This is a genomic window from Flavobacterium sp. PL11 (assembly GCF_035985025.1).
GTDB lineage: Bacteria > Bacteroidota > Bacteroidia > Flavobacteriales > Flavobacteriaceae > Flavobacterium.
The window spans coordinates 115343-162675 of record NZ_JAXCIA010000004.1; the positions used below are offsets into that span (position 1 = coordinate 115343).

37 protein-coding genes and 2 riboswitches (1 of these 39 cut by a window edge) are annotated in these 47333 nt (G+C 33.6%); of the genes, 27 read left to right on the forward strand and 10 right to left on the reverse strand.

The features are described from left to right. From RCH18_RS03625 to RCH18_RS03645, 5 genes are all read right to left on the reverse strand, one after another. Nucleotides 1–34 carry the 5' portion of a thymidylate synthase gene (locus RCH18_RS03625; protein WP_326935406.1) on the reverse strand. Its footprint begins 791 nt before the window's first position, so the window shows 34 of its 825 coding nt (coding positions 1–34); the start codon lies at nt 32–34; the stop codon falls past the left edge of the window. A 24-nt stretch (nt 35–58) separates the two neighbouring features. Then, nucleotides 59–1342: a metal-dependent hydrolase family protein gene (locus RCH18_RS03630; protein ID WP_326935407.1), complete on the reverse strand. Its 1284-nt coding sequence runs from the start codon at nt 1340–1342 to the stop codon at nt 59–61. A 105-nt stretch (nt 1343–1447) separates the two neighbouring features. Continuing rightward, nucleotides 1448–2071 carry a bifunctional nuclease family protein gene (locus tag RCH18_RS03635; RefSeq protein WP_326935408.1) on the reverse strand — a complete coding sequence of 208 codons (624 nt, stop codon included), beginning with the start codon at nt 2069–2071 and terminating at the stop codon, nt 1448–1450. A 130-nt stretch (nt 2072–2201) separates the two neighbouring features. Continuing rightward, the gene (locus RCH18_RS03640; protein WP_326935409.1) at nt 2202–3179 is read right to left on the reverse strand and encodes an electron transfer flavoprotein subunit alpha/FixB family protein; all 978 of its coding nucleotides are present in this window, start codon (nt 3177–3179) and stop codon (nt 2202–2204) included. Nucleotides 3180–3369: 190 nt separating this feature from the next. After that, nucleotides 3370–4116: an electron transfer flavoprotein subunit beta/FixA family protein gene (locus RCH18_RS03645; RefSeq protein WP_326935410.1), complete on the reverse strand. Its 747-nt coding sequence runs from the start codon at nt 4114–4116 to the stop codon at nt 3370–3372. A gap of 302 nt (nt 4117–4418) precedes the next feature. On the opposite strand from RCH18_RS03645, the gene RCH18_RS03650 reads away from it, so the two are divergent. The 5 genes from RCH18_RS03650 (at nt 4419) to RCH18_RS03670 (ending at nt 11779) form a co-directional block, all read left to right on the forward strand. Beyond that, a complete protein-coding gene (locus RCH18_RS03650; RefSeq protein WP_326935411.1) occupies nt 4419–5399 on the forward strand; it encodes a pyruvate dehydrogenase complex E1 component subunit beta in 981 nt (326 codons plus the stop codon). 130 nt (nt 5400–5529) lie between these two features. Beyond that, nucleotides 5530–8016, forward strand: a complete 2487-nt coding sequence (locus RCH18_RS03655) for a DUF5686 family protein (protein WP_326935412.1) — start codon at nt 5530–5532, stop codon at nt 8014–8016. A gap of 47 nt (nt 8017–8063) precedes the next feature. Beyond that, a complete protein-coding gene (locus RCH18_RS03660) occupies nt 8064–8666 on the forward strand; it encodes a DNA-3-methyladenine glycosylase family protein (protein ID WP_326935413.1) in 603 nt (200 codons plus the stop codon). A 108-nt stretch (nt 8667–8774) separates the two neighbouring features. Continuing rightward, nucleotides 8775–9305 (forward strand): inorganic diphosphatase, encoded by a 531-nt coding sequence (locus tag RCH18_RS03665; protein WP_326935414.1) that lies wholly within the window; start codon nt 8775–8777, stop codon nt 9303–9305. Nucleotides 9306–9415: 110 nt separating this feature from the next. Further along, on the forward strand, nt 9416–11779 hold the full coding sequence (locus RCH18_RS03670; protein ID WP_326935415.1) for a sodium-translocating pyrophosphatase: 2364 nt from the start codon (nt 9416–9418) through the stop codon (nt 11777–11779). Nucleotides 11780–11895: 116 nt separating this feature from the next. Here the strand turns inward: RCH18_RS03670 and RCH18_RS03675 are convergent, their stop codons facing one another. Together RCH18_RS03675 and RCH18_RS03680 are read right to left on the reverse strand one after the other, a co-directional pair. Next, nucleotides 11896–12510: a deoxynucleoside kinase gene (locus RCH18_RS03675; RefSeq protein WP_326935416.1), complete on the reverse strand. Its 615-nt coding sequence runs from the start codon at nt 12508–12510 to the stop codon at nt 11896–11898. Beyond that, nucleotides 12510–13301 carry a hypothetical protein gene (locus RCH18_RS03680; RefSeq protein ID WP_326935417.1) on the reverse strand — a complete coding sequence of 264 codons (792 nt, stop codon included), beginning with the start codon at nt 13299–13301 and terminating at the stop codon, nt 12510–12512. The genes RCH18_RS03675 and RCH18_RS03680 overlap by 1 nt, the downstream gene beginning before the upstream one ends. Nucleotides 13302–13414: 113 nt before the next feature. On the opposite strand from RCH18_RS03680, the gene RCH18_RS03685 reads away from it, so the two are divergent. The 3 genes from RCH18_RS03685 (at nt 13415) to RCH18_RS03695 (ending at nt 17641) form a co-directional block, all read left to right on the forward strand. Continuing rightward, complete coding sequence (locus RCH18_RS03685; RefSeq protein ID WP_326935418.1) at nt 13415–14302, forward strand: GLPGLI family protein; 888 nt, start codon at nt 13415–13417, stop codon at nt 14300–14302. A gap of 54 nt (nt 14303–14356) precedes the next feature. Further along, the gene (locus RCH18_RS03690; RefSeq protein WP_326935419.1) at nt 14357–17059 is read left to right on the forward strand and encodes a carboxypeptidase-like regulatory domain-containing protein; all 2703 of its coding nucleotides are present in this window, start codon (nt 14357–14359) and stop codon (nt 17057–17059) included. Between the two features lie 111 nt (nt 17060–17170). Further along, entirely contained in the window at nt 17171–17641 is a 471-nt protein-coding gene (locus RCH18_RS03695; protein ID WP_326935420.1) for an outer membrane beta-barrel protein, read from the forward strand. A 168-nt stretch (nt 17642–17809) separates the two neighbouring features. Here the strand turns inward: RCH18_RS03695 and metK are convergent, their stop codons facing one another. Next, nucleotides 17810–19060, reverse strand: coding sequence for a methionine adenosyltransferase (metK, locus tag RCH18_RS03700; RefSeq protein WP_326935421.1), 1251 nt, complete (start codon nt 19058–19060; stop codon nt 17810–17812). 563 nt (nt 19061–19623) lie between these two features. Between metK and RCH18_RS03705 the strand changes: the two genes are divergently transcribed. From RCH18_RS03705 to RCH18_RS03740, 8 genes are all read left to right on the forward strand, one after another. Continuing rightward, on the forward strand, nt 19624–20916 hold the full coding sequence (locus RCH18_RS03705) for an O-acetylhomoserine aminocarboxypropyltransferase/cysteine synthase family protein (RefSeq protein WP_326935422.1): 1293 nt from the start codon (nt 19624–19626) through the stop codon (nt 20914–20916). Nucleotides 20917–21411: 495 nt separating this feature from the next. After that, the gene (locus tag RCH18_RS03710) at nt 21412–21618 is read left to right on the forward strand and encodes a hypothetical protein (RefSeq protein ID WP_326935423.1); all 207 of its coding nucleotides are present in this window, start codon (nt 21412–21414) and stop codon (nt 21616–21618) included. Between the two features lie 230 nt (nt 21619–21848). Next, a riboswitch (SAM riboswitch) is annotated at nt 21849–21956 on the forward strand. A gap of 78 nt (nt 21957–22034) precedes the next feature. Continuing rightward, nucleotides 22035–25421 (forward strand): bifunctional aspartate kinase/homoserine dehydrogenase I, encoded by a 3387-nt coding sequence (gene thrA / locus RCH18_RS03715; protein ID WP_326935424.1) that lies wholly within the window; start codon nt 22035–22037, stop codon nt 25419–25421. 98 nt (nt 25422–25519) lie between these two features. Continuing rightward, on the forward strand, nt 25520–25951 hold the full coding sequence (locus RCH18_RS03720) for an OsmC family protein (RefSeq protein WP_326935425.1): 432 nt from the start codon (nt 25520–25522) through the stop codon (nt 25949–25951). A 102-nt stretch (nt 25952–26053) separates the two neighbouring features. After that, nucleotides 26054–27226, forward strand: coding sequence for a trans-sulfuration enzyme family protein (locus tag RCH18_RS03725; RefSeq protein WP_326935426.1), 1173 nt, complete (start codon nt 26054–26056; stop codon nt 27224–27226). A gap of 120 nt (nt 27227–27346) precedes the next feature. Then, entirely contained in the window at nt 27347–27946 is a 600-nt protein-coding gene (locus RCH18_RS03730) for a Uma2 family endonuclease (RefSeq protein ID WP_326935427.1), read from the forward strand. A 177-nt stretch (nt 27947–28123) separates the two neighbouring features. Then, entirely contained in the window at nt 28124–28723 is a 600-nt protein-coding gene (locus RCH18_RS03735) for a Uma2 family endonuclease (protein WP_326935428.1), read from the forward strand. 170 nt (nt 28724–28893) lie between these two features. Next, nucleotides 28894–29304: an RrF2 family transcriptional regulator gene (locus RCH18_RS03740; protein WP_326935429.1), complete on the forward strand. Its 411-nt coding sequence runs from the start codon at nt 28894–28896 to the stop codon at nt 29302–29304. 522 nt (nt 29305–29826) lie between these two features. Here the strand turns inward: RCH18_RS03740 and RCH18_RS03745 are convergent. After that, nucleotides 29827–30609 (reverse strand): sulfite exporter TauE/SafE family protein, encoded by a 783-nt coding sequence (locus RCH18_RS03745; RefSeq protein WP_326935430.1) that lies wholly within the window; start codon nt 30607–30609, stop codon nt 29827–29829. A gap of 320 nt (nt 30610–30929) precedes the next feature. On the opposite strand from RCH18_RS03745, the gene RCH18_RS03750 reads away from it, so the two are divergent. From RCH18_RS03750 to RCH18_RS03800, 11 genes are all read left to right on the forward strand, one after another. Further along, nucleotides 30930–31628, forward strand: a complete 699-nt coding sequence (locus RCH18_RS03750; protein WP_326935431.1) for a phosphoadenylyl-sulfate reductase — start codon at nt 30930–30932, stop codon at nt 31626–31628. A 77-nt stretch (nt 31629–31705) separates the two neighbouring features. Then, nucleotides 31706–32605, forward strand: a complete 900-nt coding sequence (gene cysD, locus RCH18_RS03755) for a sulfate adenylyltransferase subunit CysD (RefSeq protein WP_326935432.1) — start codon at nt 31706–31708, stop codon at nt 32603–32605. Between the two features lie 75 nt (nt 32606–32680). After that, the gene (locus RCH18_RS03760) at nt 32681–33925 is read left to right on the forward strand and encodes a sulfate adenylyltransferase subunit 1 (RefSeq protein WP_326935433.1); all 1245 of its coding nucleotides are present in this window, start codon (nt 32681–32683) and stop codon (nt 33923–33925) included. Nucleotides 33926–34022: 97 nt separating this feature from the next. Then, a complete protein-coding gene (locus RCH18_RS03765; protein ID WP_326935434.1) occupies nt 34023–36116 on the forward strand; it encodes a HEPN domain-containing protein in 2094 nt (697 codons plus the stop codon). Further along, a complete protein-coding gene (gene cobA / locus RCH18_RS03770; protein ID WP_326935435.1) occupies nt 36106–36900 on the forward strand; it encodes a uroporphyrinogen-III C-methyltransferase in 795 nt (264 codons plus the stop codon). Before RCH18_RS03765 ends, cobA begins: the two co-directional genes overlap by 11 nt. Beyond that, nucleotides 36887–37465, forward strand: coding sequence for a precorrin-2 dehydrogenase/sirohydrochlorin ferrochelatase family protein (locus tag RCH18_RS03775; RefSeq protein ID WP_326935436.1), 579 nt, complete (start codon nt 36887–36889; stop codon nt 37463–37465). The genes cobA and RCH18_RS03775 overlap by 14 nt, the downstream gene beginning before the upstream one ends. Before the next feature lie 203 nt (nt 37466–37668). After that, a complete protein-coding gene (locus RCH18_RS03780; RefSeq protein WP_326935437.1) occupies nt 37669–38721 on the forward strand; it encodes an NAD(P)/FAD-dependent oxidoreductase in 1053 nt (350 codons plus the stop codon). Nucleotides 38722–38813: 92 nt separating this feature from the next. Then, nucleotides 38814–38919, forward strand: a riboswitch (SAM riboswitch). Between the two features lie 273 nt (nt 38920–39192). Next, complete coding sequence (locus RCH18_RS03785; RefSeq protein ID WP_326935438.1) at nt 39193–40194, forward strand: homocysteine S-methyltransferase family protein; 1002 nt, start codon at nt 39193–39195, stop codon at nt 40192–40194. Nucleotides 40195–40688: 494 nt separating this feature from the next. Then, on the forward strand, nt 40689–43403 hold the full coding sequence (metH, locus tag RCH18_RS03790; RefSeq protein ID WP_442788140.1) for a methionine synthase: 2715 nt from the start codon (nt 40689–40691) through the stop codon (nt 43401–43403). Between the two features lie 80 nt (nt 43404–43483). Next, entirely contained in the window at nt 43484–44440 is a 957-nt protein-coding gene (gene metF / locus RCH18_RS03795) for a methylenetetrahydrofolate reductase [NAD(P)H] (RefSeq protein WP_326935444.1), read from the forward strand. A 336-nt stretch (nt 44441–44776) separates the two neighbouring features. Continuing rightward, nucleotides 44777–46084, forward strand: coding sequence for a TIGR00341 family protein (locus RCH18_RS03800; RefSeq protein WP_326935439.1), 1308 nt, complete (start codon nt 44777–44779; stop codon nt 46082–46084). 173 nt (nt 46085–46257) lie between these two features. Here the strand turns inward: RCH18_RS03800 and gldA are convergent, their stop codons facing one another. Beyond that, nucleotides 46258–47157 (reverse strand): gliding motility-associated ABC transporter ATP-binding subunit GldA, encoded by a 900-nt coding sequence (gldA, locus tag RCH18_RS03805; RefSeq protein WP_326935440.1) that lies wholly within the window; start codon nt 47155–47157, stop codon nt 46258–46260. Nucleotides 47158–47333: the final 176 nt, after the last annotated feature.

Consider the following 47333-nt stretch of genomic DNA (forward strand, 5'->3'; position numbering starts at 1 on the left):
AGACGTGTTGCACTAAATCTATATATTGTTTCATTGTATCAATCTAACCTTTCAAATACTAGTTTTTATAAATTGTTCCATTTTTCATTACAAATACTACCTTTTCTAACGTTTTTATATTTGTTAAAGGACTTTCATTAACGGCTATAATATCTGCAAGAAAACCTTCTTTAAGCTGACCTACATCATTTCCAAGTCCTAATAACATAGCATTTGTAGTAGTAGCGGATTGTATCGCTGCTAATGCAGGCATTCCGGCTTCAACCATATAGCCAAATTCCTTTGCATTACTTCCGTGAGCAAAAACACCAGCATCAGTTCCGAAGGCGATTTTGACACCTTTTTTATAAGCTTTTGCAAAAGTTGCTTTAATTTGTGGACCTACTTCTTTTGCTTTTGGAACCACAATATCAGGATAATAACCTTGAATTTCGGCTTTTATTTCTACTTCCTTTCCAGCGGTAAGTGTGGGAACAAGATAAGAATCATATTTTTTCATAAGTTCCATTGTCTCTTCGCTCATAAAAGTACCATGCTCAATGGTTTTTATTCCGCCAAGAATTGCCCGCTGCATTCCCTCATCTCCGTGAGCATGCGCGGCAGTTAGCATGTTGTAATCCTTAGCTGTAGTGGTAATTGCCTTAATCTCTTCCAATGAAAATTGTGGGTTTTTACCGCTTTTAGCAACGCTTAAAACACCACCTGTTGCTGTGATTTTTATCACATCAGCTCCTTCTTTATAACGTTCTCTTACTGCTTTTACGGCTTCCTCCGGGGAATTGATTACACCTTCATGAGGACCAGGATCGCCTACTAGTTTTCGGTTACTTCCATTAGTAGGATCAGCGTGTCCGCCTGTTGTAGCGATCGCTTTTCCAGCGGTGTAAATTCTAGGGCCTTTTACAATTCCTTTGTTAATAGCATTTCTAATAGAAATATTAACACCCGTTCCGCCTAAATCACGCACTGTTGTAAATCCGGCTAACAGCGTAATTTCTGCACAGCGAACTGCTTGAAAGGCAATATCAGCTTCATTGTCTAAATATTTAGACATATAGCTTTTTGCATCGTTTTCTCCTTCAATATGCACATGAAGATCAATAAGACCAGGTAAAACATACTTGCTTTTTAAGTCTATTTCAATATCGGCTGCTTTAGATTTAGGCACAAATCCTTCGGCAATTTTCACAATCTTATTGTTAGAAATTACAATTGTTTGATTGGATAATTCTTTTCCAGTAATGGTATTAAGCATTTTTCCGCAATACAAATAATAATCTTGAGAAAATGCTGCTGTTGAAAAAAACAGACTTACTAAAACACACGTAATTGTTGGTTTCATAAAATACTTTTAGTGTCAATAGCTGTAAAAATAAGCAACTTTTTTAATAAAAGTTTTTATTGCAAATATTTATTTTACTAAAAAGAAAGATATAAATAAGTATAGTTATCTTTTTGAAATTTCATCTCTTATTTTTGCGGCCTTTTCATAATCTTCATTAGAAACAGCTTGATCTAAAAGTTCATTTAATTCCGTCAAACTATGCTTTGAATAAGTAGATCCTGATTGATTGCTTTCCTCAGTGCGACCAAAAGTGTCAGGATTAGAAAGTACATCATCAAGTTCTTGAGAATCTTGCTTGCTGTCAGAAGGGTTTGTTTTTAGATAAATTCCCGCTTTGTCTAATATGTTTTTATAAGTAAATATAGGAGCGTTAAAACGCAGCGCTAAAGCAATCGCATCAGAGGTTCTAGCATCAATAATTTCTTCTATTTTGTCTCGTTCGCAAATAATACTTGAGTAAAAAACACCATCAACTAATTTATGAATAATGACCTGCTTTACAACAATATCAAAGCGTTCAGCAAAGTTCTTAAATAAATCATGAGTTAAGGGGCGAGGTGGTTTTATTTCTTTTTCTAAAGCAATAGCAATAGATTGAGCTTCAAAAGCGCCAATAACAATAGGTAATTTGCGCTCGCCATCAACCTCATTTAATATTAAAGCGTATGCTCCATTTTGAGTTTGACTATATGAAATTCCTTTTATGGATAATTTAACTAAGCTCATAATTAGTATAATGAATAGGTCTAAAAACTTTAATCAGTAAAATAGAAAGCATAAAAAAATGCTATCTAAATGCAAAGATACAAATATCTTATTTTTAGATAGCATTAATATAGAGTTTAATATAAACCGACTAGCTCTGTGCGTTAAAAGCTTTAAATTTCTCGATTAATTGAGGTACAATTTCAAATGCATCTCCCACAATTCCATAATCCGCTACTTTAAAAAATGGTGCTTCGGGATCGCTATTGATCACTACTTTTACTTTTGAGGAATTAACTCCAGCAATGTGCTGAATAGCTCCTGAAATTCCTATTGCAATATATAAGTTTGTTGCAACTGGTTTTCCAGTTTGACCTACATGCTCTCCGTGGGGTCTCCATCCCAAATCAGAAACTGGTTTTGAACAAGCAGTAGCCGCTCCAAGAACTGATGCTAATTCTTCTACCATTCCCCAGTTTTCTGGACCTTTAAGTCCGCGACCTGCCGATACTACAATATCAGCGTCAGCAATAGAAACTTTTCCTGATATTTTTTCTACTGATTCCACTTTTACTCCAAAATCATTTTCTTCCATAGTTGGATTAAAATCTTCTTCGGTTAATGTACTTGGAGTTTCAAAAATGCCGTATGAATTTTTGGCTAAGCCCAAAACTTTTATTTCTGTTTCAATTTCCGTTGTATTAAATGCCTTGTTTGAAAAAGCAGTTCTTTTTACGAGAAATGGTGATGTAGAAATAGGTAATCCAACAACATTAGATGCATATCCTGCTTCTAAAGCTACAGCAACAAATGACGCTAAATATACGCTATCAGTTGTTGATGATAATAATACTAATTTTACGCTTTCCTTGATAGCCGCTTGTTTGATAACATCAGCATAAGCTTTAGCAGTGAATCCAGATAGTTGATCATTATTTACTTTTAAAACTTTATCTACGCCGTATTTTGCTAGTTCTGAAACATCTCCTGCATTTACAGTCACAGCTGTTACAGTTGTTCCAAGAGTTACAGCTACCTTTTTTGCATAAGAAGCTAGTTCGAAAGCTACTTTCTTAAATTTTCCTCCCGAGGCCTCGGGAGCGTATTCCGCATATATTAATATTGACATAATAATTTTAGATTTTAAATTAACGATTTTAGATTTCAGATTTTAATCTGTTCACTACGAACTAAATTAGAATTTTAGATTTTAGATTTTTGAATTGTGATTTTTAGATTTCAGAAGTTCGAATAGAGAGTTTAGATTTTATGGACATCTGAAATCAAAAATCATTGATCCTCATTCTGCAATCAAATTTCTAAATCACTTTTGCCTCGTTGTGTAATAAATTAATTAATTCGTCTAAGTTGTCAGCAGCAATCATCTTTACTGCAGTTCGAGGTGCTGGTTTTTCAAATTTCATTGCCTTTGTATTAATAGAAGCATCAATTGGCTCAAGAACGGTTAGCGTTTTTGAACGTGCAGTCATAATTCCTCTCATATTAGGAATACGCAAATCTTTTTCTTCTACTAATCCTTTTTGTCCTCCAATGATTAAAGGTAAAGTTGTACTTACAGTTTCTTTTCCACCATCTATTTCACGAACTGCTTTTGCCGAATTTCCTTCAACTGTAAGTTCAGTACAAGAGTTGATAAAATTATATCCTAAAATTCCAGCAATCATTCCTGGAACCATTCCTCCATTGTAATCTAAAGATTCTTTTCCAGCAATAATAACGTCGTAAGAGCCATTTTTAATTACTTCTGCAAGTTGCTTTGCCACATAAAATCCATCAGCAGGATGTGCGTTTACACGAATTGCTTCATTGGCGCCTATTGCTAATGCTTTTCTCAAAGTTGGCTCTGTTTCTGGTCCGCCTACATTTACAACAGTGACCGTAGCAGCTTGTTTTTCTTGAAACCAAATTGCACGTGTAAGACCAAATTCGTCATTTGGATTAATTACATACTGAACACCATTTGTATCAAATTCAGAATCGTCGTTAATAAAATTAATTTTTGAAGTAGTATCAGGAACGTGACTGATGCAAACTAATATTTTCATAGTTATATTTTTATATTTCTTAATTTCTTTTACAAATTTAAAATATTAAATTGAATAATATACTATGCGTGCATAATATTTTTTTGTTAAACTATTACGTTTTCGTAGCTGTATAAAAATTATATTTTGCAATAGATCATTAATTGGCATATGATGCTAATTTTACTCCCTTTAATAGGTAATAAAAGTCACCAAAATCAACATCTAAATGAGTACAATTAATTTAGAGTATTTATGCTTTAAAGTAATTTAAAATAATTAATTTTGCTGTTCGAAAAATTAGACACTTACAACATATTAATATGAGAACGATACAATTTAGAGAAGCCATTTGCGAAGCGATGAGTGAAGAAATGCGTCACGACGAATCTATATATTTGATGGGCGAGGAGGTTGCAGAATATAATGGTGCTTACAAAGCGTCTAAAGGTATGCTTGCTGAATTTGGTGAGAAGAGAGTAATAGATACTCCTATTGCTGAACTTGGTTTTACTGGTATTGCAGTAGGATCAGCAATGAATGGTTGTCGTCCTATTGTAGAATATATGACATTCAATTTTTGTTTAGTAGGTATTGACCAAATTATCAATAATGCCGCTAAAATGCGTCAAATGACTGGTGGACAATTTAATGTTCCAATCGTTTTTCGTGGTCCAACAGCATCAGCAGGACAATTAGGAGCGACACATTCACAAGCTCTTGAAAACTGGTTTGCTAATACTCCAGGTCTTAAAGTAGTTGTTCCATCTACAGTTTATGATGCTAAAGGATTGTTAAAAGCGGCAATTCGTGATAATGATCCAGTAATCTTTATGGAATCAGAACAAATGTATGGCGACAAAGGCGAAGTTCCTGACGGTGAATATATAATCCCAATAGGAGTTGCCGATATTAAACGCGAAGGTACTGATGTCACAATTGTATCTTTTGGAAAAATTATTAAGGAAGCTCATATTGCTGCAGAGGAATTAGCTAAAGAAGGAATTTCTTGTGAAATTATCGACTTAAGAACAGTTCGTCCTATGGATTATGAAGCGATTTTAACTTCTGTTAGAAAAACAAATCGTTTAGTGGTTCTGGAAGAAGCTTGGCCTTTTGCAAGTGTAGCTTCAGAGATAACGTATATTGTTCAAGAGCGTGCTTTTGATTTCCTTGATGCGCCTATACAACGTATTACAACAGCGGATACTCCAGCGCCTTACTCTCCAGTATTACTAAAAGAGTGGTTGCCAAATTCAGCTGATGTAATAAAAGCGGTTAAAAAAGTAATGTATAAAAAGTAACAGTATTTGATAATTGACTGAAGTGAAATTTAACAATTTCATCTCTCACGATTGATTAATCAAAAGCGTTTATTAACTATCTTTGAAACTTCATCAATTAGTATTTGATGAAGTTTTTTTTTGAATAATTATGAAAAAGAATTTCTCGTTTTTTATGTTTATTGCTTTGCTTATTACCACTTCAATTTTTGCGCAAACAAAAGTGAGTGGCGTTGTTCTAGATAAGCAAAACCAACCTATTCCGTTTGCAAATATAGTTTTTAAAAATTCGAGCGAAGGAATTGTTGCTAATGAAGATGGCTTGTTTTATCTTGAATCTGCTAAAACATATTCATTGCTATTAATTTCTTCAGTGGGTTATTCTGATAGAGAAATAATATTAGAGAAATCAGTTGTTTATAATATGAAGATTCAGTTAAGCGGAGCTGAAAGTTTAAATGAAGTTGTTATTTACGCGGGCAAAACTTCTAAGAAAAATAATCCAGCATTGGATATATTGAGAAAAATATGGGAAAAAAAACGTAAAAACGGACTCTATTTATTCAATCAGTATCAGTTAGAAAAATATGAAAAAATAGAATTTGATTTGAATTCTATTGATAGTGCTTTTATGAAAAGCAAGCTGTTTAACGGGATGGAATTTATTTTCAACCAAATGGATACGTCGAAAATTACTGGGAAAACGTATTTACCCATTTTTGTGAATGAGACTTTAGCAGATGTTTATGGAGATATGAATTTGAAAAAGGTAAAAGAAAAACTAAAAGCTAGTAAGACATCAGGTTTTAATGGAAATCAGCAAATTTTAACCTTTGTAAAAGACTTATATTCTAATTACGACATCTATAATAATTATCTAACTTTCTTCGACAAAAGCTTCACAAGTCCACTTTCTAAAACAGGGATTGATGTTTATAATTATGTGTTGAGAGACAGCGCTTATATTGATAATAAATGGTGTTATAATATTGTTTTCTATCCAAGACGTAAAAACGAACTTACTTTTAAAGGTGATTTTTGGGTAAACGACTCCACATTTGCCATTAAGAAAATTAATATGGGCGTGACTAAAAGTGCTAATATTAACTGGGTCAAGGATATTTATTTAGAGCAGGAATTTGACGTGGTTAGCGATTCTGTATTTCTATTAACTAAGGATTATTTAATGTCTGATTTTGCTTTAAACAAAAAAGAAAAGTCAAAAGGAATTTATGGTAAACGAACTTCCTATTTTAGAGATCATAAATTTGATATAGAAAAACCAGTTGCTTTTTATAAAGAGGAAGTCAATTATATGGATCCAGAAGTTTATAATAAATCAGAGGAATACTGGAATGATAATCGTTTCGAAAATTTATCAAAGGATGAATTAGGTGTTTACAAAATGCTCGACACGTTGCAAACAGTTAAGCGATTTAAACAAATATACAGTACGGTTCAAGTATTAGCAAGTGGTTTTATACCCTACGGCAATTTTGATTATGGACCTATATTTTCAACCTTTGGGTATAATGTTGTTGAAGGTGCTCGCTTACGTGTAGGTGGTCGAACCTATTTTGGAACAACTGACACTTGGAGATTACAAGGTTATACGGCGTATGGTTTTAAAGATGATAAATTCAAATACGGATTCTCTGGAAAATGGATGGTTGATAAAAAAAACAGAGTTATTTTATCTGGTGGAAATAGGCGCGATATTGAGCAAATAGGCGCAAGTCTGACCACAACGTATGATATTTTAGGCAGAAGTTTTGCTTCTTCATCGGTGTTTTCATCAGGAAGTAATGGGAAATTAACGAATATTAATTTAAGCAACGTGGCTGTCGAAATAGAACCCGTTAAAAACTTGACTTTTCAAACTGGTTTTTCTTATCGCACACTAGAGTCGGCTTCGCCAACATTTAGCCTCGATTACTTTACCGATATTGCTAATAATATAACTAAAAGCGATGTTAAGCAGTCAGAAATTAGCTTTCAAGTAGAATATACCCCTAAAAGAAAAACAATTGGGTTTGCCGTCGAAAGAGAGAATGTAGACAGTCCATACAGTCGATTTTTTATAAATTATAGTCATGGTTTTAAAGGTTTATTAGATAGTGATTTTCAGTATGATAAATTACAGTTGTATTATAAACAGCCCATAATTATTGGCCCTTTAGGTCGCACTAACGTTATTGTTGAGGTGGGAAAAACATTTGGTACCGTTCCTCTAGGACTTATGAGTGTTATTCCAGGGAATCAAACTTTTTTCACATTGGAGAATACCTTTAGTAATTTAAATTTTTACGAATTTGTATCTGATCAGTATGCAACGTTGCAGTGGAATCATAATTTTAACGGTCGTCTTTTCTCAAGAATTCCATTTATGCGTAAACTTAATTGGAGGGAAATAGTTTCAGTAAAAGGGGTTTATGGTAGTATTTCTGATGCGAATCGCGCTATAAATGCTTCTGGTTTAGTTTATAATGCGCCTGAAAAAGGATATTGGGAATACAGCGCGGGTGTTGGTAACATTTTTAAATTATTTCGCGTTGATTTTGCATGGCGAGGCAATTATTTAAATGTTCCTGATACAAATCGATTTTCTGTAAAAGGATCATTTGGTTTTAATTTCTAGGAGCTATTCTTCCCGACACTTTGAGACGGGTTAAAAAACAGTAGAGTATGCAACACGCTTTCGATTATTTAGTAGAAAAGGACAGTATATTCAAAACTATTGTGGCACAATATGGATTACCCGTTATTCCCATAAGACCGCAAGGATTTGAAACATTGGTGCTACTTATCTTAGAGCAACAAGTTTCTATTGACTCTGCTAAAGCCACATTTAATAAAATTAAAGCTACTGTCAAATCCATTCAGCCAGAGGTTTTAATTGCTATATCAGTTGAAGAATTTAGAAATTTTGGCGTAAGCAGACAAAAAGCGACTTATATAAAAGCATTAGCAACAGCCGTATTAAGTGAGGAAATTGATTTACAAAACTTAGCATCGCAAACGGCTTTACAAGTTCGAGAACAGCTTATTAAAATAAAAGGAATAGGAAACTGGACTATTGATGTTTACTTAATGTTTTGCTTACAAGAACCTGATTTACTGCCATTAGGTGATATTGCTGTAGTTAATACCATAAAAGAATTACTTGATATTCATGGGAAGAAAGCAATGGAAGTTTATACAGAAAAATGGAGTCCGTATCGCTCATTTGCAACTTTCTTATTATGGCATTATTACCTAAAAAAACGCAATAGAAGGGTAGAATATTAGCAATTATATACTTGATTTTTAGATTATTATTGCCTTCAAATTTTTTATTGTAAAAAAGAGATAGATTACTTACTTTTGCACCCTGAATTATAGATAATATAAAAGAAAATGACGGCAGACAAATTAATAACTTTCGATGTTTTAATCGAAATACCAAGAGGAAGTAGAAATAAATACGAATATGATTTCGAAATAAAAAGAATGCGTTTTGATAGAATGTTGTTTTCTTCAATGATGTATCCTGCTGATTATGGATTTATCCCTGAAACATTAGCTTTAGACGGAGATCCATTAGATGTTTTAGTTTTAGTGAATGAGCCTACTTTTCCAGGTTGCGTGATGGAAGTAAAACCTATAGGTGTTTTCCACATGGCTGATGACAAAGGACCAGATGAAAAAGTGATATGTGTTCCCGTTTCCGATCCAATTTGGAATTCATTAAATGATTTATCTGACATGAATCCGCATTTGTTGAAAGAAATTGAACATTTTTTCCAAGTTTATAAAGATTTAGAGAATAAAAGTGTAGATGTTGGCGGTTGGGGAGATGTCAATGAAGCATATGCAATTATTAAAGAATGCACAAAGCGTTTTGACGAAATTGAGAACAAACCAGAAGGATTGTTTAGTATTAGATAAGTAATCTTCAAAATTTATATAAAAAAAGCAATACTCCGTCCAGAGTATTGCTTTTTTGTTTATTTTCGTTTTCTAGCTTATTAATTATAACTAAAAACGAAACTAGAATTATGGATGCAATAATGATTTATGTGCCAATACTTATGGCAATAATTGGACTTCTTTTTATGATGTATAAAAGGTCATGGGTGTTACAACAAGACTCTGGCGACGGTAAAATGAAAGAGATTTCAGATTACATTTATGAAGGTGCCTTAGCATTCTTAAAAGCAGAATATAGATTGTTGACTTTCTTTGTAATTGGTGCAAGTTTTGTTTTAGCAGGGATTACATTTATTCCAGGTGTACAAACACATTTATTAATAGTGGTTGCCTTTATTTTTGGTGCTATATTTTCAGCATGGGCGGGAAACATGGGGATGAAAATTGCAACAAAAACAAATGTGCGAACTACTCAAGCTGCCCGTACTAGTTTACCACAAGCTTTAAAAGTTTCATTTGGTGGTGGAACAGTTATGGGCCTGGGAGTTGCAGGGTTAGCAGTTCTTGGTTTAACAGCTTTTTTTATAATATTATTTCAAATACTTTCTGGAGGCGTATGGAAAGATACAGAAACTATGACCATTGTTTTAGAAACATTAGCTGGATTTTCATTAGGCGCTGAATCTATTGCATTGTTTGCTAGAGTTGGTGGTGGCATTTATACTAAAGCTGCTGATGTAGGTGCCGATTTAGTGGGTAAAGTAGAAGCTGGAATCCCTGAAGATGACCCTAGAAACCCAGCTACAATTGCAGACAACGTAGGAGATAATGTGGGGGACGTTGCAGGAATGGGTGCTGATTTATTTGGCTCTTATGTGGCAACTGTATTAGCTGCAATGGTATTAGGTAATTATGTTATCAAAGATATGGGTGGAAACATTGTTGCTAATGGTTTTGGCGGTATAGGACCAATACTATTACCTATGGCAATAGCCGGTTTTGGTATCTTGTTTTCTATTATTGGAACCATGTTAGTCAAAATTACAGATGAAAACGCTAAAGAACCTCAAGTTCAAAAAGCATTAAACATAGGTAACTGGGCTTCAATAGTATTAACTGCAATAGCTTGTTATTTTCTGATTGATTGGATGCTACCAGAAACGATGCAAATGTCATTTTTTGGTGAAGGTTTACAAGATATTTCCTCAATGAGAGTTTTTTATGCCTCATTGATTGGACTCTTTGTAGGAGGAGCTATTTCTTCTGTGACTGAATATTATACAGGATTAGGAACTAAGCCAGTCATGGCTATTGTTCAAAAATCATCAACCGGAGCTGGAACTAATGTAATTGCTGGATTAGCAACAGGAATGATTTCTACTTTCCCTACTGTTTTACTATTTGCAGCAGCAATATGGTCCACTTATGCATTAGCTGGGTTTTATGGAGTAGCTTTAGCAGCTTCAGCAATGATGGCAACAACGGCTATGCAATTAGCTATCGATGCTTTTGGACCTATATCAGATAACGCAGGCGGAATTGCTGAAATGAGCGAACTGCCAAAAGAGGTGCGTATGAGAACTGATATTTTAGATTCAGTAGGGAATACAACAGCAGCAACTGGAAAAGGATTTGCGATTGCTTCTGCAGCATTGACTTCACTGGCATTATTTGCAGCTTATGTTACTTTTACTGGAATTGACGGAATCAATATCTTTAAAGCACCAGTTCTAGCCATGTTATTTGTAGGTGGAATGATACCAGTGGTGTTCTCAGCTCTTGCTATGAATTCAGTGGGTAAAGCGGCTATGGATATGGTTTATGAAGTGCGCCGTCAGTTTAGAGAAATTCCTGGAATTATGGAGGGAACTGGAAAACCAGAGTACGCAAAGTGCGTCGATATTTCTACTAAAGCTGCTTTGCGCGAAATGATGTTACCTGGTATTTTAACTATTGGGTTTCCTATTGCCATTGTATTACTGGGTAAATTAGTGTACGCGGATAATAACCAATTAATAGCAGAAATGTTAGGTGGTTATATGGCAGGAGTAACAGTATCTGGTGTGCTTTGGGCTGTTTTCCAAAACAATGCTGGTGGAGCCTGGGACAATGCTAAAAAATCTTTTGAAGCAGGAGTGATGATTAATGGTGAAATGACCTATAAAGGTTCTGATGCTCATAAAGCGGCGGTAACTGGTGATACTGTTGGTGATCCATTCAAAGACACTTCTGGACCATCTATGAATATTTTAATTAAATTAACTTGTTTAATAGGTTTAGTGATTGCTCCAATTTTAGGGGAAGGAAGTCATACTATTTCTGAAAACCCAGTAGCAAAAGAAATGAGCTCTAAAGAAGTTACTATAGAAAAATCAAACATTGATGGAAAAGTAACTGCAACTGTTACGACTATAATCAACGGTCAACAGGAAGTTCGAAATTTTGAAGGAACTGATGCTGAAGTTCAAGCAATAATTGATACTTTGAAATAATTTATTATGTCTTGTAAGTGATAAATGCCTCGCAATTGCGAGGCATTTGTGTTTATATATGTTTTATCTCCAAAACATTATTCATTCACCGATGGAAAGTGGCCAGGCACGGGATCCTAAAACAACCCATTTAACTCTGCATCAATTCTATTAAAAATAGTTCCTAAATCCTCAGGATTATCTACAAAATTGATGTTATCTACATCAATGATCATCAATTTTCCTTTATCATAGGTTTCAATCCAGCCTTCATAACGTTCGTTCAATCGGCTCAAGTATTCAATTGAAATAGAGTTTTCATACTCACGTCCTCTTTTATGAATTTGTCCAACAAGATTTGGAATCGAACTTCTTAAATAAATCAATAAATCTGGTGGTTTAACTGTCGATTCCATTAACTCAAATAAAGAGGAGTAATTCTGAAAATCTCGATTGGTCATTAAACCCATGGCATAAAGATTTGGCGCAAATATATGAGCATCTTCATAAATGGTTCTATCTTGTATAATTTTTTTTCCGCTTTCGCGAATTTGCATTACTTGACGAAAACGGCTGTTCAAGAAATAAATTTGAAGATTAAAAGACCAACGTTCCATTTGATGATAAAAATCATCTAAATATGGATTGTCAACTACATCCTCATAATGAGGTTCCCATTTAAATTGTTTCGCCAATAATTGTGTTAAAGTGGTTTTTCCAGAACCTATATTTCCTGCTATTGCTATGTGCATTACGGTATTGTGATTTTATAATTTGTAATTCCTTTGTTGGTAAAAATAGATAAAATTTGGTCTTTGTAATAGAATTTATTAAATGATTTTTCTGGAATATCTATTGTGTATTTTATATCTTTTTGAATGTTGTGAACTACTAAAATAGAGTTTTTTAAATACATGTAGCTACTTTCATTAATAACTGTAACTGCATCGTAATCAGCAATCACTCCTCTTGATGTGATTTTTCCAAAAATATCGCTCATATAAAAGTTGTTATTAGCATCGATCCAGTAAAAGTAATTAAAATCTGAAGTGTAGTATTTTATCGCAACAGTAAAAGGAACAGTTATCGTCTTATAATCATTTTTTAAATAGTCATAAAGTCCTAATTGTTGATTCATACTATTAAAAATCCAAAACTGATTTTGTGCTGATAATCCAATAGCTGTAGCGACAATTGGAACACTGTTCTCTGAAAAGTTAATTTTTTGGATTTCGTTCAACTGATTGTCTAAGGCAATGACTGTATTAAAATTTTCGTAAAATAATATAATCTTTAGAGGATTTTGAATATCAACTTTAGTTATTCTTCCAAGGGAAACATTTTTATAATCTAAAGTTTCATACTGATTCATTTTCGAAAAGACATTGTTATTAATTGTATAGTAAAATCTAAATTGATCATATCCTAAAAATTCATCTCCATATAAAGGTAGATTGGTAGTTGCGGTTGCTGTCAGTTTTATATTTTGACTTGATACAATTGAATAAAAGATAGTAAAAAAGAAACAGATTATTATTTTCATAAAAGCTAGATTACAATTAAACTAATTACAACTCTGATAGTCTTATTAATTTTTAACAGTATAGTTGTAACAAAAATAGTATTTTTAATACCAATTTATAAAAATCTAATAATATGTATAAGATAATTTTCACATTAGCATTAGCACTCACTTCTTTTATGGGACTTCGCGCTCAAGAATTTCAAGGTATGGCTGTATATGAAGCAAAAACCAGCACCTCTGACTTTAAAGCACGCATGGAAGGTAACAAAAATATGACTCCCGACATGCAGAAAATGATTGAGGAAAGAATGAAATCAATGTTTGAAAAGACATTTACTTTAAATTTTGATAAATCAGCTTCGATATATAAAGAGGAGGAAAAACTAGATGCTCCAGGACAAAACGCTGTAGGAGCGAGAATGATGATGTCTATGACTGGCGGCGGTGGTACATTTTATAAAAACGTAAAAGAAAAGACTTATACTGTTGATAAAGAATTTATGGGCAAAGAATTTCTTGTTAAAGATTCTTTGCCTAATCTAAAATGGAAGATGGAGGGTGAAACTAGAATAATAGGTGGTTATAATTGTTTTAAAGCAACTGCTATTCGCGCTGCCAGTAAAACTGATTTTAGAAATTTTACCCCAAAAAAAGAGGAAACGACAACAACTGCTAAGCCAAAAGAGGATGTTAAAAAAACAAACTTGTTTGAAGAACTCGATATGCCAAAAGAAACGCTTATCACTGCATGGTACACACCGGAGATTCCAGTGAATCAAGGTCCAGAAAACTACTGGGGACTTCCTGGACTTATCTTAGAAGTAAACGATGGAAAAACAGTTATTTTATGTTCGAAGGTGGTTCTTAATCCAAAAGTAAAAATGGAGATAAAAGCATCTAACAAAGGCAAGATAATTTCTCAAAAAGATTTTGACGAAACGGTATTGAAAAAAATGGAAGAGTTTAGAGAAATGGGTCGAGGAAGAAACGGCGGCGCTGGTTTTAGAATAGGAGGATAATTGAGCTACTTTTAAATTTTTAAACTATACTAGATCCCATTCACAATTATCAATATGAAATATTTAATAGCATTTCTTTTTATTTTTAGTAGTACAATAGCATTATCACAAACAGTCAAACTAGAAGGCTTGATTACAGATACTAAAGCAACAGGTCTTGAAATGGCCAATGTTATGGCAGTGAATAAAATAACAAAAGCAATGGATTCCTATGCTATAACTAATGATAAAGGAAGATTCCTTTTAAACTTAAAGCCCAATACTGCTTATAGTTTAAAAATTAGCTATCTAGGAATGCAGAATAAAGAGTTAGATTTTACTACTTCAGCAGAAAACATAACAAAAAATATTACACTTGAAGAAGGTGGAATTGAACTTGATGGTTTGGAAATTGTTCGTGAGATGCCTGTCTCCATTAAGGGCGATACTATTGTATATAACGCAGATTCGTTTAAATCTGGCACTGAAAGAAAACTAGAGGACATATTAAAAAAACTACCTGGTGTTGAGGTAAATGCTGATGGCGAAATTGAGGTGGAAGGAAAAAGAGTCTCGAAATTAATGGTCGAAGGCAAGGATTTTTTTGATGGAGATACTAAACTTGGAGTAAAAAATATCCCAGCAGATGCTATTGATAAAATTCAAGTTTTAAGAAACTATAGTGAGATAGGCGCCTTGAAAGGAGTGGAGAACAATCAGGATAATTTGGCTATGAATATAAAACTTAAATCGGGAAAGAAAAATTTTTGGTTTGGAGATATGACAGCGGGAGTAGGAGTTGCAAATAAAGAAACGAGGTATATAATCAATCCAAAATTGTTTTATTACAATCCTAAATACAGTTTAAACATTATCACTAATTTTAATAATATTGGTGAGTTACCGCTGACAGTACAAGATTATTTCAAATTTACGGGAGGTTTTAGAGGTGTAGCTCAAAAAGGAGGATCTAGTTTTAATGTTTCTTCAAATGATTTAGGGATTTCACTTTTAAGAAATAATCGCGCAAAAGAAATTGAAACTAAGTTTGGAGCAACAAATTTTTCTTACAATGTGAATAAAGCCTGGTCACTAAGTGGTTTTGCAATTCTTTCTTCTTCGGTAACAGATTTAGAAACAAAATCACAGACAAATATTTTACAAGCTAATTCGTCTCAAATATTATCTACTGAAAATCGTCAGGAAGTATCAAACCAAAAAAGTAATTTAGGATTGTTTAAGTTAAGTTCATCATATAAACCTAACACACGCTTGCAATTTGATTATGATGTTTTAACTAAAATATCTAAACAAGATGAAAACAATGCCTTACTTCGAGAATCAGTTGTAAGCGGCACATCTGCTACCGAAAATATAAATACTTTAAAAAATCAAGATCCTATTTCGGTAAATCAAAATTTGAGTTTGTATTATACGCAAAGCGACAAGAATATTTTTGCTTTCGAAATGCAGCATCTCTATCAAGAGGAAGATCCTTTTTATAACGCTAATCTAAAATCACAACCTTTTAATCTAACCGATTATATTGTGGGACAGAATAGGAACAATATTAATCAAAATCGTTTTGTACGAACAAATAAGGTAGATGCTAAGTTAGATTACTATTATATGCTTACAAATAAAAGTAATATAAACATAACGTTGGGGAACACTTATTCAAAACAAAATTTCAATTCTAGGATTTTTCAAATTTTAGACAATCAAGCCATCAATAATTTGAATAATAATGCTAATAAAAATGATGTCAGTTATAATTTCAATGATGTGTTTTTGGGATTCCATTATAAAATTTTAACGGGGAAATTTACTTTCACACCAGGCGTTAGTTTGCATAGCTATAACATGACAAATGAACAATTAGGAACTAGTAGCGATCAAAACTTTTTTAAAGCGCTCCCTGATTTTGTAGCTATTTATCAAATAAAAAAAGCAGAGACATTAACTTATAATTTCGCTTACACTAATTCTTTTACAGATATAAATCAACTTGCTGAGGGATTTATTTTTTCTAATTATAACAGTTTAACGAAAGGAAATCGGTTTTTAGAAAACGCAACTTCGCAAATTCATTCCTTAAGATATTTTAAGTACAATATGTTTAACTTTGAGAATATAACTGCCTTTGCCACCTATTCTAAAAGGGCAGATGCTATAAAAACGAGAGCATTATTTAATGGCGTAAATCAGACTTCATCACCTTTTAATTCTGATTTTGCTGACGAAACCTTATCGGGAAATGGTAATTATGGACGCTCTTTTTTAAAAAACTATAAAGCGTCTTTAGGAGCTAACTTAAACTGGTCAAAATTCAATAACATTCAGAATAATGTCCTGTCAACTAAGGAAAGTTTTACTCAAAGCTACACTTTGAAAGCATCTACTAATTATAAAAACATACCAAATCTCGAATTAGGTTACAATATCGTTAAAAACGACTATAATAATACCAGTTTTTATACAGAAAGGCCTTTTGCTAAATTGGATTATTTCTTTTTAAAGAGTTTTTCATTTGTTACTGAATATGAGTTTTATCATTATTACAACAATACGAAGACCGTTGATAACGAATATGATTTCCTTACGGCCAGTTTAATTTATCAAAAGAAAGGTGGCAAAATGGAGTATAAAATTAGTGGGACAAATTTGCTAAATACCATCTCATTAAATGATGATAGTTTCACGCAGTTTGCTACTAGAACATCACAGTATATGGTACAACCTAGATATGTGCTATTTTCTTTAAAGTACAATTTGTAAAATTCAAAAACTACTTTTTTGTTAAAAAAATTTGTATTGCGTATAAAAGGACTATTTTTGCCAACTTAATTTCTATAAACAAGAGATTGATTAAATTTAAAATTTTCAATTATGAAAAAAATAGCTCTTTTAATAACGATGTTAGTTTTTGGTTTTACTAATGCACAAGCCCCTTTAGAAGAAGGAGGTTTACAAGTTAATGCTGGGTTTGGATCTTCAAGTTGGGGAACTCCTGTATATGCTGGATTAGATTATGGAGTAGCACCAAATTTCACTGTTGGAGGTGAATTATCTTATCAATCCTTTAAATCAGCTAATATTTTAGGACTTCAAGCAAACGGTAATTATCATTTTAATGAAGCATTTGAAATACCAAGTGAATGGGATTTTTATGCTGGAGCAAATCTAAATTTTTACAATTGGTCAAAAGATGTTAGTGATGCAGATGATGCTGATTCTTTTGGTCTAGGACTTCAAGTAGGAGGCCGTTATTTCTTTACGGATCAATTTGCTGTCAATTTACAAATAGGTGGAGGAAATGTAAATAGTGGCGGTAAAATAGGAATTACTTATAAGCTTTAAGATATTTTTTTTATATTTTAAAAAAAAAACCGCCATTTCTACTGAAATGGCGGTTTTTTTAATTCGTAACCACTTTATAAAAATTAAAAAGCCACAGTTCATTTGAATTGCGGCTTATAAAATATTTTGTTTTATTTTATAAAAAATAAGAATACTATTTTTTATAAATTATAAACCAAAAGCAGTTTTTACCTGATCTACAAAATCTAGTTTCTCCCATGTAAATAAATCTACTGTGACTGTTTTTGTCAATCCACCTGGAGCAGTAAATGTTTTTGTAACTGTTTCTGGAGTTCGACCCATGTGTCCGTAAGCTGCAGTTTCACTATAAATTGGATTTCTTAATTTTAAGCGTTGCTCAATAAAGTAAGGACGCATATCAAAGATAGCTTCTACTTTCTTAGCAATTTCTCCATTAGTCAAATTTACTTTTGATGTTCCATACGTATCTATAAAAATTCCCATTGGTTGTGCTACGCCAATTGCATACGAAACTTGAACTAAAATCTCATCAGCAACACCCGCTGCAACTAAATTTTTAGCAATATGACGTGTCGCATACGCCGCACTTCTATCTACTTTGCTAGGATCTTTTCCAGAGAAAGCACCACCACCATGAGCGCCTTTTCCACCATACGTATCTACAATTATTTTTCTTCCAGTCAATCCAGTATCTCCGTGTGGTCCTCCAATAACGAATTTTCCAGTTGGATTTATATGATATTGAATAGCATCATTAAATAAATGAGCATGAGCAGGATTTTTTGCAATGATCCTTGGAATCAAAATTTCAACCAGGTCCTTTTTAATTATGGCAAGCATAGTAGCTTCCTCATCAAAATCATCATGTTGCGTTGAGATTACAATTGCGTCAATGCGTGTTGGTTTATTATCATCGCTATATTCTAAAGTCACTTGAGATTTAGCATCGGGACGCAAATAGGTGATTTCACTGTTTTCGCGACGCAAAATTGCTAATTCTTGTAATAATTTATGCGATAAATCAAGCGCAAGTGGCATAAAATTCTCCGTTTCATTGGTTGCGTAACCAAACATCATTCCTTGGTCACCGGCGCCTTGCTCTTCAGGATTTGCTCTGTCAACTCCTTGATTGATGTCAGCTGATTGCTCGTGAATTGCCGAAAGAATGCCGCAAGAATTTGCTTCAAACATATATTCACTCTTCGTGTAACCAATTTTACGGATAACTTCACGAGCGATGTGTTGGACATCTAAGTATGTATTTGATTTTACTTCACCAGCTAATATTACTTGACCAGTTGTAACTAAAGTTTCACAAGCTACTTTTGAATCAGCATCAAATGCTAAAAAATTATCAATTAGTGCGTCTGAAATTTGATCTGCAATTTTGTCTGGATGTCCCTCACTTACAGATTCTGACGTAAATAAATAAGCCATAATAAATATTATTTTTTAAATTAAACGAGAAAAAAAATTGCTGAAAAGGGCTAAAGAAGAATTTCTGCTTTAGCATTTTTTCTACTGAAAAATATTCAGCATCCATAACGAATAGTTTTCATTATGAAGAGGTTGCAATCAGTTCAAATTTTTCCTCTTGTATTTGGATGCAAATGTATGAAACCATTTTGAATTGTAAATTAATCTTTTGCCTTTTTACGATAATTTAAGATTTTTTAACATAGCCTACTAAATCCATAGGATTTATAAATTAATTTAAAATTTATTTGGTTTACTCAAAAATAGTTTGCAAATTTGCTTCATCAAAAAAGAAACAATGAATTTAATTACAATGAATATGTGGATAATGATGCTGGAATCTTCCGCAGAGTTCGCTGTAATATAGTTTTAAGTTTTAAAACATATCATAAAGACCTCTGCTAATCGTAGAGGTTTTTTTATGAGCTTAATTTAAAATGTTATCATTCTTATCAACATATTAAATACATAAATTAAAAATCAACTATTAATATTTAAACTAACTACCATTAAATCTAAAAATTATGAGCACACAAAAATTTGAAACAAACGTTTTACACGCTGGACACGACGTAACTAAAAATGCTGGAACCAGAGCCGTTCCCATTTACCAAACGAGTTCGTATGTATTCAACAATTCTGATCATGCTGCAAATGTATTTGCACTTTCTGAGCCTGGTTTTATATATACGCGATTAAATAATCCTACTAACGATATTTTAGAACAACGTTTAGCAACGCTTGAAGGAGGAATAGGAGCTGTGGTAACTGCATCTGGAACAGCCGCAATTTCAACAGCATTATTAGTTCTACTGAAAGCTGGAGATCATATTGTGGCGTCTAACAGTTTGTATGGTGGCACATACAATCTACTAAAAGTTACTTTGCCTAGACTTGGCATTACAACCACATTTGTTGATCCTTCTGATGCTAGCAATTTTAAGAATGCGGTTCAGGAAAACACAAGAGCATTTTTTGTCGAGTCACTTGGAAATCCAAAATTAGATGTTCTGGATCTAAAAAGTATTTCGGCTGAGGCCAAAGCCGCTAAAGTCCCTTTTATGGTTGATAACACAGTTGCATCACCGTACTTATTAAACCCAATTCAATATGGAGCTGACATTGTTATTCACTCCTTGACAAAGTACATAACTGGAAATGGAACCTCGCTTGGAGGTGTAGTGATCGATGCTGGAAATTTTGACTGGTCTAATGGAAAATTCCCAGAATTTACCGAGCCTTCCGCTGGTTATCATGGATTAGTGTATCATGAAGTTATAGGTCGTGCTGCATTTATCGCTAAAGTAAGAATTGAAGGTTTGCGCGATTTTGGTGCTGCTTTAAGTCCGTTTAATGCGTTCCAAATTATTCAAGGTTTAGAAACACTACCAATAAGAATTCAACGTCATAGTGAAAATGCTTTAAAACTGGCGCAATGGTTAGAAAATCATGATGAGGTAGCGTGGGTAAATTATCCTGGATTAAAAGCAAATAGATACTATGAATTAGCGCAAGAATATTTGCCAAAAGGTCAAAGTGGTATTGTCACTTTTGGACTTAAAGGAGGATTTGAAGCTGCTAAAAAAGTAGCAGATGAAACTAAATTATTTTCACTATTGGCAAATATTGGCGATACTAAGTCATTGATAATTCATCCCGCAAGTACCACGCACCAACAGTTATCAGCAGCAGAGCAAATAGCCGCTGGCGTGTCTCAGGATTTAATTAGATTATCAGTTGGTTTAGAAGACATTCAAGATTTAATTCAAGATTTAGAAACTGTTTTTGAAAATATAAGTAAGTCTCAATTAGTATAAGTTAGTACAATCTAAAAAGTCAATATTAATAAGAAATATTCCTGAATTTATTTGGTTTATTGAAATATATTTTGCACTTTTGAGAAAATATCAAAGGAAAATGATTTCAACATTTTACAGTATGATTATAGTCGCTCAGGAAACTTCCTAAGGGTTGCTTTATACATAATTTAAAATCGAATTATAAGATTAAAGCTTCCTTAGATTAAAGGAAGCTTTTTTTTAAATATTAAATGGCTGAGATGCGTTTTAAACGAAACGGTAAGCATAAATATTAAAATTATGGTACAAAAAACATGTTACACCTCAGTCGCAACAAGGACGCTCTTAAATACTACATTGTATATTTATGACCGTTGATTTCCAAAAGTGTAAGTTTATAATATAACTTAAAACCCTTTTGGATATAAATCTAAAAGGGTTTTTGCTTTTAAAAATTATGTTATTAAAAAATAAGACAATAGAAAATAAATAATTAATCTAAATTCAAATGTTATGAGTGTTACTAATTTTTTCTTAAGGCCGTTTGGGCTTTTAAAGACTTTTGCTGCTAAAAGTAGAACAGTAGGAATCCGTGCTGAGTCCAATAAATTGATTCATCCAAGATTCGAAATTTCAAAAAATGCGTTAGCACAAAAAACAGTGCCTAGCTCATTACTTTTTCTAATGTATTCTGAAGAAAATGACGCGTTATTTATTTAAACGGTCACGATTTATTTTCGTGGATGAAATTTCTAAAAGAAGTTTTAAAATTGTTATTTTAATGAATTGACGGAGAAAATTTTCTTCAGATTTCTCGTTAAAATAACAATTTTTCATTTTTATTCCATTCTGATTAAAAGCTGGAACAACTATTTCGATTGCGCATAAAAATTTGGTTGTTAAAAAAAATAGTGCTTAATTTGCATCAATAAGTTCGTAAACGTATTGAAATGTTATAAAGAAAGGCAGAGGGATTAGACCCGATGAAGCCTTAGCAACCCTTCGATTTATCGAAGAAGGTGCTGCATTCTACCACGCTTCCCGTGGAAAGATAACACTAAGAACTAGTCTAGTAACTCCTAGCTTTCTTTCTAATATTTCCACACACAAATCAAAAATTATAAAAGATTTGCAAATTGGAAAATAAACCAACACACATTACCCTTGAAAATTTCACCACCCATAATGGTGCTTTTTATGCTACGCTAAACTTAAGTTATCAGGTTTTTGGTGCACCATTACACACGGCTCCTATAATTTTAATCAATCATGCATTAACTGGAAACTCACAAGTAATTGGCGAGTCTGGATGGTGGAATGATATTGTAGGAATCGATAAAACCATTGATACTCGGAAATATACGATTGTCGCTTTTGATGTGCCAGGAAATGGTTTCAATTCACCTACTATCGAGAATTATAGAGATTTTATAGCTAGAGATATCGCTAGAATTTTTCTCGAAGGACTCAGCGTATTAAAGATTGATAATTTATTTGCACTTATAGGCGGATCTGTAGGTGGGGGAATAGGTTGGGAAATTTTGGCTTTAGATCCTAAGTTAGCTCAAAATTTTATCCCTATAGCAACCGATTGGAAAGCGACAGATTGGTTAATTGCCAACTGTTATTTGCAGGAGAAAATTTTGAACAATTCTAAAAAACCTATCGAAGATGCGCGCATTCACGCCATGATGTGCTACCGAACTCCAGAATCTTTTAAAGAAAAGTTTAACAGAGATATTAATAGACAACTAGAAACTTTTCAAGTAGAAAGTTGGTTGAATTATCACGGTGAAAAATTAGAAAAAAGGTTTCAGCTCTCCGCGTATAAAATGATGAACCAACTTTTGAAAACGATTGATATTACTCGGAATCAAGAGTCTTTCGAGTCACTTATTGCTAAAGTAGCAGCAAATATTTATATAGTAGGAATCAACTCTGATTTATTTTTCACAGCAAAGGAGAATAAGGAAACGTACAACGAGATAAAAAAATTCAAAAATAATGTATTCTATAGTGAGATTGACTCGCAACATGGGCACGATGCCTTTTTGATGGAATACGAACAATTAGACAATTTATTAGAGGTCGTCTTCAAAAATAAAAAACAAATGAAAATACTGAAATTTGGTGGTAAATCTTTAGCAAATGGCGAAGGGATCAATACAGTTTTAAATATTATTGAAAGTAAAATAAAACAAGAAGAAAAAGTGGCAATAGTGGTATCAGCCCGAGGAAAAGCAACGGACGAGTTGGATGATATTCTTACCATTGCGGTTAGGAACGGAAATTATAAACCACTTTTAGAGAGCTTCAAAAACTATCAAAAAGACGGTTTTGAAACTATTGATTTTTCGACAGAATTTGATAAATTAGATAAGCTTTTTGAAGGGGTAAGCTTGATAGGCGATTATAGTCCTAAAATTCAAGATCAAATATTAGCACAAGGTGAGGTGCTCGCGGCTAAGTTATTAGTATCGTTGTTAAATAATCGAGGTATTCCTGCAAAGTTAGCTGATACCCGAGAGTTAATTGTAACAGACTCTAATTTTGGCGATGCGCAACCTTTAGAAACACTTTCTAAAAAGAATATTATCCAGATATTTAAAGAAAATCAAAATACTGTTCTAGTAATTACAGGTTTTATTGGTGCCAATGCAAAACACGAAACGACAACTTTGGGCAGAAACGGAAGTAACTACACGGCGTCTTTGATAGCGAATTTTATAAATGCAGAAGAATTACAAAATTTCACGCACGTAGACGGAATTTACACCGCTAATCCTGATTTAGTTCTTGATGCTAAAAAGATTGACCATTTGACTTTTAATGAAGCAAATGAATTGGCTAATTTTGGAGCTACAATTCTACATGCAAAAACCATAATTCCTTTATTGGAAAAAAACATTCCGCTTCGTATTTTGAACACTTTCAATCACGAGAATAAAGGAACTCTTATCACATCTAATGCTAATGGAGCGGGAATAAAAACGCTTTCAGTTTTAGAAAACGTAGCTTTAGTGAATCTTGAAGGAAGGGGATTGCTGGGAAAAACAGGAGTTGATGCCCGAATTTTTAGAGTGATGGGCGATAATGATATTAGTGTAAGTATCATTTCTCAAGGATCATCAGAAAGAGGAATTGGTTTAGTAGTTGCCGCTGATAAAGCGACAAAAGCAATGATTGAATTAGAAAAGGAATTTGAAAACGATTTCTATTCGAAAGATGTTAATAAAATTACGGTAACTGATAATGTTTCAGTAATTTCAATCATAGGTCAGGATTTAAGTACTTTTCATAAACCATATACAGCCTTAATTAAAAATAAAATAATCCCAATCCTTTTTAATAATACAGTAACGGGCAAGAATGTGAGTTTAGTTGTTAAGAAAACGGAACTTTACAAGGCATTAAATGTTATTCACGGTGAGATTTTTGGAGTTTCAAAGAAAATCAACATTGCTATTTTTGGTCATGGGTTAGTAGGTGGAACTTTGATTAATCAAATTTTAGAATCAGCACAAGCAATTGAAGAAAGAAAGCATATCAAATTGAATGTTTTTGCAATTGCTAATTCTAGAAATATTCTATTGAATAAAAACGGAGTGACAACAAACTGGAGAAATGAAATCGAGAGCAGTGGTATTTCTTATACAATCGAGGATGTAATTGCTTACGCTAATGAGCATCATTTAGAAAATTTAATTGCAATAGACAATACCGCTAGCGCCACATTTGTGGAGAATTATATTCCATTAGTAGAAAGTAGCTTTGATTTAATTTCGTCAAATAAAGTAGCCAATACTTTAAGTTACGGATTTTACAAAGATTTAAGAAAATCACTAGCTGACAACCAGAAAAATTATTTGTACGAAACCAATGTTGGAGCTGGACTGCCATTGATTGATACTATAAAATTATTGCATCTTTCAGGTGAGAATATTACTAAAATCAAAGGTGTTTTCTCCGGGACTTTGAGTTATTTATTTAATAATTTCTCTGCAAAGGATGCTCCATTTAGCGAAATTCTGAAAGAAGCAATTGATAATGGTTATACTGAACCAGATCCAAGAGAAGATTTATGTGGTAATGATGTAGGTAGAAAATTATTGATCTTAGCGAGAGAATTAGACTTGCAAAATGAGTTTGAAGAGGTTGCTATTCAAAACCTTATTCCTGAACATTTAAGGAAAGGCAATGTTGCTGATTTCTTAAATAAATTAGAAGAATTTGATCCTATTTATGATAAAATTAAAAAGGACCAAAAACCAAATCATGTCCTGCGATATATAGGAGAACTATCAGGAGATTTGCAGCATGATAAAGGCATATTAGAAGTAAAATTAGTTTCCGTGCCTTCAGATACAGCTCTTGGGGGATTGAAAGGTTCTGATTCTTTCTTTGAGATTTACACCGAGTCTTATGGCGATCGACCAATCGTCATTCAAGGCGCTGGCGCTGGATCAGCCGTTACAGCAAGAGGTGTTTTTGGAGATATTTTAAGATTGTCGGATAAAGGGTAATTAAAAGTGATCAGTGTTCAATTTTGAGTGTTCAGTTAAAAACAAATCCGTTGAAGTTACAGTGTAAAACCGTATCATCAGCGCTTAATTAAAGAATTATGAAAGTAACGTTAAACAGAGTAAACGACAATTTCCATTTCGAATTGAAAAATGAAAGAGGGCATTTAGTAAACGTAGACAGCCGTCCAGAATTTGGAGGCAATGACATGGGATCAAGTCCTATGGAATTAATATTGATGGGGGTTGCGGGCTGCAGCGCCATTGATATGATTTCGATTTTAAAAAAGCAACGACAAGAAATCACATCTTTCAAAGCTGAGGTAGAAGGTGAAAGAGTTCAAGTAGGCGAGGCAAATCCTTTTAAAAACATTTATGTTGTTTTCTACTTAGAAGGTGATATCAAAGAAGATAAAGCAGCAAAAGCAGCACAACTATCTTTTGAAAAATACTGCTCTGTTTCTAAAACGTTAGAGCCCACTGCAACAGTACATTATAAAGTGGTTTTGAATGGAAAAAAATTAGAAAGTTAAAAGATTTTTTAATTAGACCATTGATTCTAAAAAAGAACACAATATTAACCATTAAATTCCTCGCAATTATTTCCTCTTTTGGGATAATGAGGCTTTCATATTATGAACAATTCAGAATTTGGTTTTGAAACCCAAGCCATCCGCACCCAGTTAGAAAGAACACAATTTCAAGAACATTCTGTTCCCTTATATTTATCATCTAGTTTTGTATTTGATGATGCCGAGGACATGCGCGCTTCCTTCACAGAGGAAAAAGAAAGAAATATTTATAGCCGTTTTAGCAATCCTAATACGAGTGAGTTTGTCGAAAAGATATGCAAAATGGAGGGTGCCGAAGCTGGTTATGCTTTTGCAACAGGCATGGCTGCAGTGTTTTCGACTTTTGCAGCAATACTAAATTCAGGAGACCATATCGTTTCTGCAGGCAGTGTATTTGGTTCTACACATGCGTTGTTTATGACTTATTTTCCAAAATGGAATATTGAAACTTCTTATTTTGATATCAATAAACCAGAGATGATTGAAAATTTCATAAAGCCAAACACTAAAATTTTATATGCAGAATCTCCAACAAATCCAGCAGTAGATATTATAGACTTAGAATTATTAGGCAACATTGCTAAAAAACACAATTTAATCTTGGTAATTGACAACTGTTTTGCAACGCCGTACATTCAGCAACCTATAAAGTGGGGCGCTGATTTAGTAATTCATTCTGCTACAAAATTAATTGACGGTCAAGGCAGAGTTCTAGGTGGTGTTACCGTAGGAAATGAAGATTTGATTCGCAAAATATATTTATTTTCTAGAAATACTGGTCCAGCTTTATCGCCGTTTAATGCTTGGATTTTATCTAAAAGTTTAGAAACATTAGCAGTTCGTGTAGAAAAACATTGTGAAAACGCATTGATAGTAGCCCAATTTCTAGAAAACAATCCCAATGTGAACAACGTGAAATATCCGTTTTTGAAATCACATCCAAAATATGAAATCGCTAAAAAGCAAATGCTCTTAGGAGGAAATATTATCGCTTTTGAAATTAAAGGCGGACTAGAAGCAGGAAGAGCTTTCTTAGATAAAATAAAATTGTGTTCCCTCTCTGCCAATATTGGCGACACTAGAACAATTGTTACGCATCCCGCATCTACAACTCATAGTAAATTATCAGTGGATGAACGCTTGGCGGTGAGTATTACAGATGGTTTAGTCCGCGTATCAGTAGGACTAGAAACGGTTAAAGATGTAATAACCGACCTAGAGCAGGCATTATCTTAGGTTTGTGATTAACGATTTTATATTGCAGATTTACAGCGAATTTTTGTAAACGATACGTTCAGCATTAATTCAATATTTTCTGTAACAAAATTACCTAACTTTGCTTTAAACACTATTGATATGAACACTGTTATCACAAATATTAATCAACTCGACCCAAATGGAAGTTACACTTACGCCGATTATTTGCTGTGGCAATTTAAAGAGCGTGTGGAGTTGATAAAAGGAAAGATTTCTCTGATGAGTCCAGCTCCTAATAGGAAACATCAAGATATTTCAATGGCGACAACTTTAATTTTAGCAAAGTTTTTAAAAAATAAAGAGTGCAAAATGTATGCTGCACCATTTGATGTTCGATTAATTAATTATAAATCAAGCACAAATGACAATAAAATTATTTCAGTTGTTCAGCCTGATCTATGTGTAATTTGCGACATTAGTAAACTAGACGACAAAGGCTGTTTAGGTGCTCCTGACTTAATTATTGAAATTCTTTCTCCTGGAAATTCTAATATTGAAATGGATATAAAATTCGATTTATACCAAGAAAACCGGATAAAAGAATATTGGATTGTAAACCCAACAGATGAAACAGTTTATATTTATGTTTTAGAAAATGATAAATATATTGGGTTAAAGCCAGCAACAAATGATACGCTATTAAAAAGTCCAACATTCGAGAATCTCAACTTTCCTGTTAAAGATATTTTTGTTGTTTAGATAAAGATATTCGATTTAAGTTTATACAATTAATTGGCTTTTATTATTAAAGCAATCTGGCTTTTTGAAAATTACCAAGTGATTATTTTAAAAGAACCTAGATTGATAATATATTTAAGGGATTGTTATAAAAAATTTTCTAATATAAAAAATTACTTTATTTTAAACGCTATCGATATGAATACTGTTATTACGAATTTTAATCAACTAGATCCAAATGGAAATTACACTTATGCCGATTATTTGCTATGGCAATTTAAAGAGCGTGTAGAGTTGATAAAAGGAAAGATTTTCAAGATGAGTCCAGCTCCAAGCAGGAAACATCAAGATATTTCGTGGAGGCTAACGCGCGAAATCGATAAAACTTTTAGTGAAACTTCATGTAAAATGTATGCTGCACCTTTTGATATTCGTCTTATAAATCATTTAGTGAGTACCACCGATAATAAAATTATTTCAGTTGTTCAGCCTGATTTATGTGTAATTTGCGACATTAGTAAACTAGACGACAAAGGCTGTTTAGGTGCTCCTGATTTAATTATTGAAATTCTTTCTCCTGGAAATTCTAATAGAGAAATGAACATAAAATTCGATTTATATCAAGAGAATGGCGTAAAAGAATATTGGATCGTAAATCCAAGCGATGAAACAGTTTACATTTATGTCTTAAAAAATGATAAATATATTGGTCTAAAGCCAGCTACAAATGGAACTTTACTAAAAAGTCCAACCTTTGAAAATCTCAATTTTCCAGTTAAAAATATTTTTGATGTTTAATTTCGGTAATATAAATTTGCATTTCAGAAAATATTTTTAATATTTCTCCTTAACCTTAGATTTGTGATTAACGTTTTTACATTGTAGATTTGAACGAATAATTTAAAGTATGATGGTTTTTATTAAATCAAAAATCGTTAATCCTCATTAAAAAATCAAAAATCGCATCAATGCTTTCTAAAAAAACTAAATACGGAATAAAAGCGATGACTTTTTTGGCACGTCAAAAGGACAGTACGCCAGTCGCAATTGCTGAAATAGCAAAGAGTGAAAACATTTCGTTAAAATTTTTAGAAAGTATATTATTGTTACTGCGTCACTCTGGATTTTTAGGTGCAAAGAAAGGAAAAGGTGGCGGTTACTATCTAATTAAGGAGCCAAAAGATATTAATATGGCTCATGTTTACCGCATTCTTGAAGGGCCCATAGCACTTTTACCTTGTGCTAGTCATAATTTCTATGAAAAATGTGAGGATTGTAAAGATGAAGTCGCTTGTGCAGTTCGCAAGTTAATGATTGAAGTGCGCGACAATACCTTGCAAATTTTAGAAAGTAATACCCTTGCCGATATCGCTTTTTAAATCATTTGATAAAAGGGTATTTATTTGGGCGTGACCCTTCAGTTTGCCTCGTCGTTCCTCCTAACAACTTCGGGTCGGGCTTTTCGTTACAATCTTTTTTATTTTATTCCGCTACCGCTTTATAAAATAAAAAAGAATTTCCTGTGCAATCCCAATGTCATTAAGTAACGCTTTTAGCTCTCAAACTTTGTCATTCTGACGAAGGAAGAATCTTTGTTTGTTGCTCTCGTTTATTGAGATTTCTTCGCCTTTTCAGGTAAACCCTTGAGTCCTCCTTCGTAGGAATCACAAAAACAAAAACACTATTTAATTATTATCCTTAACTTGAATACATTGACAGCAACCCCTCACGCAGCAAAAAATAAAATTTTGTCTTAGGGAGATAAGGTTGTAGCAGTTATTTAGCATTATTTTTAAACTTAAAATATAGCGCAAGAACTCTATAATTAAATGTATTTATAAAAGAGTAAATGAAAAATTATGAGACTTATATGGCTTAAAAAACTTTACTAATTCAAAAAACTAAAAAACTAATTGATATCCTACAAAAAATAGCATTATCGCGATTGCATTTCTAAGAAATAGATCTGGAACTTTTCCACTTAACATGCTTCCAACATATATTCCTGGTAGTGATCCTATCATTAATTGCGCTAATAATCCAAGATCTAGGTTTCCCATTGAAGCATGCCCTAGTCCAGCTACAAGTGTCAATGGAACTGCATGAGCGATTTCGGTTCCTACTAATCGCGGAGTAGCTAATAATGGATATAAGAAAAATAAAGTTACAGTTCCTAAAGCGCCAGCTCCTATAGATGTTAATGTAACAACTGCTCCTAGTATTAATCCGATTATAACAGTTAGTAAATTCTGTGTATTACTTTCACTATGAAATTTGTCACCAGCATGTTTTTGTGAAAGTAACAAAAGTTTCTTTTTAAATATAATAGCTACTGCGGTAAGTAAAAGAGCCCATCCTAATCCTTGTTTTATGACGTTATTTAAAACCGTAATATCGGTTTTTATACTATGTAAAATCCATAATGTAAGTAGAGCTGCGGGAATACTGCCTAGAGAAAGCCATGCTGTGATAGTCCAATTTATATTCTTTTTTTTGTGATGTACATAAACGCCTCCCATTTTAGTAAAGGCGGCGTAAAGTAAGTCTGTGCCCACTGCAGTTGTAGGTGGAATTCCAAACCATAACAAAATGGGTGTCATCAATGAGCCGCCTCCTACTCCAGTCATACCAACGATGAAACCAACGGCTAAGCCAGCAACTACTAATCCAAATTCAAAATCCATACTATAATTTTCGACAAAAATAAATATTAATAATAAATCATCCTATGGGATAAGTAGACTAAATATTTTGTTAGTGTGCGATTTACGTATTAGGTAAATAGTAATGGCAATTTTTACCAATATCATAATTTACTTGTCGAATTTCTAGAATATAATAAATCATGAACTAGATGTGCTGAAATTTATGCTAGTTTTCACGTCAAACCTGCTGTTTACAACCAATAATTTTTTTAAATTATTTTGTGAATTAAAAATAAATACTATTTTTGCGATATAATCTATAAAGCCTATAGGGTAATAGATCAAAATTAAGTAGCAAAATGGATAAAGAACTAATATCGATATTAATTGATAAAACAGAAAAATTTTCTATCGCGGAAACATTAGCTTTTTTAGCAAATGAATTTAAAAATCAAGCGGTTTTTTCAACTTCTTTTGGGCAGGAAGATCAAGTAATTACTGATATAATTGCGAGTCAAAATTTGCCAATCACCATTTTTACATTAGATACAGGTAGGTTGTTTCAAGAAACGTATGACGTTTTTCACAAAACCTTGACCAAGTATAAAATGAATATTAAAACCTATTTTCCAGAAGCAACCGCAGTAGAAGAATTATTAAATCAAAAAGGTCCAAACAGTTTTTACGATTCCGTGGAAAACAGAAAAGAATGTTGCTTCATTCGAAAAGTAGCTCCACTAACTAAAGCTTTGAAAGGAAATTCAGTTTGGATCACAGGTTTAAGAGCGGAACAGTCTGTAAATAGAAATGACCTAGCGCTTTTTGAATATGATGAAAACTTTGCCATATTAAAATTTAATCCTTTATTAAAATGGACTTTAAAAGATGTTGAAGACTATTTAGAAATAAATAATGTTCCACAAAACACATTGCATAAACAAGGATTTGTGAGTATAGGTTGCGCTCCCTGCACCAGAGCAATTACTGCTGGAGAAGATATAAGAGCAGGAAGATGGTGGTGGGAATCAAGTTATAAAGAATGTGGTTTACACCAATAATGAAAACTTAATCGTTTAATCGATTAACTGTTTGATCAATTAACCAAATAAGCAGTTAACCAAATCACCGTAAAATAATGAGCACATTATTAAAAACAAACGCATTAGAAAGCGAAGCAATATACATTTTAAGAGAAGTTATTTCTCAATTTAATAAACCAGTTTTGCTTTTTTCAGGTGGAAAAGATTCGATAACATTAGTGCGATTAGCTCAAAAGGCATTTTTCCCAGCTAAAATTCCATTTCCCTTATTACATGTGGATACAGGCCATAATTTTCCTGAAACAATTGAGTTCAGAGACCGACTGGTGAAGGAATTAGGATTGGAATTAATCGTTCGAAATGTTCAAGACGCTATTGACCAAGGTAAAGTAATAGAAGAATCAGGGAAATATTCGAGCAGAAACAGTTTGCAAACTACTACACTTTTGGATGCTATTGAAGAATTTAAGTTTGATGCTTGTATCGGTGGTGCGCGTCGTGACGAAGAAAAAGCAAGAGCTAAAGAAAGGATATTTTCAGTAAGGGATGATTTTGGTCAATGGGATGAAAAAAACCAGAGACCCGAATTATTTGATATTTTGAATGGAAAAATTGAAAATGGGCAAAACGTTCGTGTTTTTCCAATTTCAAACTGGACGGAATTGGATGTTTGGAGCTATATCGAACAAGAGCAAATTGAAATTCCTTCTATTTATTTTTCACATAAACGCAAAGTGTTTATGAGAGACGGCCTGATTTGGTCGCATTCTCCTTTCGTTTACAAAGAAGAAAATGAGGAAATTCAAGAAAGAATTGTTCGTTTTAGAACCGTAGGCGACATGAGCTGTACTGCGGCAGTCGATTCCTATGCTACAACAATTCAAGAAGTGGTTGGTGAAATTAGAACCTCCACGATTTCAGAACGTGGTGCCAGAATCGATGATAAACGCTCGGAATCAGCGATGGAAAAAAGAAAACAACAAGGTTATTTTTAAGGAGTAAAACACAAGGAGTAAATTATTGAACTTACGATCTTAATACTTAATACGTAAACCTTAATACTTAAAAAAATGGAAGTTTTAAAAATAGCAACAGCAGGAAGTGTAGATGATGGAAAAAGTACTTTGATTGGTCGATTATTGTATGATACGCAATCATTAACGACAGATAAAATCGAAGCAATAGAAAAAAGCAGTAAACAAAAAGGATACGATTATCTTGATTTTTCGTTGGCTACTGATGGATTAGTAGCTGAGCGAGAGCAAGGAATAACTATTGATGTGGCACATATCTATTTTTCAACAGCCAAGAAAAGTTACATCATCGCTGACACGCCAGGACACGTTGAATATACTCGAAATATGGTTACTGGAGCTTCGACTTCACAGGTTTCAATTATTTTGATTGATGCGCGTAAAGGAGTTATTGAACAAACCTATCGTCACTTTTTTATTAATAACCTATTGCGAGTGAAAGAAGTAATTGTTGCGATTAATAAAATGGATTTAGTAGATTATTCTGAGGAAGTCTTTAATAAGATTAAAGCAGATTTTCAAGCCCTAAATGCTAAAAGTACTTTTAAAGAACAAACAGTAAGCTATATTCCTTTAAGCGCAATCAATGGCGGAAATGTGGTTGATAAATCAGAAAACATGAATTGGTATACTGGGCTAACGGTTTTAGAACATCTGGAAGCGCTTGAGCCAGCGGATCTTTACGAAAAAGGGAAAGCCCGTTTCCCAGTACAAACAGTTATTAGACCAAAGACGGAAAATTATCACGATTTTAGAGGATATGCTGGAAAATTATATGGTAACAATATTAAAGTGGGTGATGCGGTTACTGTTTTGCCATCGTTAACAAATTCTAAAATAGCTAAAATTCATTTTTTCGATAAACAATTTGATGAGGCTTCAGCAGGATCTTCTATCATTATCGAATTAGAAAATGATATCAATGTGACGCGAGGCGATATGATTGTAAAAGCAGATGAACTTCCTATAATTGAAAATGATATTAACATCACAATTTGCTGGATGGACAATAAAAAGCTAGTTGCTGGTGCAAAATATTTAATTCAGCATAATACGAACAGGCTTTTAGCAAAAATAGAAACTGTGAAAAATGTTATAGCAACTGATTATTCGGGTACTATTCCAGCAAATCAATTAGCAATTAATGAAATAGGCGAAGTAAGCATCAAGTTGAGTAAAGCAATTTATTATGATACATACAATGATAATAAATCGAACGGGGCTTTTATCTTAATAGATACCGCAACAAATACAACTGCAGGAGTAGGGTTTATTATTTAAGCCTTTAGCTTTTCACAATTGGCTTTTCGCCAAATAATTAAAACTATTCAACCTAACAGCTAATAGCCAACAGCTAATAGCCAAAAGCCTTAAAAACATGCAAAGTTTTAGAACCGAGATAGAAGATCCAATTGTCCAAAAAGACATAATCGATTTAGAGCGAAAAATAGCATTATTCCGTGATGGAAAAATTGATGATGAACGTTTTAGAAGCCTGCGACTAGCTCGAGGAGTTTACGGTCAACGTCAGGAAGGCGTACAAATGATTCGTATCAAATTGCCCTTTGGCAAAGTTACAAGCGAGCAATTACTGCGTATTACAAAAGTTTCCGATGAGTATTCAACAGGACGTTTGCACATCACGACGCGTCAGGATATCCAAATTCACTATGTGAGTTTAGATAAAACACCCCAACTTTGGGCTGAATTAGAGAAAAATGATGTTACCCTTCGCGAAGCTTGCGGCAATACCGTTAGAAATATTACGGCGAGTGAAACTGCGGGAATTGATGTAGACGAACCGTTTGACGTTTCGCCTTACGCACACGCTATGTTTCAGTTTTTCTTGAGGAATCCCATTTGTCAAGAAATGGGACGCAAATTTAAAATTTCATTTTCGTCTTCTGATAAAGATACCGCGTTGAGTTATTTGCATGATTTAGGTTTCATTCCAAAGATTGTAAATGGTGAAAAAGGTTTTAAAGTAATGCTTGGCGGCGGATTAGGTTCTCAACCGAGTCACGCGGAGTTGATGTCAGATTTTATCCCAGTAAACCAAATTATCCCTACTACTGAAGGAGTTTTAAGAATATTTGATCGCTTTGGCGAAAGAGCCAAACGCTTGAAAGCACGGATGAAATTCTTAATTAAAGATATTGGACGTGATGAATTTTTAAAATTAGTTGACGAGGAAAAATTAGCATTATCTCATCAAACAGTTGAAATTGACACAGCGGCTTTTGAAGTCGCTATCCCAGAACCATTATTAGAAGTTCCAATTGTAGTTGTTGAGGACACAGCTGCTTTCGAGGCTTGGAAAAAATCTAATGTCACCGCCCAAAAACAAGCGGGTTATGTATCAATTGGAATCAAAGTTTTATTAGGTGATTTTTATACCGATAAAGCACGATTATTAGCGGACTTAATTAAAAATTATGCAGCCAATGAACTGCGTTTCACGTTGAGACAAGATATATTGATTCGCCACGTGAAAGCAGAAAATTTGCCATTTTTCTATCAAGAATTAACCAAATTAGATTTTGTAAACTTGGGATACAATACAATTTCAGACGTCACAGCGTGCCCGGGAACAGATACTTGTAATCTAGGGATTGCAAGTAGTACTGGAATTGCAGTCGAACTTGAAAGAGTGTTAGCGGCAGAATATCCACAATACAGTAATAATCGCGAAATCACGATCAAAATTAGTGGTTGTATGAATGCTTGTGGCCAGCATAATATGGCCGAAATTGGTTTTCAAGGAATGTCTATCAATGCCGGAAAACTTGTTGCACCAGCACTTCAAGTATTACTCGGCGGTGGAAATTTAGGAAACGGATCAGGAAGATTTTCAGATAAGGTTATCAAAATCCCAAGCCGAAGAGGTCCTAACGCATTGCGTTTTATATTGGATGATTTTGAGGCTAATGCAAACGGATTATCATTCCTAAATTATTATGATCACAAAGGAGAGAAATATTTCTATGAACTTTTAAAACCATTAGCCGATTTAACGAATCTTACTGAAGCTGATTTCATTGATTGGGGCAATGCAGATAATTATGTAAAAGCAGTAGGTGTAGGAGAGTGTGCCGGCGTTATAATTGATTTGGTCGCCACCTTATTATTTGAAGCTAAAGACAAATTGACTTTCGCTAGGGAAGCTTTCGAAGATGAAAATTATGCTGATGCGATTTATCATGCTTATGCTGGTTTTGTAAATGGTGCTAAGGCATTACTGCTTTCAGAAAACCAAAAAACAAATCACCAAGCTGGAATAATCGATTTATTTGATACCGTTTTTGTGGCAACAAATAAAATTCCATTACCATCTAGTTTAAAACAGTTAGTATTCCAAATAAATCAAAATGAACCTTCTGAGGCTTTTGCCAAAAAATATATCGAGGAAGCAGTCAATTTTTTCGAAACTATTGAAATGTTCAGAGCAAAAGACCTTGTAAATGAAAAATAAAATAAATTCTCGAATTACATTAGTGGGTGCGGGACCAGGAGATCCTGATTTACTGACAATTAAAGGGGCAAAAGCATTGGCAGAAGCAGATGTGGTTTTGTACGATGCTTTGGCAAACGAAGAACTACTTTCTTTTGCTCCTAAAAAAGCACTTAAAATATTTGTTGGAAAAAGAAAAGGTTGTCATGCTTACACTCAAGACGAAATAAATCAATTAATTATTGATAATGCTTTGACCTATGGACATGTGGTTCGGTTGAAAGGAGGAGATCCATTTATCTTCGGAAGAGGAATAGAAGAAATAGAATTCGCAGAAAGTTTCGGAATTCCGACTGTCGTTGTTCCAGGAATTTCATCCTCGATTGCGGTTCCGGCATCACAAGGAATTTCACTAACAAAGAGAGGTGTTTCAGAGAGTTTTTGGGTAATTACAGGCACAACTTCCGCAAGAAAATTATCTAATGATATCGCGCTAGCAGCGCAATCAACTGCAACAGTCGTAATATTGATGGGAATGAGCAAACTAGCTGAAATTGTGGCTTTGTTTCAAAAAGAATCTAAAGGAGAAATGCCCGTTGCAATTATTCAAAATGGAACAACACCACAAGAAAAAATAGGAATTGGAACCGTAAATAACATCCAAAAAATAGTAGCTGAGAATAATTTGGGTTCGCCAGCGATAATCGTTATTGGAGAAGTTGTAGGCGATAGTAAGAAAAGAAATATTTTTTATAACGAATTGAAATCACAACACAATAAAGTGCTAGTTTATGGAAAGGAATGAGCTATATCCTATATTTTTAAAACTTCAAAATCTCAATACACTAATTGTGGGTGGAGGGAACGTAGGTTTAGAAAAGTTATCGTTCTTATTAAAATCCAGTCCAAATGCAATTGTTGAGGTAGTAGCACCGAGGTTTTTACCTGAATTACAAACTTTGGCGGCAAGCCATTTATCAGTAAAACTGACAAATAAAAAATTCAATCGCTGGATGCTTCGTAAACGCAATCTCGTTATAGCTTGTACTGACGATTTAAAAGTTAATAAAAAGATTTACGATTTGTGCAGAAAAAGATTCTTGTTATGCAACATTGCAGATACACCACCATTATGCGACTATTATTTAGGGGGAATTGTAACCAAAGGCAATGTGAAAATTGCGATTTCAACTAACGGTAAATCACCAACAACGGCCAAAAGATTGCGAGAGTTTTTTGAGGAAGTCATCCCAGAAGATATCAGTAAGATGGTAGAAAACCTCAACGAATATCGTAGAACTTTGAAAGGAAATTTTGAAGAAAAAGTGCAAAAAATGAATGAAATCACAGAAACCTTAAAAAATCAGTAACAGCTGAAAAATAGGGTAAAGACATTAGTTATCAAAAAGATCTAAATTGTAATAAATCTTAATAATAACTTTGTATTTTTTTTAAAACAGATAATGCTGATATTTGTCATCAAAAAATAAAAAAAAGTAGATTTTCTTTGTATCAAATATAAAACACTTTCCTTAAGCCCTCTTTGGTGGTTAGGGAACTTAATTAATAAAAAATGATTAAAACAGATATTCTCATAATAGGAGCTGGTCCAACTGGCTTATTTGCAGTTTTTGAAGCAGGTTTATTAAAATTAAAATGTCATATTTTAGATGCTTTGCCACAAGCAGGAGGACAATTATCGGAGTTATATCCTAAAAAACCTATCTATGATATTCCAGGTTTTCCAGAGGTATTAGCGGGAGATTTAGTTGATAATTTGATGGAGCAAATTAAGCAATTTGAACCAGGATTTACATTAGGAGAACGTGCTGAAACTATCGATAAACAAGAAGATGGTAGCTTTATAGTTACTTCAAATAAAGGAAAACAATTTCATGCTTCAGTTATTGCAATTGCGGGTGGACTAGGAAGTTTTGAACCTAGAAAACCTTTAATTGATGGAATTAATTTCTATGAAGATAAAGGAATTAAATACTTTATTAAAAATCCTGAAAAATTTAGAGATAAAAAGGTAGTCATCGCAGGAGGTGGAGATTCAGCTTTGGACTGGAGTATTTTCCTTTCTAACATCGCTTCCGAAGTAACTTTGGTTCACAGAAGAAATGAATTTAGAGGTGCATTAGATTCTGTTGATAAAGTACAAGAATTAAAAAATGCTGGAAAAATTAGATTAATTACTCCGGCAGAAGTAATTGGTATTAATGGAGCGGAACATATTGAATCAGTTGTACTTGACGAAAATGGTGCTCAAAGAACAATTGCGACTGATTATTTCATTCCGCTTTTTGGACTAACGCCAAAACTGGGTCCTATTGGTGATTGGGGATTAGAAATAGAAAAAAATGCGATTAAAGTAAATAATGCATTAGATTATCAAACCAATATTCCAGGAATTTTTGCCATCGGTGATGTAAACACCTACCCTGGAAAGCTAAAATTAATACTATGTGGTTTCCACGAAGCTACATTAATGTGTCAAGCAGCTTACCAAATCATTAATCCTGGTAAGAAGTATGTTTTAAAATATACAACCGTTAGTGGTGTAGACGGCTTTGACGGAACACGCAAAGAAGCGCCAAAAGCAGTTGTTAAAGCAATAGTTTAACAACTTATAACAAACTAGTTAAAAAATATAGCGCTAATACTTGCAAGTATTAGCGCTTTGTATTTACTTTGCACCGTTCCTATATTTATTGAAAGTTATCACGAAAGGCGGAGGGAAAGACCCGATGAAACCTTAGCAACCCTTTATCTTATAAAGAAGGTGCTACATTCTACCTCGCTATGCGTGGATAGATAACACAAGAATACTTCCACAGTATTTCTCAAAAACTTTTCCTGACAACATTTTAATATCTTTTTAGAGCGAATTATTGGTGCTTTTTCAGCCAGTATTGTTCCTGCTGTACGCTATATCTTTTTTATTTAATTCCTTCATGGTTTAAAACCCTAAAGGAATTAAATAAAAAAGGATGCCGCTTCCATCAGGGCTAAATAGCTTTTATAGTGAACTTTTGTAATTATTAATCAAAAGTGTAAATCTTGAAGCTTCGAGATTGAATAGAAATAAAAAAATATGTCAAATATTCAAAAAGCCATAAAAGAAAGAATTCTCGTTTTAGATGGTGCCATGGGAACCATGTTGCAACGCTACAATTTTTCCGAAGAAGATTTTCGTGGAGAACGTTTCAAGGATTTTCCATATTCTCTTAAAGGGAATAATGACCTGTTGTCACTAACACAGCCACAAGCTATAAAAGCAATTCACGCTGCCTATTTTGAAGCAGGAGCAGATATTATAGAAACCAATACTTTCTCAAGTACCACAATTGGCATGGCTGATTATCATCTGGAAGCATTCGTTTATGAAATGAACTATGAATCAGCAAAAATTGCTCGTGAAGTAGCCGATGAGTTCACAGCTAAAAATCTTGACAAACCTCGTTTTGTAGCGGGTTCAGTAGGCCCAACAAACAGAACGGCAAGTATGTCACCTGATGTGAATGATCCAGGATATAGAGCCGTAACTTTTGATGATTTGCGTAAGGCATACAAACAACAAGTAGAGGCATTAATGGATGGCGGTTGCGATTTATTATTAGTCGAAACGATTTTTGATACTTTGAATGCTAAAGCAGCACTTTTTGCTATCGAAGAAGTCAAAGACGAACGCAATATTGATATTCCAATAATGGTTTCAGGTACTATTACCGATGCATCAGGAAGAACACTTTCAGGGCAAACGGTGGAAGCTTTCTTAGTTTCAATTTCACATATTCCGTTATTAAGTGTTGGTTTTAATTGTGCTCTTGGTGCCGATTTATTAAAACCCTATTTGCAAACTTTGTCCCATAATACCTCATTTAATGTTTCAGCGCATCCTAATGCAGGATTACCAAACGCTTTTGGAGAATACGATGAAACACCAGAGCAAATGCAAGCCTTTATCAAGGAATATCTTGACGACAACTTAGTAAATATAATAGGCGGATGCTGTGGAACAACTCCAGCACACATTAAGTTGATTGCTGAAAGTGCCAAGGATTATAAACCGAGAGTTTCAACGGCGGTGATGTAAAATGGTGACAATCTGTGCACCCTTTGTCAAAGTTTTAAACTTTGACAAAGGATATCAGTTGTTAGATTTGTAAGTTGATTTGAGCACGATGTTCTTACCAACCGCCAGCGCAAGCGTCTCGCATGTGCTCATAAAGAGGAATTAAAAAGTTGCTTTTATCGTTCTGAGAAACGAAGACTCGAGTGTTAGCGAACAGGCGAAGCAATCACATAAAGTGGCTCACATAACGGAGATTCTTCCTTCGTCAGAATGACAAGAATGTCGAAATGACAAGAATAAAATAAGATCGCTTCGTTCCTCGCAAGGACTCGAAGAATAAAGCTGCGTGAGGGATAGCAGTGGAGCTCCTTTTTATTGAATTGCTTAGGGTTTAAACCCTAAGCAATTCAATAAAAAGAGCGGGAACGAATAGCCCGACCCTTTTGGGTCACGCCAAAAAAATTGAAAAGGTGCTTTGAAAAAAGCAAATGATAGGATAAAATAACTTAGAACCTATGCAACGTAGGAACTTAGGAACTCAAGATAAAATGGTAAAAAAAGAAACGAGAAAAAACCTTGTATTATCAGGATTAGAACCGCTGATCATTACCCCTGACAGTGTTTTTGTAAATATTGGTGAACGCACCAATGTAACGGGTTCTAGAAAATTCCTCCGATTAATCAAGGAAGAGAAATACGAAGAAGCACTTAGTATTGCAAAAGAGCAAGTAGAAGGTGGCGCCCAAATCATCGATATTAATATGGATGAAGGGATGCTTGATGGCGTGTATGCAATGACAAAATTCTTGAACCTGATTGCTGCTGAACCTGATATTTCTCGAGTACCTATCATGATCGATAGCTCGAAATGGGAGATTATCGAAGCCGGTTTGAAGGTAGTACAAGGTAAAAGTGTAGTAAATTCTATTTCTTTGAAAGAAGGGGAAGAGGCTTTTATTCATCATGCTAAATTGATTAAGCGTTACGGAGCTGCAGTAATTGTGATGGCTTTTGATGAGGTAGGACAGGCAGATAATTACGATCGCCGAGTAGAAATTTGTCAGCGTTCGTATGATATATTAGTGGATAAAGTTGGTTTCCCTGCTCAAGACATTATTTTCGATTTGAATATATTTCCAGTAGCAACGGGTATGGATGAACACCGCCTGAATGCTTTAGATTTCTTTAGAGGAACCAAATGGGTTCGCGAAAACTTGCCTCATGCCCATATTAGTGGGGGTGTAAGTAATGTTTCGTTTTCATTTAGAGGAAACGATACAGTTCGTGAAGCAATGCATTCCGTATTCTTATATCATGCCATTCAAAACGGAATGACTATGGGAATTGTAAATCCAGAAATGCTTTCTATTTATGATGAAATTCCAAAGGAACTTTTAGAACGCGTTGAAGACGTAATTTTAAACAGACGCGATGATGCAACAGAGCGCTTGTTGGATTTTGCTGAAAATGTAAAAGGTGATGTAAAGGGTAATGAGAAAGCAATTCAAGAATGGCGATCCGGAACTGTACAAGAAAGAATTACGCATTCCCTTGTAAAAGGTGTGGATCAATTCATAGAGGAAGATGTTGAGGAAGCGCGATTAGCAGCTACAAAACCTATTGAAGTTATCGAGATCAACTTAATGGCCGGAATGAATGTCGTTGGTGATTTATTTGGATCTGGTAAAATGTTTTTGCCACAGGTGGTAAAATCAGCTCGTGTAATGAAAAAAGCAGTGGCTTATTTACTTCCTTACATTGAAGCTTCGAAGGAAGTTGGCGATAAGCGAGGGAATGGAAAAATATTGATGGCTACAGTAAAAGGAGATGTACACGATATTGGGAAAAATATTGTTTCGGTGGTTTTAGCGTGTAATAATTATGAGATTGTAGATTTAGGTGTGATGGTGGCTCCTGAAAAAATTATTGCAGCCGCCATAGAACACAATGTAGATATTATTGGTTTAAGCGGATTAATAACTCCATCACTTGATGAAATGGTATATCTAGCTAAAGAACTCGATAAACGAGATATCAAAATTCCAATTATGATTGGTGGAGCGACTACTTCTAGAGCACATACTGCCGTAAAAATTGCCCCACAATATAGGCAAACAGTTATTCACGTTAATGATGCTTCGAGAGCCGTGACGGTTGCTGGAAGTTTATTAAATAATGATAAGAAAATATATATGGCATCTATTCGCGAGGAATATGATGCTTTTAGAGAGACCTTTTTAAACAGATCTCGCGATAAAAATTTCTTGACTATTGAACAGGCTCGAAAAAATAAATTGCAATTAGATTGGGATAATTACACTCCAAAGAAGCCGAATTTTATCGGTGTAAAAGTAATTGAAGTCGAAATTGATGTCTTAGTTCCCTATATCGATTGGACTCCATTTTTTAGAACTTGGGAATTATACGGCAAATACCCCGCGATTCTTACCGATGAGGTGGTTGGCGAACAAGCAACTGCTGTTTTTGCTGATGCCAAGACCATGCTAAAAGTAATTTTGAAAGAAAAGAAATTGACCGCAAAAGGTATTTACGGTATTTTTCCGGCGAATCAAGTCAATGATGATGACATTGAAATCAGAAATGAAAAGGGAAAAGCATTAGAGATATTTTTGAGTTTGCGTCAACAATCTCAAAAAACGAAAGGAGCGCCAAACATTGCTTTAGCTGATTTTATTGCGCCAAAAGACAGTGGAATTACCGATTATATGGGTTGTTTTTGTGTAACAACTGGTTTTGGTGTTGATGAATGGGCTGAAGAATTTGTAAAAGATTTAGATGATTATAATGCTATCATGGTAAAAGCAATGGCCGATCGTTTGGCCGAAGCTTTTGCAGAATACCTTCACGAAAAAATACGAAAGGAAATTTGGGGCTATTCAGCTGACGAAGCATTGAGCACTGAAGATATGATTGCTGAAACCTATAAGGGTATTCGTCCCGCGCCGGGCTATCCAGCTTGTCCAGATCATTTAGAAAAACCAACAATTTGGAAACTACTCAATGTCGAAAAAGAAATAGGCGTTGTTTTAACCGAAAGTATGGCGATGTGGCCCGCTTCTGCTGTTTCAGGATATTATTTTGGAAATCCTGAGAGTAAGTATTTTGGACTCGGAAAAATAAAAGAGGACCAAGTCATTGATTATGCTAAGAGACGAAGTATTCCAAGTGACGTAGCAACAAAGTGGTTAAGTCCAAATATAGCAGATTAAAAATATAGTCCTAAAGTCTAAAGTCATAAAGTCCAAAAGACATGGCTTTAGACTTAGAGATTCAAACATTAAGACTTATAATGAAAGTAACACAACATATAGAAGAGGCAAAAGGAGAAACATTATTTTCATTTGAAATTATTCCACCTCAAAAAGGCAAAAGTATTCAAGAATTATACGACAATATAGATCCGTTAATGGAATTTAAACCGCCATTTATAGATGTAACTACTTCTCGTGAAGAATTTATTTATGTTGATAAAGGCAATGGATTATTAGACAAAAAGCTAACAAGAATGCGTCCTGGAACCTTGGGAATTTGTGCCTCAATAAAGCACAAATACAATGTAGATACTGTTCCACACGTACTTTGCGGTGGTTTTACAAAAGAGGAAACAGAATATCTATTGGTTGATTGTCATTATTTAGGAATCAATAATGTGATGGCTTTGCGAGGTGATGCAATGAAAGAGGAGCAATCCTTTGTGCCAAAAATGGGTGGGAACTGTCACGCCATAGATTTGGTACAGCAGATAAAATTATTGAACGAAGGGAAGTATTTACATGATGTAATTCATGTTGACAATAGATCTGATTTTTGTATTGGAGTTGCGGGTTATCCAGAGAAACATTTAGAATCGCCATCATTACTTTCAGATTTAAAACGCTTAAAAGAAAAAGTAGATGCTGGAGCTGACTATGTGGTGACACAAATGTTTTTTGACAATGAAAAATATTTTCAATTTGTTGCTAAAGCAAGAGAAATGGGAATAACAGTGCCTATAATTCCCGGAATAAAACCTTTGGCTGTGCAACGTCATTTACAAGTACTACCTCAAATTTTTCGTATTGACTTACCTGAGGATTTGATACAAGCGGTAGATGATTGCAAAGATAATGTAGCAATTAAGCAAGTCGGGATTGAATGGGCCATTCAACAGTCTTTAGAACTAAAAGCCGCTGGAGTTCCCGTTTTGCATTATTATTCAATGGGAAAATCGGAGAATATAAAACAAATTGCGAGTCAACTTTTTTAATGTTCTGGTAGACATCCTTCTATCTGCCTCGTTATATCATATTTAACGAGCTCTTTTCATTTATAAAAAGGGAATGTACTTTGTACACATTCTTCAGTATTTTAAATTTTTATAATCACATCATAATTGTTAAAATTTAGTAAGCAGTTACGTTCTTTTTCGTATTAATTAAATTGGATATATAAAAAAAACGCTTTATTATTTATATTTAATATCTGCTAAGCAGCGGCGGTCATTGTAATTATTAAGGAAAAATAACATTAGATTTGCTTTATTAATCAGCCAAAACGGGCAAATCTATTTAGGTCTGATTCTTAATGAATTAAAATTAAGTTGATGAGAGAAACGGTAAACAAAATTATAGGTTTTATAAATCTTAATTCTGGAGAAGAGGATAGACATAAAGTATTAGAAAATGTCAAAGCTAATATTTCATTTAGAGGTTCTAATCTTTGGATTTTGGCTTGTGCAATTGTTGTTGCGTCGATAGGTTTGAATGTCAATTCAACAGCTGTAGTTATTGGAGCGATGCTAATTTCTCCATTGATGGGACCTATTGTAGGCGCGGGATTTGGTTTAGGAATTTACGATTTTGATTTACTTAAAAGAGCTTTAAAAAACCTGCTAATTGCAACAATAGTGGGATTGTCAGTTTCAACATTTTATTTTTATCTAAGTCCATTTAAAGAAACACAATCAGAAATACTGTCTAGAACTTCTCCAAATATTTACGATATTTTTATCGCTTTTTTTGGAGGTTTAGTTGGTGTAATTGCAATTACAAGAGTTGAAAAGGGAAATCCCATTCCCGGTGTGGCCATTGCTACAGCTTTGATGCCACCACTTTGTACAGCAGGTTATGGATTAGCAGTGGGTAATTTTAGTTATTTTTTTGGTGCTATTTATCTATACTCTATTAATTGTGTTTTTATCTGTATTGCAACCTTTTTAATAGTCAAATATTTAAAATACAAACCTATTAAGCAAGTTGATGAACAGCATGCAAAAAAGGTTAAGTACGCTATGACTTCATTGATCTTGGTGATGATTATTCCCAGTATTTATTTTGCATATTTATTGATAGAAGAAAAAAAATTCAATCAAAAAATCGAACGTTATATTAGCGATGAATTTACCAATAAAGGATATACGATACTGTATAAAAAAATTGTAACAAATGTTAAGCCTAAGAAAATTGAATTAGTTTTTTTAACTAAGAAAACAACTAATAATGAGTTGAAAATACTAAATCAAAGATTAAAGACTTACGGAATCGAAAATACGCAACTAAAGATAAGACAAGATACAACAGACATCAAGAAATACATTTCAAATCAAATTAATTTTGAAAAATCAATTTTAAATAAAAAGGATGTGATCATTGCTAACTTAGGAAAACAAATAAAAACCAATACGTACAATAACGCTGCTATTTTAGCTGAGGCTAAAATTATTTTTCCTGAAATTGAGAATCTATCAATTTCAAACCACGTCTTTGATGAAAATACCGACAATGCTAAAGTTGTTCCTATTATGATCTATAAAAGTAAAAAAGAACTTTCTAAAGAAGCTAAAGTAAAATTAGTCATGTGGTTGCAGCAACGGCTATCAAAAGAAAAAATAGAAATTTATAGGCAAGCCTAGGAAGTGAGGCAGCTAGAATAAATTTAGGTAGTATTTTGTCTCGCTTAATGGAGTTGAAGCCTGCCTACTAGTAAGCTTTCGACTCCGATCAGGACTATCTAAATTTAGACTTGAGAATAAATCTGTATGAGATGATGTTTTTTTAAATCATTTCAGCAAATTGTTCCTATTGATTAGTTTTTAGTAATTTCTCTAAAGACAGCTTCAAGATTTTTATTTTTTTGATTCAGTTGTAGTGTTTTTAAACCATTAGCTGTAGCAAAATCAAAAACTACCGGACGCATATCTTTATCAGCAATGAATGTTAATTCCCAAATCATATCATGAGTGTTTTTATAAGAGGTAAGATTTTCCATTTTAGCAATTACCTGTTCTTCAATTTTATAATCAAATTCTACTTCTATAACTTGTTCTTTATCAGCAGAAATTAATTTATCTAATTTTTTATCGGCAACAATTTTACCATTATTGATGATAATTACGCGGTCGCAAATGGCTTCAACTTCTTGCATAATGTGAGTTGAAAGAAAAACAGTTTTATCTTTCCCTGCATTTTTGATCACATTTCGTATTTCAATTAATTGGTTGGGATCAAGGCCAGTGGTTGGTTCATCGAGAATTAAAACATCAGGATTATGCAATAAAGCATTAGCGAGTCCTACACGCTGGCGATAGCCTTTTGATAGTTGTCCTATTTTTTTATGACTTTCAGTTGTCAAGCCAGTCAGTTGAATTACTTCTTCAATTCGAGATTTTTCTACTTTATAAACATCAGCGTTAAACGCTAAATATTCCCGTACGTATAAATCTAAATAAAGTGGATTGTGTTCTGGTAAATAACCAATAGAGCGTTGAACGGCTTTTTGATCATCATTTACATCATGTCCATTTACAAGTGCTGAACCCGTATCAGCATTGATATAGGTAGTTAATATTTTCATTAAAGTAGATTTTCCAGCACCATTAGGACCTAAAAAACCAACGATCTCACCTTTGTTTATCGAAAATGATATGTCATCCAATGCTTTTTGAACGCCATAACTTTTTGAAATGTTCTTTACCTCTATTGACATACTATAATTATTTTATGCAAAAGTAAACAGAAAAAGTATTGATTTGGCACTTAAAAGATTGCCATTTGTTTAATTATAAACCAATCCTGTCCTAAACGTTTTAGGACTAAATAAATTTCCTTAATTCCATTGACTTTATTGCCTTTAAATCGTGATTTTCAAAATAGAACCCCCTG

Coding starts and splice junctions, on each gene's coding strand:
- RCH18_RS03675 (WP_326935416.1), bottom strand. CDS start 12,510: ATGCACATAGCAATAGCAGGAAATATAGGTTCTGGAAAAACCACTTTA.
- RCH18_RS03645 (WP_326935410.1), bottom strand. CDS start 4,116: ATGAAAATATTAGTTTGCATCAGTCACGTTCCTGATACTACTTCAAAA.
- gldA (WP_326935440.1), bottom strand. CDS start 47,157: ATGTCAATAGAGGTAAAGAACATTTCAAAAAGTTATGGCGTTCAAAAA.
- RCH18_RS03760 (WP_326935433.1), top strand. CDS start 32,681: ATGGAAGTTTTAAAAATAGCAACAGCAGGAAGTGTAGATGATGGAAAA.
- RCH18_RS03630 (WP_326935407.1), bottom strand. CDS start 1,342: ATGAAACCAACAATTACGTGTGTTTTAGTAAGTCTGTTTTTTTCAACA.
- RCH18_RS03650 (WP_326935411.1), top strand. CDS start 4,419: ATGAGAACGATACAATTTAGAGAAGCCATTTGCGAAGCGATGAGTGAA.
- metK (WP_326935421.1), bottom strand. CDS start 19,060: ATGGCTTATTTATTTACGTCAGAATCTGTAAGTGAGGGACATCCAGAC.
- RCH18_RS03750 (WP_326935431.1), top strand. CDS start 30,930: ATGGATAAAGAACTAATATCGATATTAATTGATAAAACAGAAAAATTT.
- RCH18_RS03785 (WP_326935438.1), top strand. CDS start 39,193: ATGTCAAATATTCAAAAAGCCATAAAAGAAAGAATTCTCGTTTTAGAT.
- RCH18_RS03725 (WP_326935426.1), top strand. CDS start 26,054: ATGAACAATTCAGAATTTGGTTTTGAAACCCAAGCCATCCGCACCCAG.
- RCH18_RS03655 (WP_326935412.1), top strand. CDS start 5,530: ATGAAAAAGAATTTCTCGTTTTTTATGTTTATTGCTTTGCTTATTACC.
- RCH18_RS03695 (WP_326935420.1), top strand. CDS start 17,171: ATGAAAAAAATAGCTCTTTTAATAACGATGTTAGTTTTTGGTTTTACT.
- RCH18_RS03740 (WP_326935429.1), top strand. CDS start 28,894: ATGCTTTCTAAAAAAACTAAATACGGAATAAAAGCGATGACTTTTTTG.
- RCH18_RS03745 (WP_326935430.1), bottom strand. CDS start 30,609: ATGGATTTTGAATTTGGATTAGTAGTTGCTGGCTTAGCCGTTGGTTTC.
- RCH18_RS03665 (WP_326935414.1), top strand. CDS start 8,775: ATGACGGCAGACAAATTAATAACTTTCGATGTTTTAATCGAAATACCA.
- cysD (WP_326935432.1), top strand. CDS start 31,706: ATGAGCACATTATTAAAAACAAACGCATTAGAAAGCGAAGCAATATAC.
- RCH18_RS03800 (WP_326935439.1), top strand. CDS start 44,777: ATGAGAGAAACGGTAAACAAAATTATAGGTTTTATAAATCTTAATTCT.
- RCH18_RS03765 (WP_326935434.1), top strand. CDS start 34,023: ATGCAAAGTTTTAGAACCGAGATAGAAGATCCAATTGTCCAAAAAGAC.
- RCH18_RS03635 (WP_326935408.1), bottom strand. CDS start 2,071: ATGAGCTTAGTTAAATTATCCATAAAAGGAATTTCATATAGTCAAACT.
- RCH18_RS03775 (WP_326935436.1), top strand. CDS start 36,887: ATGGAAAGGAATGAGCTATATCCTATATTTTTAAAACTTCAAAATCTC.
- metF (WP_326935444.1), top strand. CDS start 43,484: ATGAAAGTAACACAACATATAGAAGAGGCAAAAGGAGAAACATTATTT.
- RCH18_RS03680 (WP_326935417.1), bottom strand. CDS start 13,301: ATGAAAATAATAATCTGTTTCTTTTTTACTATCTTTTATTCAATTGTA.
- metH (WP_442788140.1), top strand. CDS start 40,689: ATGCAACGTAGGAACTTAGGAACTCAAGATAAAATGGTAAAAAAAGAA.
- RCH18_RS03670 (WP_326935415.1), top strand. CDS start 9,416: ATGGATGCAATAATGATTTATGTGCCAATACTTATGGCAATAATTGGA.
- RCH18_RS03710 (WP_326935423.1), top strand. CDS start 21,412: ATGAGTGTTACTAATTTTTTCTTAAGGCCGTTTGGGCTTTTAAAGACT.
- RCH18_RS03640 (WP_326935409.1), bottom strand. CDS start 3,179: ATGTCAATATTAATATATGCGGAATACGCTCCCGAGGCCTCGGGAGGA.
- RCH18_RS03780 (WP_326935437.1), top strand. CDS start 37,669: ATGATTAAAACAGATATTCTCATAATAGGAGCTGGTCCAACTGGCTTA.
- RCH18_RS03705 (WP_326935422.1), top strand. CDS start 19,624: ATGAGCACACAAAAATTTGAAACAAACGTTTTACACGCTGGACACGAC.
- cobA (WP_326935435.1), top strand. CDS start 36,106: ATGAAAAATAAAATAAATTCTCGAATTACATTAGTGGGTGCGGGACCA.
- RCH18_RS03735 (WP_326935428.1), top strand. CDS start 28,124: ATGAATACTGTTATTACGAATTTTAATCAACTAGATCCAAATGGAAAT.
- RCH18_RS03685 (WP_326935418.1), top strand. CDS start 13,415: ATGTATAAGATAATTTTCACATTAGCATTAGCACTCACTTCTTTTATG.
- RCH18_RS03660 (WP_326935413.1), top strand. CDS start 8,064: ATGCAACACGCTTTCGATTATTTAGTAGAAAAGGACAGTATATTCAAA.
- RCH18_RS03730 (WP_326935427.1), top strand. CDS start 27,347: ATGAACACTGTTATCACAAATATTAATCAACTCGACCCAAATGGAAGT.
- RCH18_RS03720 (WP_326935425.1), top strand. CDS start 25,520: ATGAAAGTAACGTTAAACAGAGTAAACGACAATTTCCATTTCGAATTG.
- RCH18_RS03690 (WP_326935419.1), top strand. CDS start 14,357: ATGAAATATTTAATAGCATTTCTTTTTATTTTTAGTAGTACAATAGCA.